The organism is Actinophytocola sp. (assembly GCF_009379765.1).
Lineage (GTDB): Bacteria > Actinomycetota > Actinomycetes > Mycobacteriales > Pseudonocardiaceae > Actinophytocola.
In genome coordinates this window covers 1-43,217 of record NZ_WHTD01000058.1, presented here as the reverse complement: position 1 = coordinate 43,217, position 43,217 = coordinate 1, and the positions used below count along the sequence as shown (strand labels likewise).

General features: G+C 70.6%; 44 protein-coding genes and 4 pseudogenes. 25 read left to right on the top strand and 23 right to left on the bottom strand.

Features of this window, described 5'->3' with window-relative positions; translation table 11 throughout:
* On the top strand, window positions 1-193 hold a 193-nt coding region (locus tag GEV28_RS19065; RefSeq protein ID WP_291413438.1), incomplete at its 5' end, for a hypothetical protein.
* Window positions 194-431: 238 nt separating this feature from the next.
* Here GEV28_RS19065 and GEV28_RS19060 read toward each other — a convergent pair.
* Entirely contained in the window at window positions 432-1,259 is an 828-nt protein-coding gene (locus GEV28_RS19060) for a class I SAM-dependent methyltransferase (protein ID WP_367115129.1), read from the bottom strand.
* A gap of 51 nt (window positions 1,260-1,310) precedes the next feature.
* On the opposite strand from GEV28_RS19060, the gene GEV28_RS19055 reads away from it, so the two are divergent.
* Complete coding sequence (locus GEV28_RS19055; protein ID WP_291413436.1) at window positions 1,311-1,910, top strand: TetR/AcrR family transcriptional regulator; 600 nt, start codon at window positions 1,311-1,313, stop codon at window positions 1,908-1,910.
* Between the two features lie 12 nt (window positions 1,911-1,922).
* On the opposite strand, the gene GEV28_RS19050 is transcribed toward GEV28_RS19055, so the two are convergent.
* Entirely contained in the window at window positions 1,923-3,143 is a 1,221-nt protein-coding gene (locus GEV28_RS19050) for a DegT/DnrJ/EryC1/StrS aminotransferase family protein (RefSeq protein WP_291413435.1), read from the bottom strand.
* A 76-nt stretch (window positions 3,144-3,219) separates the two neighbouring features.
* The gene (locus tag GEV28_RS19045; protein WP_291413434.1) at window positions 3,220-4,437 is read right to left on the bottom strand and encodes a hypothetical protein; all 1,218 of its coding nucleotides are present in this window, start codon (window positions 4,435-4,437) and stop codon (window positions 3,220-3,222) included.
* A gap of 134 nt (window positions 4,438-4,571) precedes the next feature.
* On the opposite strand from GEV28_RS19045, the gene GEV28_RS19040 reads away from it, so the two are divergent.
* The 5 genes from GEV28_RS19040 to GEV28_RS19020 all read left to right on the top strand — a co-directional run bounded on the left by GEV28_RS19040 (window position 4,572) and on the right by GEV28_RS19020 (window position 10,076).
* A complete protein-coding gene (locus GEV28_RS19040; RefSeq protein WP_291413433.1) occupies window positions 4,572-5,552 on the top strand; it encodes a dihydrodipicolinate synthase family protein in 981 nt (326 codons plus the stop codon).
* Window positions 5,549-6,400: a Gfo/Idh/MocA family oxidoreductase gene (locus GEV28_RS19035; protein WP_291413432.1), complete on the top strand. Its 852-nt coding sequence runs from the start codon at window positions 5,549-5,551 to the stop codon at window positions 6,398-6,400. Before GEV28_RS19040 ends, GEV28_RS19035 begins: the two co-directional genes overlap by 4 nt.
* Before the next feature lie 74 nt (window positions 6,401-6,474).
* Window positions 6,475-8,553, top strand: coding sequence for a PQQ-binding-like beta-propeller repeat protein (locus GEV28_RS19030; protein WP_291413431.1), 2,079 nt, complete (start codon window positions 6,475-6,477; stop codon window positions 8,551-8,553).
* Between the two features lie 6 nt (window positions 8,554-8,559).
* On the top strand, window positions 8,560-9,351 hold the full coding sequence (locus GEV28_RS19025) for an amidohydrolase family protein (RefSeq protein ID WP_291413430.1): 792 nt from the start codon (window positions 8,560-8,562) through the stop codon (window positions 9,349-9,351).
* Window positions 9,348-10,076, top strand: coding sequence for a hypothetical protein (locus GEV28_RS19020; RefSeq protein WP_291413429.1), 729 nt, complete (start codon window positions 9,348-9,350; stop codon window positions 10,074-10,076). Before GEV28_RS19025 ends, GEV28_RS19020 begins: the two co-directional genes overlap by 4 nt.
* Before the next feature lie 89 nt (window positions 10,077-10,165).
* Here the strand turns inward: GEV28_RS19020 and GEV28_RS19015 are convergent, their stop codons facing one another.
* The 8 genes and pseudogenes from GEV28_RS19015 to GEV28_RS18985 form a co-directional block, all read right to left on the bottom strand.
* On the bottom strand, window positions 10,166-11,002 hold the full coding sequence (locus GEV28_RS19015; RefSeq protein ID WP_291413428.1) for a hypothetical protein: 837 nt from the start codon (window positions 11,000-11,002) through the stop codon (window positions 10,166-10,168).
* 36 nt (window positions 11,003-11,038) lie between these two features.
* Window positions 11,039-11,380: a peptidoglycan-binding domain-containing protein gene (locus GEV28_RS19010; RefSeq protein WP_291413427.1), complete on the bottom strand. Its 342-nt coding sequence runs from the start codon at window positions 11,378-11,380 to the stop codon at window positions 11,039-11,041.
* Between the two features lie 18 nt (window positions 11,381-11,398).
* Complete coding sequence (locus GEV28_RS19005) at window positions 11,399-12,058, bottom strand: hypothetical protein (RefSeq protein ID WP_291413426.1); 660 nt, start codon at window positions 12,056-12,058, stop codon at window positions 11,399-11,401.
* Window positions 12,059-12,246: 188 nt separating this feature from the next.
* Window positions 12,247-12,504 carry a hypothetical protein gene (locus GEV28_RS19000; RefSeq protein ID WP_291413425.1) on the bottom strand — a complete coding sequence of 86 codons (258 nt, stop codon included), beginning with the start codon at window positions 12,502-12,504 and terminating at the stop codon, window positions 12,247-12,249.
* Between the two features lie 191 nt (window positions 12,505-12,695).
* Window positions 12,696-12,824 (bottom strand): annotated as a pseudogene (locus tag GEV28_RS42415) (hypothetical protein); the annotation flags it as partial.
* Window positions 12,799-13,737: a BTAD domain-containing putative transcriptional regulator gene (locus GEV28_RS18995; protein ID WP_291413424.1), complete on the bottom strand. Its 939-nt coding sequence runs from the start codon at window positions 13,735-13,737 to the stop codon at window positions 12,799-12,801. The pseudogene GEV28_RS42415 and the gene GEV28_RS18995, both read right to left, overlap by 26 nt.
* Before the next feature lie 135 nt (window positions 13,738-13,872).
* The gene (locus GEV28_RS18990) at window positions 13,873-14,034 is read right to left on the bottom strand and encodes a hypothetical protein (protein WP_291413423.1); all 162 of its coding nucleotides are present in this window, start codon (window positions 14,032-14,034) and stop codon (window positions 13,873-13,875) included.
* Window positions 14,031-14,438, bottom strand: a complete 408-nt coding sequence (locus GEV28_RS18985) for a hypothetical protein (protein ID WP_291413422.1) — start codon at window positions 14,436-14,438, stop codon at window positions 14,031-14,033. The genes GEV28_RS18990 and GEV28_RS18985 overlap by 4 nt, the downstream gene beginning before the upstream one ends.
* A gap of 158 nt (window positions 14,439-14,596) precedes the next feature.
* Between GEV28_RS18985 and GEV28_RS18980 the strand changes: the two genes are divergently transcribed.
* The 7 genes and pseudogenes from GEV28_RS18980 to GEV28_RS18950 form a co-directional block, all read left to right on the top strand.
* A complete protein-coding gene (locus tag GEV28_RS18980; protein ID WP_291413441.1) occupies window positions 14,597-15,505 on the top strand; it encodes an EamA family transporter in 909 nt (302 codons plus the stop codon).
* Window positions 15,505-16,068 (top strand): annotated as a pseudogene (locus GEV28_RS18975) (NAD-dependent deacetylase); the annotation flags it as partial. The gene GEV28_RS18980 and the pseudogene GEV28_RS18975, both read left to right, overlap by 1 nt.
* A 1,303-nt stretch (window positions 16,069-17,371) precedes the next feature.
* A complete protein-coding gene (locus GEV28_RS18970) occupies window positions 17,372-17,827 on the top strand; it encodes a hypothetical protein (RefSeq protein WP_291413442.1) in 456 nt (151 codons plus the stop codon).
* Window positions 17,824-18,744: a carbon-nitrogen hydrolase family protein gene (locus GEV28_RS18965; RefSeq protein WP_291413440.1), complete on the top strand. Its 921-nt coding sequence runs from the start codon at window positions 17,824-17,826 to the stop codon at window positions 18,742-18,744. The genes GEV28_RS18970 and GEV28_RS18965 overlap by 4 nt, the downstream gene beginning before the upstream one ends.
* Window positions 18,745-18,865: 121 nt before the next feature.
* Window positions 18,866-20,266 carry an IS1380 family transposase gene (locus GEV28_RS18960; protein ID WP_291413421.1) on the top strand — a complete coding sequence of 467 codons (1,401 nt, stop codon included), beginning with the start codon at window positions 18,866-18,868 and terminating at the stop codon, window positions 20,264-20,266.
* 535 nt (window positions 20,267-20,801) lie between these two features.
* A complete protein-coding gene (locus GEV28_RS18955) occupies window positions 20,802-21,977 on the top strand; it encodes an HNH endonuclease signature motif containing protein (protein WP_291413420.1) in 1,176 nt (391 codons plus the stop codon).
* 94 nt (window positions 21,978-22,071) lie between these two features.
* Window positions 22,072-22,203: pseudogene (locus GEV28_RS18950) on the top strand (transposase); the annotation flags it as partial.
* Between the two features lie 725 nt (window positions 22,204-22,928).
* Here the strand turns inward: GEV28_RS18950 and GEV28_RS18945 are convergent.
* Complete coding sequence (locus tag GEV28_RS18945; RefSeq protein WP_291413419.1) at window positions 22,929-23,372, bottom strand: hypothetical protein; 444 nt, start codon at window positions 23,370-23,372, stop codon at window positions 22,929-22,931.
* 86 nt (window positions 23,373-23,458) lie between these two features.
* Complete coding sequence (locus GEV28_RS18940) at window positions 23,459-24,664, bottom strand: MmgE/PrpD family protein (protein ID WP_291413418.1); 1,206 nt, start codon at window positions 24,662-24,664, stop codon at window positions 23,459-23,461.
* Between the two features lie 26 nt (window positions 24,665-24,690).
* Here GEV28_RS18940 and GEV28_RS18935 point away from each other — a divergent pair, with 26 nt between their 5' ends.
* Window positions 24,691-24,891 (top strand): hypothetical protein, encoded by a 201-nt coding sequence (locus tag GEV28_RS18935; RefSeq protein ID WP_291413417.1) that lies wholly within the window; start codon window positions 24,691-24,693, stop codon window positions 24,889-24,891.
* Here the strand turns inward: GEV28_RS18935 and GEV28_RS42410 are convergent.
* Window positions 24,882-25,055 (bottom strand): annotated as a pseudogene (locus GEV28_RS42410) (FCD domain-containing protein); the annotation flags it as partial. The gene GEV28_RS18935 and the pseudogene GEV28_RS42410 sit on opposite strands and share 10 nt — an antisense overlap.
* Window positions 25,056-25,171: 116 nt before the next feature.
* Here GEV28_RS42410 and GEV28_RS18930 point away from each other — a divergent pair.
* The 3 genes from GEV28_RS18930 (at window position 25,172) to GEV28_RS18920 (ending at window position 27,253) form a co-directional block, all read left to right on the top strand.
* On the top strand, window positions 25,172-25,879 hold the full coding sequence (locus GEV28_RS18930) for a helix-turn-helix domain-containing protein (RefSeq protein WP_291413416.1): 708 nt from the start codon (window positions 25,172-25,174) through the stop codon (window positions 25,877-25,879).
* On the top strand, window positions 25,872-26,522 hold the full coding sequence (locus GEV28_RS18925) for an arsenate reductase ArsC (RefSeq protein ID WP_291413415.1): 651 nt from the start codon (window positions 25,872-25,874) through the stop codon (window positions 26,520-26,522). Before GEV28_RS18930 ends, GEV28_RS18925 begins: the two co-directional genes overlap by 8 nt.
* 281 nt (window positions 26,523-26,803) lie before the next feature.
* Entirely contained in the window at window positions 26,804-27,253 is a 450-nt protein-coding gene (locus tag GEV28_RS18920) for a hypothetical protein (RefSeq protein WP_291413414.1), read from the top strand.
* A 226-nt stretch (window positions 27,254-27,479) separates the two neighbouring features.
* On the opposite strand, the gene GEV28_RS18915 is transcribed toward GEV28_RS18920, so the two are convergent.
* On the bottom strand, window positions 27,480-27,857 hold the full coding sequence (locus tag GEV28_RS18915) for a VOC family protein (RefSeq protein WP_291413413.1): 378 nt from the start codon (window positions 27,855-27,857) through the stop codon (window positions 27,480-27,482).
* Window positions 27,858-28,176: 319 nt separating this feature from the next.
* Here GEV28_RS18915 and GEV28_RS18910 point away from each other — a divergent pair, with 319 nt between their 5' ends.
* Entirely contained in the window at window positions 28,177-29,514 is a 1,338-nt protein-coding gene (locus tag GEV28_RS18910) for a ferredoxin reductase family protein (RefSeq protein ID WP_291413412.1), read from the top strand.
* A 68-nt stretch (window positions 29,515-29,582) separates the two neighbouring features.
* Window positions 29,583-30,761 (top strand): acyltransferase, encoded by a 1,179-nt coding sequence (locus GEV28_RS18905; protein ID WP_291413411.1) that lies wholly within the window; start codon window positions 29,583-29,585, stop codon window positions 30,759-30,761.
* Between the two features lie 45 nt (window positions 30,762-30,806).
* Here GEV28_RS18905 and GEV28_RS18900 read toward each other — a convergent pair whose 3' ends face one another.
* Together GEV28_RS18900 and GEV28_RS18895 are read right to left on the bottom strand one after the other, a co-directional pair.
* The gene (locus GEV28_RS18900; RefSeq protein ID WP_291413410.1) at window positions 30,807-31,553 is read right to left on the bottom strand and encodes an SDR family oxidoreductase; all 747 of its coding nucleotides are present in this window, start codon (window positions 31,551-31,553) and stop codon (window positions 30,807-30,809) included.
* A 67-nt stretch (window positions 31,554-31,620) separates the two neighbouring features.
* Window positions 31,621-32,100 carry a hypothetical protein gene (locus GEV28_RS18895; RefSeq protein WP_291413409.1) on the bottom strand — a complete coding sequence of 160 codons (480 nt, stop codon included), beginning with the start codon at window positions 32,098-32,100 and terminating at the stop codon, window positions 31,621-31,623.
* Between the two features lie 81 nt (window positions 32,101-32,181).
* On the opposite strand from GEV28_RS18895, the gene GEV28_RS18890 reads away from it, so the two are divergent.
* Window positions 32,182-32,640, top strand: coding sequence for a helix-turn-helix domain-containing protein (locus GEV28_RS18890; protein ID WP_291413408.1), 459 nt, complete (start codon window positions 32,182-32,184; stop codon window positions 32,638-32,640).
* A 465-nt stretch (window positions 32,641-33,105) separates the two neighbouring features.
* Here the strand turns inward: GEV28_RS18890 and groL are convergent, their stop codons facing one another.
* Entirely contained in the window at window positions 33,106-34,725 is a 1,620-nt protein-coding gene (gene groL, locus GEV28_RS18885) for a chaperonin GroEL (RefSeq protein ID WP_291413439.1), read from the bottom strand.
* 186 nt (window positions 34,726-34,911) lie between these two features.
* Between groL and GEV28_RS18880 the strand changes: the two genes are divergently transcribed.
* Entirely contained in the window at window positions 34,912-35,547 is a 636-nt protein-coding gene (locus GEV28_RS18880) for a TetR/AcrR family transcriptional regulator (RefSeq protein ID WP_291413407.1), read from the top strand.
* Here GEV28_RS18880 and GEV28_RS18875 read toward each other — a convergent pair.
* The 4 genes from GEV28_RS18875 to GEV28_RS18860 all read right to left on the bottom strand — a co-directional run bounded on the left by GEV28_RS18875 (window position 35,535) and on the right by GEV28_RS18860 (window position 40,264).
* A complete protein-coding gene (locus GEV28_RS18875) occupies window positions 35,535-36,737 on the bottom strand; it encodes a hypothetical protein (RefSeq protein ID WP_291413406.1) in 1,203 nt (400 codons plus the stop codon). The two genes, GEV28_RS18880 and GEV28_RS18875, sit on opposite strands and share 13 nt — an antisense overlap.
* 130 nt (window positions 36,738-36,867) lie before the next feature.
* Window positions 36,868-37,914 carry a hypothetical protein gene (locus GEV28_RS18870; RefSeq protein ID WP_291413405.1) on the bottom strand — a complete coding sequence of 349 codons (1,047 nt, stop codon included), beginning with the start codon at window positions 37,912-37,914 and terminating at the stop codon, window positions 36,868-36,870.
* Window positions 37,911-39,470 (bottom strand): cytochrome P450, encoded by a 1,560-nt coding sequence (locus tag GEV28_RS18865; RefSeq protein WP_291413404.1) that lies wholly within the window; start codon window positions 39,468-39,470, stop codon window positions 37,911-37,913. The genes GEV28_RS18870 and GEV28_RS18865 overlap by 4 nt, the downstream gene beginning before the upstream one ends.
* Window positions 39,471-39,514: 44 nt before the next feature.
* Window positions 39,515-40,264 carry a LysR family substrate-binding domain-containing protein gene (locus tag GEV28_RS18860; RefSeq protein ID WP_291413403.1) on the bottom strand — a complete coding sequence of 250 codons (750 nt, stop codon included), beginning with the start codon at window positions 40,262-40,264 and terminating at the stop codon, window positions 39,515-39,517.
* 58 nt (window positions 40,265-40,322) lie between these two features.
* Here GEV28_RS18860 and GEV28_RS18855 point away from each other — a divergent pair, with 58 nt between their 5' ends.
* A complete protein-coding gene (locus GEV28_RS18855; RefSeq protein ID WP_291413402.1) occupies window positions 40,323-40,715 on the top strand; it encodes a DUF5997 family protein in 393 nt (130 codons plus the stop codon).
* Between the two features lie 52 nt (window positions 40,716-40,767).
* Here GEV28_RS18855 and GEV28_RS18850 read toward each other — a convergent pair whose 3' ends face one another.
* Window positions 40,768-41,409, bottom strand: coding sequence for a class I SAM-dependent methyltransferase (locus tag GEV28_RS18850; protein ID WP_291413401.1), 642 nt, complete (start codon window positions 41,407-41,409; stop codon window positions 40,768-40,770).
* Between the two features lie 473 nt (window positions 41,410-41,882).
* On the opposite strand from GEV28_RS18850, the gene GEV28_RS18845 reads away from it, so the two are divergent.
* Together GEV28_RS18845 and GEV28_RS18840 are read left to right on the top strand one after the other, a co-directional pair.
* Entirely contained in the window at window positions 41,883-42,314 is a 432-nt protein-coding gene (locus GEV28_RS18845; protein ID WP_291413400.1) for a Fur family transcriptional regulator, read from the top strand.
* Between the two features lie 29 nt (window positions 42,315-42,343).
* Window positions 42,344-43,217 (top strand): peroxidase family protein (locus GEV28_RS18840; RefSeq protein WP_367115128.1); only part of this gene is annotated, 874 nt, incomplete at its 3' end.

The following is a 43,217-nucleotide window of genomic DNA, read 5'->3' as shown; positions in this document are numbered from 1 at the left end:
GATCACCTGTGACGTGGCGTCGGACTGTCTGGCGGGCAAGGGGTTCGAGCACGCCAAGATCCAGGTCCGGCTCACCCTGCCGGCCACGACCGCGTCGGGTGTGGACGACAAACCGGGTCACCTGGCCGGCTACGGCTGGCTGACGCAACCGATGCCGAGTCCACTGTGGCCACTGCCAGCGCGATATCGGTGACTTGACGGCGCACCGCACCCACCGGTCCGGCACGGTTCAGGTTGCTGGCACAGCCTCGGCACCGAACCGACACGTGGTAGACGATCTCGTCCGGATCGTCCACCAATCCCGGTGAGAACCCTTGCGCGCCAGGCCGTTTCCCCGGCCCTGCCGCCACTCTCACGCCGCGACGACCGCGGTGGCGGAGCCATGTTTCGCGTGCCGCCCGCCTCGTCGTGGAGGCGTCCGGAGTGCCCGGTCAGGCTGCCTCGGTTCGTGCCGCGGTGACCGCCACCGTGGCGTACGGCATGGTGAAGCTGCCCCCCATCGCGTCGATGGCGGCCCCGACGTCCTCCAGCACCTCCGCCAGCTTGTCCGACGGGAGTTGGGTGAGGCTGCCATGGGTTGGCATCTGGTCCAGCCACGCGTCCCGGGTGTAGGACTGCTCCCAGTCGAATCGCCACTGCTCCGGGTCGCTGAAGCCGCCCACCTCTCGGATCCCGTCGGCGATCTTGGTGAACAGCACCTGGTACGCGTCCAGCGCTTGCCTCGTCGGCTGGAGGTTGAACGGCGAGTCGGGCACCACCCGCTGGTAGACCGTGGCGAAGGCGTCCGCCACGTCGGACGGAAGCTGGAACACGTGGTGGAAAGGCGCGAGCCGGCCGCCGGGCCGCAGCACCTGTGCCGCCTTGGCCGCTCCGGCGACCGGGTCCACCCAGTGCCAGGCCGTACCGGCGATGACCGCGTCGAACTCCCGGCCGGCGGGGTCCCAGGCTTCGAACGTCGCCACCTCGACCTCGACCCCGCTGCGCCGCGCGAAGTCAGCCATCCGCGCGTCGGGCTCGACGCCCAGTACCTTGCAGCCGGCCGCGTGGAACTGCCGGGCCGCTGTGCCGGTGCCGCAGCCGACGTCGAGGACGTCGGGCCCGGGGCCGGCGGCCACGATCCGGTCCACCATGGCTTCGGGATAGCGGGGCCGGGCCCGGTCGTAGCGTTCGGCGTCCGAGCCGAACGACTCCGCTACCTGTCGGTGTTGATGAGGCTCGTGCTCGGAAGGGCGTGACTGCCTCGGCGGTACAGTGGGCACATGCCCACTCGGCAACCGGGTGGGGCCTGGCGTGGGAATGGAGGAGGCGCGGTGCCGACCGGGGTGGCCATCCGCGACGTGCGCGAGCAGCTGTTCGACGCCGCCGATCGCGTCCTGCTCCGGGCCGGGCCGAGCGGGCTGACCAGCCGTGCGGTCACCACGGAGGCAGGCTGCGCCAAGGGCGTCCTGCACCGCCACTTCGCCGACTTCGACGCCTTCCTCGCCGACTTCGTGCTCGACCGCGTCGACCGGATGGACGCCCAGGCCGCCGCCCTGCGCGAGTCCGCCGGAACCGGCACCGTCGCCGGCAACCTCACCGACGCGCTGACGGCCCTGTTCGGGTCGGTCGCGGTGGCGATCGTCGCCCTCGTCACCTTCCGGGACGAGCTGCGCGCCCGGCTGCGCCAGGCCTGGCCGGCCGGCGTCCCGGTCCTGACGGAAGCTACGGTCATGATCGGCTCCTACCTCACCGCAGAGCGCGAGCTGGGCCGCATCGCCGCCGACGCCGAGGTCGACGCGCTCGCTCCCACGCTGATCGGGACCGGACACCTGCTGTTCGCCGACCGAAGAGGCGCCCCGCCGGAGGCCGAAGCCGTCCACAAGGTCGTGACCTCGGTCATCGCCGGCGTCGTGCGAGAACCGCTGCCTTGACCGGACCGGAACTCAGGGCTGGTGGGCGAACGCCGTCGCCACCTTGATGATCGCGGCTCCGACGTCGGACACGTCGTCCCCGGTGAGATCCTCGTGCAGCCAGAAGACCATCAGCCGGGTCAGCGCATCGCGGGCGCGAGGGCACAGGTCGGGCGGGTAGGCGCGATCCAGGGGGTAGTCGCTCGTGCCGAACGTGCCGCCGCCCTGCAGCGCCGCCATGCACGCGTAGATGGGTTCGCCGATATATCCCGGAGTCGTGGGCACGCCCTCCGCCGCCAGTGCCTCGCCCCACCTCGCCGTGTCCCCGCTCGGAACGAAGAACGGATAGCACCAGTAGGAGGCGTCGCAGCCGGCCAGCGGGTTCCATCGGGTGACGCCCGGGGCTTTGTCGACCGCCGCGTCCAAGAGTGCGGCGGAGCTCCGTCTCCTGGCGAGCACGCTGTCGAGCGTGGCCAGCTGGGGCAGGGCCACCGCGGCCACGAGCTCGCTGGCCCGGTAGTTGAGGCCCAGTCGCGGGTAGCCGCGTGACCCGCCGCCGGCACGGTCCCAGCCCTTGTCGCGGAACAGTCGCATCTCCGACGCGAGCCGATCGTCGTCGGTGACGCAGACCCCTCCCTCGCCCGCGGTCATCTGCTTGGACTGTTGCAGCGAGTACATGCCGATGTGTCCGTACCGGCCCAGGAACGTGCCGTCGTAGCGCGTGCCGTGCGCTTGGCTGCAGTCCTCGAGCAGCGCGACGCCATGCCGATCAGCGATGGCGCGGAGAGCACGCGCATCGGTGGCACCCCCGAACGGGTGGACGGCGAGGATCGCGACGGTGCGATCGGTGACGCACGCCTCGACGGCGCGCGGGTCCATCCCCAGGTGGTCCGCCACGTCCGCGAACACCGGGACGCATCCCTGGTAGAGGATGGGCAGAACGCTGCCTGCGTCGGTGATCGGGGCCGTGACGACCTCGGCCCCGGGGCTCGGGTCGAGCGCCGCGAGCGCGGTGTGGATCGCGGCTGTGCCGGACGAGACGGTCACCGCGTGGTCCGCACCGTAGAACGCGGCGAACTCGGTCTCGAAGCGCTCCGTGAGGACTCCACCGACCCCGAAGAGGGAGCCGGAGCGGATCGCCTCCGTCGCCAGCCGGACGGCCTCCTCGGGAAAGGGCTGCCTGGGTGTCAGCGGACCACGACGGACCGGCGGCCCGCCGTCAACGGCCAGGCGTGCTCGACCTGCGGTCAACATGACACCCCTCGTGGCGAATTATGGAATGGACCGTAATTAACCTTGGCATCCGGCGAGAAGTGAAGTCAAGCGCGGCTCAGAGGTACAGGTGATAGGTGACGAGAGGCCGTCCACTGCCGCCAAGTCCCTGCCGTCCGGTCGACTGGGCGGCACCGGCGCGCTCGAGGCGGTTGAGGACCCGCCGGGCCGTGCGTTGCTGAACGCTCAGGGCGGCGGCGACCGTGCGCGTGGTGACTGTCGCGTCGTCCTGCGCGGCGAGCATCTCCTGAAGCCTGACGAGGGTGGCCTTCGACAAGCCGGCCCGCTCGCTGAGCAACGACAGCGAGGGGCGGCGCAGCGACCGCAGGGAGGTGCCCGACAACGTGAGGTCGATGTCGTTGCGCATGGAGACGACGGCCGCCTCCTTGCCGAGCCGGCCGGCGCGGCCGAGAGCACGGCGAGCCAGCGCCGCCGCCTCGGCGGCGGATCCGCCGACGCCGAACCCCACCCGGATCGTGCCGTGGGCCGCCCCGAGCTTCGCGACGAGCGGGAGCTCCGTGAAGCCGGACGTCGCGACCTCGAGCGGTCCTCGGGTGGTGAAGATGAAGAACCGGCCATCGCGCTGCGCCACAACGGTTCCGCCGAGGCCGCTGGCCTCGCGCCGAAGGTCCCCTTCGGCCGCGGCATCGACCTCGCACAGGCCGACCGCCACCTGCGCGTCGTCCGAACGTGCCTCGCCGAAGGCCACGAGTAGCTGCTGCATCGCGTACCTGACCGAGTGGATCGAGGGCGCGAGGCGGATCGCCGTCGTCTCGGTCCGCAGCACGTCGTAGGCGGAGCGAAGACACGTGATGGCGACGCCGACCCCCTCCGCCGCGCGTTCCTGGTGGAACTCGACGATGTCCGCGGCGGTCAGGCCGCGGCGGTAGGGGAGGACGTGCGCGCCGGAGGTGGCGATGCCCGCCTCCTTCAGGGTCTCGTCCACCTGACCGACGTCGAGGATGTCGATGCTGAACGAGGACGGGTCGTGGCCCTCCTTGAGGAGGTGGATCATCGCGGTGAGCAGGGGAGCCCCGGTGTAGTTGACGAAGCTCGCCGGCCGGTCGAGCAGGCCTGCCCCGGACGCCACCTCGTAGGGCACGACCCCGGTGAACAGCCAGGCGTCGACCTCACCGGGAGCGCCGCGGACGACCTCCACGGTCTGCGTCTCCGTGCGGTAGGGGAGAGCGACGGTCGTGACGCCAGGCATGGATCCCACGACCTTGCGGGTCGACGTCACCAGATCTCGCGGCCCGACGACCCCAACGGTGACCATGCGAGATCCTGCTCCGTCCATGCGCGTGACGACGATCTGGTGCCGCACATCCTAAACGGCGGCGAGCCGCCGCGACCGCCGCACGCGCCGGTCAGCGCGCATCCTCGGCTGGACGCTGATGACAGAATCGCGGCGTGTCACTCGCCACGAACACGGGTCCGCTCGAGGCCCTGCGCCATTCGGTGACGGCCGCCATGCTGACGCCGTTCGACGCGTCGGGCACTCCTGCCGTCGATGCGGCGGGGCCTTATGCGGCCTCACTGGTGCTGGACGGAGTCGGCGCCCTGGCCGTCGGCGCCCACACCGGCCGCGGTCTCCACCTCTCCGATGACGCGCGAGGGGCCGTTGTCCGTGCGGTCCGGGAGGCCGTCGACGTGCCGGTCGTCGCCGGGGTCGGCCTGGCGGGCCAGGGCGGCGACTCGCCCGCCTCGGTGGAGCGGGCGCTGGCTCGCGCGGGGGAGGAGACGGCCGCGGCCGGGGCCGACGCGCTGCTGGTCTACCCGGTGCCGCGCGGCGCGCATCCGGACGTTCCCGGACTCCACGCGCTGGTGGCTCGCGCGTCGGGGCTCCCGGTCATCGCCTTCGTCCTCTACGAAGGCGCGAGCGGTCAGTGCTACTCCGCCGATCTCGCGCGCAGGCTCGTCGCCACCGAGGGCGTGCTGGGCCTCAAGGTGGCGGTGCTCGACGACGCGGTCGCGTGCCAGGACATCCTCACCGGCTGCCGGGCCGAGCGTGCCGAGGCGATTCTCTTCACCGGCGAGGACCGGATGTTCGGCCCGTCGCTCATGTGGGGTGCCGATGCCGCCCTCGTCGGCATCGCCGCGGCGCTGCCCCGGGTCACCGTGGACGTGGTCAGGGCGTGGACCGAGGAGCGCCACTCGGACTTCGTCCGGACATCGGGGGTCCTGGACGTGTTGGCGGCGTTGGTGTTCCGGGCGCCCGTCGACTTCTACGTCCAGCGCATGGCCTGGCTGGCCGGCTGGGAAGGACGCCTTCCGCGGCGGCTCTGCCACGATCCGGGATCGGCGCCGTCCGCGGAGCGGGAGCGCCGGCTGTTCGTCGCGGCGGCGGAGGCGGTCCTCACTCGCGCCGTCGCCGTGCCGCCAGGCCCGTGACCCGGGTCGGGATGGTCGACCTGTCGACCTCGCACCCGGGGATCTTCGCGCCGCTCCTCGCCGAGCTGGGCATGCCGGTGCACGCGGTGCTGGAGCCGGACGAGGCACGGGCGCGGGCCTTCGTCCGGGAGCACCCCGCGGTCGTCGTCGGCAGCCTGGCCGAGCTGGCGGACGCCTGCGACGTCGTCATGCTCCTCGGCGCGGACTGGGACGAACGCATGGGCCGGCTGGCGGCGCTCGCCGCTCGGGACGTGCCGGTCTTCGTCGACAAGCCGATGGCCGGGACGGCCGGGGAGCTGCGGGAGATCGCCGCGCTGGCCGACGGTTCGGCCCGCGTCGACGGCGGGTCGGCGCTGCGGGTCGCCCCGGAGGCCGTCGCCGCCCGGCGGCCCGGACGCACGGTGGTCGAGGTGACGTGCGGCGGGCACCCGTTCTACTACGGCGTCCACGCGGTCGCGCTGGCCACCGCGGTGCTCGGGCCGGGCCTGGTGGGAGCGCGCGGCGTGGCGGGCGAGCGATCGGTCGAGGGCGTGATCCACCACGTCTCCGGCGCGGAGATCCGGGTGTCGGTGTCGGCAGCCGCGGTCGCGGGCGGTTTCGCGGCCACCGTGCCCGACCTCCCGAGGATCGAGCCGGTGGCGGAGGCGTTCTACCCGGCCCTGCTCCGGAACGTGATGACCCGGCTGACCACGCCGGACTCGGACCGGCGGCCGGGCCGGGAGCTCGTGGAGTGCGAGCTGGCGCTCATCGCCATCGCCTGGTCCGAGGAGAACGGCGGCGACGTGGTCGCGCTCGACGCGGTCCCCCCGGCCTTCCACCCGTGGCGCGGTCGCCATCTGCCGAGGTGACCTTGACGGTTCGGAGCCGTCGACCTATCGTTCCGGAATTACGGGCGAGGCCGTAATTCCGAACGGAGCGCACCATGGTCAGCTGGACTGGTCTTCGACGGGTTGTCGTCGCGCTCACCGCGCTGTTGGTCGGGCTGGCCCTGCTCCCTCCCGCGGCCTCGGCGGCCGCTCCGCAGTGGTGGAACCGCGGCACGATCCCGCTGTACTCGACGACAGCGGCCGGTGGGGAGACCGCGCGAATGCCCGACGGCTCCGTGCGGACGTATCTCGCGGTCAGCGGCAAACCCGCCTACCTCGCGGAGATCAACGCGTTGACCGCGAAGGTCATGCGCATGATCCCGCTCTACGTCCCGAACCCCGACTCGACCGAGAACCCGCCGGACACGGGCGCCCAGGGCGCCTGGGGGGTGTCCGTCGACAAGCGGGGCACGGTCTTCGTCAGCACGTACGGCTTCGGCCACGTGTACCGGCTTCCCTGGCGTGCCGAGGCGGTCGAGGACCTGGGCCGGCCGTCCCCGCGGACGAGCTTCACCTGGGAGGGGGACGCCGACGACAAGGGCGTCTTCTACTTCGGGACGAGCGAGTTCTTCGGGCCGGCGCCACTGCCCGGCGGCAGGCTCTTCTCGTGGGACCCGAAGACCCGCGAGTATCGCGACTACGGGGACTGGGGCGCGACCTACGGGTATGTGCGGTCCGTCGAGTACGCGAAGGGCAAGATCTACGCGGGTCTCGGCTCGACCGTCGGCCTGTGGCAGGTGGACCCGAGCAGCGGGCGGCGCGTCCAGATCCCCGCGCCGGCGGGCATGCCGACGGACAAGTACGCCTACCAGATGGAGGACGAGGGCGGGTACCTGTACGTCCTCTTCGCGGGCGGCACGACCGCCAACGTCGGCTGGGTGCTCAACCTGAAGACCCTGAGGTGGGAGCACCAGATCCCGGGCTACATGGGCCAGACGATCACCGGCGCCGACCACCGCGGCCGGGTGTACCTCCTCGACTCCGGTGAGCTCAAGCAGTACGACCCGAAGCGCGGTGTCCTGACCGGGACCGGCTTCATGGGCGGGCCCGAGCAGGCCGACAAGGGCGGCCTCGGCGCCGGCAAGGGCCTGGCCAGGGTCGTCGATCCGAGGACCAGGCACGAGACCGTCATCGGTGCCACCGGAGGCGGCGACCTGTGGCACTACGACACCGTGACGAAGAAGGGCACCTTCACCCACCTCGACGGCCTGGTCGGCACGCCGACCGGGCCCCGGTCGCTCGCGAAGGGGCCGGACGGCCGGATCTACGCGGGTGGCTACTTCCAGGGCGGCCTGGCCGCGTACGACCCGGCGACCACGACGTGGACCGCGTACCCGTTCGCCCACCAGATCGAGGGGATGAGCGCGCACAACGGGAAGATGTACTTCGGGGTCTACCCCAACGCGCAGCTGTGGGAGTACGACCCCGCGCAGCCCTACGGCGCCACGAACCCGAAGCAGCTGTTCGACCTCAAGGCCGACGGACAGGAACGGCCGTGGACCGTGATCAGCGCCGGCCAGTACCTGGCGATCGGCACGTCGCCGAAGAACAGCCAGGCCAACGGGGCCGTCACGCTGTACGACCCGGCGACCGGCGAGCACCGGACCTGGAGCTCGGGTCTGGTCACGGGAGCGAACCAGATCTCCGCGCTGACCTACCGCGACGGTGTGCTCTACGGCGGGTCGCTGGGCTGCTGCAACGTCGACGCGTCCAAGCACCCCGGGCAGGTGTTCGCCATGGACGCGACGTCCGGCGACGTGCTGTGGCGGTCCACGCCGCTGCCCGATGAGGACGGGGTCGGCGGGCTGACGTTCGACGGGCAGGGCCGGCTCTTCGGCCAGACGTACGGGACGATCTTCGAGCTCGATCCCGCGACGGGCGCCATGACACGGTCGGTGCAGGAGTTCGCCTACAACTGGGACACGGTGACGAACTTCCAGCCGCGCGCGGTGAACATGGCCTACGACCCCGGTGACAACGCGATCTACACGACCAACGGCACGACCCGCCGGATCGACCCGGACACGCTGGTCGACTCGGGCCCGAACTACAAGACGAGCTTCGCCGCGGTGTCCCCCGGCGCGAGCAAGTTCTACGTCCAGGGTGGAGTCCTGCTCGAGGTGAGGTGGTATTGATGTCCGGTGACCTCGGACCCGGCCGCCATCGACGCGCACGCTCATCTCGGGAGCGGTTTCCGGCCGTGGCGCACCGAGGACCTCGCGGCTGACCTCGTCGCGACCTCGGCCGAGGTGGGCATCGGCCGGAGCCTGGTGTCCACATTGGGCACCAGGAGCCTGCTCGACCACCCGGGCCCGGCCGAGCTGCGCGCGGCCAACGAGATCACGACCGCGGCCATCGCCCGGTTCCCGGCCGCGCTCGCTGGGGTCGTGTACCTGTCGCCCGAGCACCCGCGCGCGTCGCTGGACGAGCTGAACCGGCACGTGGCGGACGGCCGGTTCGTCGGGGTGAAGCTGTGGATAGCGGTGCGTGCCAACGACATCCGGCTCGACCCGCTCGTCGAGCGGATGTGCGAGCTCGGGGTGCCGCTGCTCCAGCACGCCTGGTACAAGACGGTCGGCGCGACGCCGGGCGAGTCCACCCCGGCCGATGTCGCCGAGCTGGCCCGGCGGCATCCCGACCTGCGGATCCAGATGGCCCATCTCGGCGGGGCGGGCAAGCGTGGGGTGGCGGAGATCGGTCCGCACCCGAACATCGTGGTCGACACGAGCGGCGGTGACCCCGTCCTGGGTGAGGTCGACCACGCGGTCGCCCAGCTGGGAGCGGAGCGGGTGATCTTCGGCTCGGACGCGCCGATCCGCGACCCGGCAACGGCTCTGGCCAAGGTGCTCGGCACCCGGCTCGGCGAGCCCGAACGCCGGCTCGTGCTCCGGGAGAACGCCCTGCGCGTCTACCGGCGGCTGGCCGCCTCGTGATCGATGTCAGCTGCTTCGTCGGCCCCGGACCGCTCGTCGCAAGGCCGCTGTCGACACCCGAGGCCGTCGAGGCCCTCCTGCGGCGCGAGGGGGTGACCGGTGCGGGTGTCTCGCCCATGGCCGGGCTGTTCGGTTCCGACCCGGCCGCCAACGACGAGCTGGTGCGCTCGCCTTTCTTCCGCCCGATCCCCATCGTCGACCCCAGGTGGGCGAACGTGACCGCCCACCTGGACCGCTACCGGCGCCAGGGATGCCCGGCGGTGCGGATCTCCCCGGGAAGCCACGGATACCGAGCCGCTGACGCGGGTGGGCTCAAGCGGACCTGCGGGTCCCTCGGCCTGGTGCTGGTCCTCCAGATGCGGGTGGCCGACCCCCGCAACCTGCCGAAGGGGCTGCGCCTGGGCGAGGTCGACGTCGACGACGCGATACGCCTGGCTCTGGTGGTCCCGGCGGTCCCGATGGTCGTGGCCGGCGCCCGGGCGGGCGAGCTTTCCGCCGTCCTCACCGCCTCGGCCGAGTCGGTGTGCGCGGACCTGTCGTTGGCCGAGGAACCGGACGTGCTGAGGCGTGCCGTGGCCGCACACGGGGCACGCCGCCTGCTGGTCGGCACGCACGCGCCCTTCCTCACGCCGGCCGCCGCGCGCCAGAAGCTGGCGGCCGCCGGACTCCCACCCGCGGACCTGGAGGCGGTGAGCCGGCGAACCGCGGAACGCCTCGGCTTCTGAGCAGACACGCCCGCCGCCGGGTCGGTCGGCCGGGAGCCGCGGCCCGGTGGCACTGTCCACAACCGACGCCGGTGACCACCGCGGCCCGCTCACTGGCGCGAGGACTGCCCGTCCAACGCTTTGATGGCGTCCCGGGCCTCCGCACGGAGTCGCCGCGCCTCCGCACGGGCGGCCAGCGCGGTGTTCAGCCGCTCCATCTCGGCCGCCAGCCTCCGCTGCAACGCCTGGAGGTACTTGTCCGCCGTCTCCCGGCGCTTGCCGGCCTCCGGTTCGTTGAGTGCCTTGATGTTCTCGGCGTGCTTCGCGCAGGTGTCGTAGTACATCACGACTCCGCCGAGCACCACGGCACAGTAGGTGTAGGCCGAGTTGTACAGCGCGGTGACCGCCGAGTCGAAACCGTACTCGGCGGTGGCCGCGAGCTCGTCGTTGACCGTGTTGTTGTCGGCGTTGAACCGTGCGTCCGCCGCGTCGACGCCGTGGCTCGCGGAGGCGACGTTCAGCGAGCTGGCGACGATGGTCCCGACGGTCAGCGTGCCGCCGACGAGGGCGACCCTGATCGCCCGGAGCTTGCGCTTCTCCTCGGGGGTCCAGTCCTTGCCCATCCAGAAGCTCGTGGACGCGGTGAACGTCTTGTGCGAGCCTCGTTCGGTACTGCCGGGATCCTTGTCCTCCCAGTACGAGGCCTCGTCGTACTGCGCCGTCTCCAACTGGGACGTCGCGGACCTGATCTGGTCCGTCGTCCTGGCGATGTCCATCTTCGCCTGGTCGATCTCGACGTTCGCCTCGGCGATGGTCTCCTTCGCCGCCCGCTCCATCTCCCGCAGGGCGCCCCTGTCCACTGCCGGCTCCTGCGCCGGGTCGAGGGGGTCTCCCTTCTCCTTCCCCTTTTCCTTCCTCTTCTCGGTCTTGTCTCCGTAGCGATCCATGTCGTGCCATCCAATCGCGGGCGTGGTCGGGCGGGGTCAGCTCTCGAGAACGGCGTCGATGTTGCGGATGAGCTCGTCCAGGTCGACGTCGATCTCGTCCCGCAGAAAGTCCTTGAACCCCTGCTCGTCCGTGCAGGTCTGGACGATCTTGTGGAAGAGCGGGTAGCTCTCCGCGGTGAACGAGATCGGCGGGGCGTCGACGACCGCGGACGCCTTGCCCGCCCCGCCCTCCTTGCCCTTCTCGACCTCGCCCGTGGCGGTCCCGCCGTCGGCGAGCCGCGTCCACGTCTTGGCGCCGACCACCCCGTCCTCGGCGAGCCCCTGCGCCTTCTGGTACGCCAGCAGGCGGCTCTTCAGGGCCTCATCGAACTCTGCCATCGGTAGTACCTCCTGTGCTCAGAAGCCCTTGCTGCGCAACATGGCGTCGAGGTAGTCGACCCACGCGCCGGACTCGCCGGCCGTGATCTCCGGATAGACGCTGACGTCGGGTGCCGGAGCTTCCTCGTCGCTCGGCCCGGTGCCGGCGATCGTTACGCCGTACTGGGCGAACACGGCCACCTTGTCGGGCTGGGCCGCGAGGTGGTCGATGAACCGGCCCGCCGGAACGGCGAGCCCGCGCTGGTCCGCCTCGTAGCGGAACCACTGGTCGAACTGCGTCCAGGTCTCTTCGCTTCCGTTCCACTGTGGACCGTGCGCGACGAGGAATGCCTGCCACTGCTGGTCGTCGTGCTGCTCCGCCGACGCCGCGGTGGGATCCTCGGCCGCGGTGAGCTCCTGGTAGTGCGCCGGCAGCTGATCGGCGAGATCCCGCATGCGCCCGATGGTGGCCACCGGATCAGGGTCGAGGTCGGTCAGGTGCCGGGTGAACCGCTCGACGATCTCGTCGCCGAACCCGTCCGCCTTGGCGCGCTCGGCCAGCTCGGCGGCGAACTGGTCCCACCCGGCGTCCGCACCGCACTGATCGCGGGTCTGGCACACTGCGGTGAACCACTGTTCGGCCGTTCCGGCGTCCGCGAACGGAACCGCGGTGATCGCGGCCGCTACCGCTGCGTCCATTGTCGTTCCACCTCTGTCGTTCCACCTCGTTGTCGTGGCACGCACGGGGAGTTACGCGTGCACGACTTCTGAAGCTACCCATGGGCGGACATCACCAGCGGCACGAAGGGGCACCTCCGAGGGCGCGCGGGCGAGCCCCGACTCCCGACCGCGCGACCTTGCCCGAGCGGCGTTCCGGGGCACGGACGTCACGAGCACGCGATGCGGCCGCGCGGCTCGTCGGCCTCCGGGGTGCCGAACTCGGTGAACAGGGCGAGCGCCTCGGACCAGTAGGGGAGTGCGGTCCCGTGCGTGCTCCGGCGGGCCTCGCCGAGCACGCGAAGGGTGCGCGCGGCGCCGAGCAGGCAGCCCGTCTCGCGGTGGACGGCCAGCGCCTCCCGGGCGAGCCGCTCGCCGCGGGCCAGCGCGGTCGCGGCCAGGACGGTGCGGGCGTGGCCTTCGAGCATGCCGTGCCCGGTGTCTCGGGCGAGCGCGAGTGCCTGCCGGGCCCGGCGCTCGGCTTCCGGGTACGCGCCGAGGTGGGCGTGCGCGCCCGCCCGATGAGCGCCTCGAGCCGTGCGTGGACGTGCCCGACCTCGGTGGCGACGGCGAGCGCCTCGCTGTGCCGGGCGAGCGCCGCGTGCGGGTCGGCCAGGCCGCGGTGCACGAGCCCGAGCGTGTTGAGGGCCGCCGCCTCGATCCGGCGGCTGTCGGTCTGCCGGGCCAGCCGCAGCGCCTCCGCCGCAAGCTCCGCCGCCTGCTCATGGCGCCCGGCGTCGGCATGCACGCCTGCCAGGCTGTCCAGCACGCCGGCCTGCCCGGACAGGTGGTCGATCTCGCGGAAGACGGTCAGCGCGTCGGTCAGGTGGCGCGCCGCGTCGGTCAGCCTGCCGAGGACGACGAGGACCCGGCGACCGGCCAGCAGCGACCGGTACGTGAGGACCGCCTCGTCCTGGTCCATCGGGATCCGCGCGGGCGGCACGCCGAGAGCGCCGAGGAACCGGGCGAGCGCGTCCGCCGGCCACACCGGCGCCCCGAGGTCGTAACCACAGGTTCACGTACAGCTGGCCGTCGGGGTACCGGCCGGCGACCTGATGTCCACAGTGGACGACAAGGGCGCTCTTGCCCACGCCTGCGGGCCCGCAGACGACGGCGACCGGCATCGCCGCCGCGTCGCGGTCGGCGAGCAGCCCGATGAGCCGCCGCACGTCTGCGACGCGCCCGGTGAACCCGGCCGCCGCGGCCGGGAGGTGGGCGGGCACGCCGGCGGGTGCCGCCGGCCGCGCCCGGGTGGGCGGCGTGAGCGCGTCGCCCTCCTCGAGGCTGCCGCACGGCTCCCGGCGCACGTCCCCGGTCGCCACCCCGTCGAGCGCGGGCCCGCGCCACAACCGCAACGCCTGGTCGTACAGGCTTGCCGCCAGCTCGTCGGTGTGCGCCGCGCGGGCTTGGCCGAGCAGCTCGGTGAACCGGTGCGCGTCGACCAGGCCAGGGTCGGTCCGCAGTGCGTACCCCGATCCCTCGCTGACCAGTGCCACCCCGCGGCGAGCACCGTCCGCCGCGGCGAGCGTGGCCCGCAGCCGCGAGATCCGCCCGTGGATGGCCGTGCGCGCCGAGCGCGGCGGCGAGTCCGGCCAGGTGAGATCCACCAGCCGCTCGGTGGACACCGTCCGGTTCGCCTCGAGCAGCAACGCGGCCGCCACCAGCCGCTGCTTGCGCGGCCCGGGGTCCAGTGGCGCGTCGCCCAGCCTGCCCCCACCGGGCCCAGCAGGCTGAACTCGATCTTGTCCGCCGAGCCCACCACGCCAACCTTCGCGGCCACCCCGACAGGTGAGCCGCTACGTGACGATGCTCCGCAGGAAGGCGACGATCGCCTGGATGCCTCCGGTGATCCAGCCGATCACGGCCTGCACGCCGTCGCCCAGTTGGGTCGGGTGGGCGATCAGGGTGTAGACGAGGACGGCGGCCGCGATGAGGACGAGGGCCTTCTTGACGTTCATGCGCGCCTCAGCTCGCCCAGCGGATGACGGTGCCGGCGGGGCTCCGGGCGGGGGTGTGCGCCATGCGGGTTCCTTCCGTTCAGCTGTGTCGAACGTAGGGCATGGCGCCAGGGCATGATCAATAGCCTCATCAGGTGAACCCAGCCGCGGACCGTGTTCACGGTGCGGAGAAGTACCTCTCCAGGATGCGCACCGAAGCGCTTCCTGATCGCGTCGAGCGCCACCGCACAAACCTCTAGTTCAACTTTGCCGGAGATCTGGTGATGCAGCGAGTGGATCTCCGTGAATCCGGCCTGCGTGCCGCCGTGCTCCGGGTGGCCCACCAACGTGGAGAACGTCGGATCGGCCGCGGTCAGGGCGGCTTCCGTCAGCTGATCTTCGATTTCCCCGGCACGGTACGTCACAGACTGGGACGTCGCCGCCGGGAAGCTCGTTCCTCCGCAGGTCAGAGCGTGGCGGGTTCGCCTGGCCGGCGCCGCGGCCAGCAGTTGCCGGCATCCCAGGATCTGGAAACCGCGCGACGGTTGTCGGGGGTGTCGCGGAGTATGCGGGCATGGCCACCATGCACGTCGACCGGGTCGGGCCCGGCTCACTTCCGCGGGTCAGCCTGACCGCGCTGGCCGGGCGGGCGCTCGGCGCGGTGCCGCCGCCCGCGCAGGTGCTGGCCGGCATCGTCAGCGTCCAGGTCGGCGCGGCGCTCGCCAAGCAGCTGTTCGGCGCGGTCGGCAGTGCGGGGGCCGTCGCGCTGCGGTTGTTCTTCGCCGCGCTGGTGCTGCTCGTGGTGTGGCGGCCGTCGTTTCGAATGGGGCGGCGCGCGTGGGCGGTGGTCGTCGGCTACGGCCTGGTCCTCGGCGCCATGAACCTGTGCTTCTACCTGGCGTTGGCGAAAGCTCCGCTCGGCATCGTGGTGACGATCGAGTTCCTCGGGCCGCTCGCGGTGGCGATCGGCGGCTCGCGCCGCCTGTTGGACGGCGTGTGGGCGCTGCTCGCCGCAGGCGGGGTGGCGCTGTTGACCGAGGGCCGCGGCGAGCTGCCCCTGGCCGGCATCCTGTTCGCGCTCGCGGCGGCGGCCTGCTGGGCCTGCTACATCCTGCTCAGCGCGGCGCTCGGCCGGCACACCACCGACGGCGGCGGCCTCGCGCTCGGCATGGCCTTGGCGGCGATGGTCGCCGCGCCGGTCGGGATCCTCGACAGCGGCACGGCGCTGCTCGAGCCGTGGGTGCTCGTCGTCGGGCTCGGGGTGGCGCTACTCTCGTCGGTCATCCCGTACTCACTGGAGCTCGAGGCGCTGCGCCGGATGCCGCCGAAGGTGTTCGGGGTGCTGATGAGCCTGGAGCCCGCGGTCGCCGCGCTCGTCGGCCTGGTCGTGCTCGGCGAGATCCTCGGTCCGGTCCAGTGGCTGGCGGTGCTGCTCGTCGTCACCGCCGCCGCGGGCGCGACGAGAACGGCGCGCACCGGGAGGGAGCGCTGATGTCTCCACATGTTCCCGTACCGATGTCGTCCGGGACTCCGGAGTGGGCTCACGGGGTGCGGAGGTTGGTGGTGCTCAGCGGTGCGGGAGTCTCGACCGACTCGGGCATCCAGGACTTCCGTGGTCCTTCGGGAGTATGGACACTGAGCCCGGGGGCGCAGAAGAAGTACACCTACCAGGCGTTCCTCGCTGATCCCGAGCTCCGCGGCCGCTACTGGAAGTCGCGGCATGAGCACCCGGTCTGGCGGGCCGAACCCAACGCCGGCCATCTCGCGGTGGCGAGCTTGGCGAGCTCGGACATCGACACGACGGTCGTGACCCAGAACACCGACGGGCTGCACCAGCGTGCGGGCACGCCGGCGGATCAGGTGATCGAGCTGCACGGGACGATGCACGACGTCATCTGTGTCGAGCGTGGACACCGGTCGTCGACGGCGGAGGCGTTGGCGCGAGTCGACGCCGGCGAGGCCGTGCCGCATTGCCTGCGGTGCGGTGGGATCCTGAAGACCGCGAGCACCATGTTCGGGCAGACCATGTCCCCTGCGGTGTTCGCCCGCGCCGAGCAGGCCGTGACGACCTGCGATCTCGTGCTCGCCGTCGGGACGACGCTCATGGTCGAACCGGCGGGCTCCCTGTGCGCGAGCGCGGTTCACGCCGGGGCGACGTTGGTCATCGTCAACTGGGATCCCACCCCCTACGACGGCATCGCGACCGAGATCATCCGGGATCCGCTCAGCGAGGCTCTTCCACGCATCGTCGGGCAGTTGCCGCCCCGCGCGGCCCGCTCCGGTGCCGGGCCGGCGCCGGACGTTCGGACAGGAGCCGGCACCTCCGCACGCGTCCCGAGACCCAGTCAGCTGCTGCGGGCGCGAGCACGGACCGCGCGGTTCCGCTCGCGGGCCGCGGAGCTGGAGCGGCTCACCGCGTGGTGCGCGGGCACCGGGGCGCGAACCCACCTCGTGTCGGGGCCGGCCGGGGTGGGCAAGTCCCGCCTCGTGCTCGAGCTGGCAGATCGGCTCGCCGCGACAGGGGAGTGGGACGTCGAGCTCCTGGCGGCCGACGCCCGCCGACCGGCGAGTGGGCGCCGGCCGCTGCTGGTGGTCGTGGACGACGCCGAAACCCGTCAGGAGCAAGTGGCTCGGGTCGTGCACGCGGCGAGCGCCGGCCCGTCTCGCGTACTGTTGCTCGCCCGCACGCGAGACGGATGGTGGGACGGGCTGCGGTCCGAAGTGGACACCAGTGAGGAGCTCGCACCGCTGGACAGCGCGGCCTGGGACGTCGCGCACGACTACGCGGCCGCGCTGACCGCCATGGGATTTCGCTGCTCGCCACCGGACCAGGATGTCCTGTTAGGACTCACGGACGCGCCACGACCCCCGGGCGCGCTCCAGAGGTCGGTACTGGCCGGTCTGCTTGGCGGGACCGGGCAGGCAGCAGACCTGCTCGTCCGTCACGAGCTGGCCTACTCGCGGCGTTCTTCGGACGAGCACGGGCTGGAGCTGCCCGCGGACGCGGTGGAAGGCGCGGTGGCCACCGCCATCCTGTGCGGCGCCGCCGACGAGGATGCGGCCGTCGCCGCGCTCGGGCACATTCCGGCACTGCGGGATGCCGATGTCCGGCTCCGGGCCGCCCGGTGGCTGCGTGACCTGTACCCACCTGTCGGGTCCGGGCAGTCACGGTACTGGGACGAGTCGCTTCCGGATCCGTTGGCGGAGGAGCTGATCGCCGCAGTCGTCAACCCCCGGTTCCTGATGGGCATGCTGATGGAGACGGCGGAGGAGCAGGACCGGCGGGCACTCACCGTCCTGGCGCGCGCCGCGGCCACGCGCCCGGGCCTGCGAGCCTGCCTGACCGAGCTGCTGTCCGGTGCTACCCGGCGTCTCGCCGGCGGCGGTCGACGCGGCGTTGGTCGGCGGATATCCCGCCCCGCTGGCCGAGGCGCTGACCACGCTGGCCGAGAACGCCGCCCTACCCGCGGAGCTGCTGGAAGCCATACCGCCAGGCACGACGGCACTCGGCGAGTTCCCGGTGCTCCTCGCGGAAAGCCTCGTCGAGGCCTACGAGGGACGCATCGAGACATATCCGGACACCGCGCTGCCCGGCCTCACGACGATGCTCGTCGAGCTGGCCGAGCGGCTGGCCGATCTGGGCCGGGCCGAGCAGGCCCTCGCGGTCGCGCAGCGGTCCGTGGCGGTCGCCGACCGGCTGGTCGATCAGCGCGACCATCCGGCACGCGCCGCGGAGTCGTTGCGCAGAGCCGCCGAGCTCGCTCGCCGAGAGCGCGGGCAGTCTCCGTCGACCGTCGAGGTGGTGACGCCGTGAGTACCCGTCGCGTCGCGGTGGTTCAGTCCGCGCCGAGCCTGTTCGACCTCCCGGAGACGCTGCGTCGCTTCGAGACACTGCTTGCCGAGTCCGCGGCCGGCGGCGCGGAGTTGGTGGTGTTCCCGGAGGCCTTCATCGGTGGGTACCCGAAGGGCGCGACGTTCGGGGCCACGGTCGGCGAACGCACCGACGACGGACGCGCGTTGTTCGCCCGGTACCGCAGGTCGGCTGTCGACATCCCCGGTGCCACGTTCGACGAGATCCGCGCGACCGTCGCCAGGCATCGGGCCCATGTCGTGGTCGGTGTCATCGAGCGGGCCGGGCACACGCTGTACTGCACGGCACTGGTGATCGCTCCGGACGGCACGTTGCTCGGCCATCACCGCAAGCTCGTGCCCACCGGTACCGAGCGCCTGATCTGGGGGCGGGGCGACGCCGCCGACGTCGCGGTGGTCGACACCGATCTCGGCCGGGTCGGCATGGCGATCTGCTGGGAGAACTACATGCCGCTCTACCGGACCGAGCTCTACCGGCAAGGGGTGCAGATCTACTGCGCGCCGACGGTCGACTGCCGGGACACCTGGGCGGCCACCATGCGCCACGTCGGCGTCGAGGGCCGTTGTTTCGTACTGTCCGCCGCCCAGTTCGCCGTCCGGGCCGACTACCCGCCCGACTTCCCGCTCGGCGCCGACCCGGTGGTCATCCGCGGCGGGAGCTGCGTCGTCGACCCGTTCGGCCGTTTCCTCGCCGGACCCGTGTTCGAGCGGCGGGAGGTGCTCGTCGCCGACCTCGACCTGGACCTGCTCGACGGCGCGTATCTCGACCTCGACGTGGTGGGGCACTACGCGCGTCCGGACCTCTTCCGGCTCACGACCACGGCGAAACCCGCGCGAGCCGGCACGCCCGACCATGGCTAGCCCGCGTCTTTCATGTGATGGTGGCCGACACGTGGTGTAAATACGCGAAAGTGCCTGTCCGGTAAGGGAAACTGGGACTTGTCGAGAGTCCAGGTCGCCGAACGAGAGAGGCACTTCGCGGGTGAAGCGTAGCAGGCGGTCGCGGCGGGTGAAGGTCAGTGCGGATGGTGTCGGGGTGGTGTCGCATGCTGGGGTGGGGATGTTGCGGGAGCTGGCCCAGGACACCGGGTTGGTGGACGGGGTGACCGAGGCGTTGGCGGACACGTATGCCGGTCTGTGGGTGCATGCGCCGGGGCGGGTGTTCGCGGATATGGCTGTGGCGATCGCTGATGGTGCGGACTGTGTCTCCCACGTCGAGGTGTTCGGCGACCGGCATGAGGTGTGCGGGCCGGTGGCCGGCATGCCGACCACCTGGCGGATGTTGGACCGGATCGACGAAGCGCATCTGTCGGGGGTGGGTGCGGCGCGGGCGGCTGCACGGGAACGTGCGTGGGCCGCGGGTGCGGGCCCGGACCTGGCGGGGTTGCTGCAGATCGATTTCGACGCCACGATCACGATTTCGCACTCCGAGGACAAGGAGAACGCGGCCAAGACGTGGAAACGCACGTTCGGGTTCCACCCGTTGCTGGCGTTCCTGGACCGTCCGGAGGTCTCCTGCGGGGAATCGTTGGCAGGGCTGCTGCGTGCGGGAAACGCCGGGTCGAACACGGCGGCCGACCATGTCGCGGTGCTGAAGCAAGCGTTGTCCGCGCTGCCCGAGCATGCGCGGCCACGAACAACGACACGGCCGGGAGATCCGGACGCGGTGCGGGTGGTGGCCCGCTCGGACTCCGCCGGCGCCACGCACGCCTTCGCTCAAGCGTGCCGGGATCGTGGGGTGTGGTTCTCCTTCGGGTTCCCCGTGGACACCCGCATCCAGGCCATTGTCGATCAGGTTCCCGAACAATGCTGGGAACCCGCGATCGAGTCCGATGGCGGGATCCGGGACGGTGCCTGGGTTGTCGAGGTCACCGGCATGCTTGAGCTGTCGGCGTGGCCTGAGGGTGCCAAGGTGATCCTGCGTGCTGAACGTCCCCATCCCGGTGCCCAGCTGACGTTCACCGATGCCGATGGACACCGGATCACCGCGGTCATCACCGACATTCCCGACCGCGTCATCGCGGGGCAGAGCGCCGGGCTGGAACTCAACCACCGTCAGCACGCCCGCGTGGAAGACCGCATCCGCGAAGCCAAGAACACGGGCCTGCGTAATCTTCCCTGCCGCGGCTGGGAGGAAAACGTCGCGTGGCTGGAAACCCTCCTGACCGCCACCGATCTGGTGTGCTGGGCCAAACTCCTCGGTTTCACCGACACACCAGCGCTGGCCCACGCCGAGATCGCCACCTTCCGCAACCTCGTACTGCACGTCGCCGCCCGCATCACCCGCGGCGCCCGACAGATCCGGCTCCGTATCGACCACACCTGCAAACACGCCGACGCCATCACCGAAGGCTGGCTGAAGATCCGCGCCGCCTTCACCTGACCCGAACACCCCTGCCCCTACGACCCGAAAGAACCCGAAGCGGCCGACACCACAGCAGGTCGGCGGCACAATCACGCCCATATCCGCCCAACACCCACAGCAAGATCAACAAACTCAGACCAAGATCAACCCACGGACACATGAAAGGCCGAGGCTAGTGCCCCCCGTCGGAAGTTCGTCACCTGATTCGCCGGCCCAGCTTCCTGCTGGCGGCGTTGCCGGTCCGCCCGAGTACAGCCCGGTACGAGGACGAACCGGCGCCGCCCCGGCGGAATGCCCGCAGGTTGGAGTTGGTGTGTGGGAAGTACATCAGCGTGCCGTCGACCGCGCTTGGGTTTGGCCGGTCTCGGCCGGCGCGGCATCGGCCCTACCGGTGTTGCGCTCTCATCGCCGGTGTCGGTACGTCTTCACAGATCTTTTCTGAGTGGACTTGAGTGAGCCTGCGAGCGGTCACGGTGGGTGGGTGCCGACTCGATGGGGTGAAACCCTTGCCACGCAACGGAAACTGCGCTCGACCTCCGGTAGAATCAACCACATGTACGAACCGATTGTCGATCTTCCCGAGGACGCTTCCCCGGAGGCGGTGCCGTTGGCGACGGCGTTCGGGCTGGCGCGGGTGTCCTGGCGGGTGGAGGGACAGCTGCTGGAGCAACTCGCCCTGTTCGCGGCGGCCAGTGGCAGTGAGTTCGATGCGCTGGAGGTCGCCGCGTTGTTTCGGATCTCTGTCCGCGCCGCGCAGCAGCGTCTTGATCTTGCGGTGACGTTGGCGACTCGGTTGCCGCGGACGTTGGCGGCGGTGAAAGCGGGCCGGTTCGATCCGTACCGAGCCGCGAAGATCGCCGATGCGACCCTGCCGTTGTCGCTTGAGGACACCGCGACCGTGGAAGAGGAGATCCTCGACCAGGTCGAGGACATGCCGGCCGTCAAGCTCTGCCGTGCGTTGCGGCGGATCGTGGCTCGGGTGAACGCCGACGCCCTGCAGGCTTTGCACGAAGAACGGGTGGCGCGGCGGCGGCTCGACAACTATCCGACCGAGGACGGGTGCGCCGCGCTCACCGTCAACGGGTCGGCGGCACGGGTCCAGGTCGCGTCGAAACGGGTCGATGCGATCGCCCACCAACTCCGGGACACCGGCGGCGCGGACGGGCGGACGATGGACCAACTCCGCTCCGATGTGGCCCTGGACTTGTTGGCGGGTAAGGACTTCGAACACGCGAAGATCACCGTGCAGGTCACGCTGCCGGCCCGCGCCGCGTTGGCGGTAGACAACACCCCCGGGCACCTGGTCGGCTACGGCGACATCTCCGCCCAACAAGCCGTCGACCTCGCCTACCGGGCGGATGCGACGTGGCGGCGGATCCTGACCGAACCCGCCACCGGCCGTGTCCTGGATGTGGGGCGCCGGCGCTACACCCCACCTGCAGCGTTGCGCGACCACATCCACGCCGCCATGCCGACCTGCACGGGGCCGGGCTGTGTCCGCCCCGCCGCGCAGTGCGACCTGGAGCACCGCGAGCCGTTCCCGGTGGGGCCGACCGACGAACACAACGTGCACCCCGCCTGCCGCAGCCACCACCGCGGCAAGACCTTCGGCGGCTGGAAGATCATCAAACGCGCCGGGATCCTGGAATGGGTCTCACCCTGCGGGTTCCACTACCCCCACACACCAGAACCCATCACCCACCCCGAACCAACATCCCCACCATTCTGACCCAACCGCGAGTCTGTGAGGGGCTCACTCATCTAGGTGACTGGTGTTTGGGTGGCTAACTATGTTGGCGTGTCGGTGACCTGTTCACGGATGTGGTCGTCGGTCGGTGCCGGCGATGGTCGTGGCGGTGACGATCGTGCTGCAACGCATCGAGGGGTTGTCGGACCGGGAGGCGGTGGACCGGTTCGCGTTCGACGCGCGGTGGAAGTACGCCACCGGCGGGTTGGACTTCGACTATCCGGGTTTCGTGCACGATGTTGGTGGACATGCGGGCGAGGTTGGCCCGTTCGGTGCGGTGCGGAGTGGACGGTCGGGATCGATGCCACGGTGGTGCGCGCCCATCACCACGCCGCGGGTGCGCGACACGAACCGCCGAAGGACATCCCACGGGAGCGGCTGATCCCGACGCTGGAGGATCAGGTGTCGGCGCCGGGGGGACACAGGGGGTCGTGTCGAATGACAAAAGAATCCGCCTGTCCGCGATCCGCCTGTCCGAAGCTGTCCGACGCCGAACTGCTCTGCCTCGGGGTGGCCCAGGTGCTGTTGGGGTTCCCGTCCCAGTATCATCGGCTGCGGTTCGCCCTACGGCCGGCTCGGGTATCTGTTCCTGTATCTGCCGCACCAGCCTGGCTATCACCCGCGGTTGATCGCGGTCACGCCGTTGATCCTGCGGGCCGTCCAACTGCTGGCCACCCAGGTTCCTTCTCATGCTGACCCACTGCGGTTGATCGATGCCCCTGCCGTGCGGCAGTTCCCGGGAGACGGTGAAACGCTCCGACCTGGCGGGCTGGGCGAGCTATGGGTACTGCGCCCGCCACTCCGGTTACTGCTGGAGCCTCACGCGCTACCTGGCCACCACCCTGGAGGAAACGGGGTATCACGTTCGTGCGGCCTGACCGGCGCGACGAGACCCATTGGCACGGCAACCTGGCACTGGGGTGGTCCAGTCACCTAGGCGGCGTTGACTTCGGCGGGCCGGCGCCGCAACCGGCGGTTCTGGTGGTGGCAGGTGTACTCGTCTCGGTGGCGCAGCATGGCGTAGAGCATCGTGCCGAGCATCGCCACGTGGCCGATGGTCATGAGCGCGCCGATGGACAGCACGCCGAGCCACAGCGGGACCAGCAGGACCACGAACGGCAGGTACATCGCCACGGCCATCTCGATGATCGGCGCCGCGGTGTGCCCGCGGAACCACATCCACAGCGACATCGCGACGACCATGTTCGTGGCCATCGACATAGACATCACGTCCGGGCGGTCGAGCGTCGCCGCGGCGTCGAACGCGTCGAAGGCCAGCGTCCAGACCGGCCCGAGGACGAGCATGCCTATCAGCATCGCCACGACCATCTCGACGTAGTGGAGGGTGAACCGGCGGGTTGCGGGGGAGGTCGTCATGGCTCGTATTGATACCCCATGCGGGTATATGGTGTCTACGGCGGAGCGCCATCTCGGGGCGGTGTATCGCTTGGGGCAGCCGATCCTCACGCGACTCCGTGGCGGAGGGCCGCCGCGAGGGTGGCCGTGCTCGGCAGTGACGCCAGCTCGTCCAGCCTGCGCAGCACCGTGGCCGCGGCCTCCGGCTCGCGGCCGGCTTGGAGCTGCCGGCGCAGGTTCGCGTCGACCTCGGACGCGGTGAGCGGGCTCGCGTCGGCGAGCCGGCCGGTGCGCACGCGCCCGTCGACCAGCGTGACGTCGATGCGGGCACCGCTGGTACGGGGGTAGGCGCGGGTGTAGTCCGGGTCCTCGGCGACCGTGACCCGGCGGGCGAGGTCGGCCGCCGACCCGTGGTCCAGGTAGTCCGCGACGGACAACTGGCCGACGCCGTCGAACGAGCCGGGGTTGGTCTTGCCGTGGTGGTGCGTGTGGACGGTCACCGACGCGATCCGGTCTGCCGTCAGATCAGGGCGCCGCATGGACAACGCCAGCTCGGCCACGGTCTGGACCGCGCTGCAGGTGGGGTGCCGCTTGAACCGGACCTGCCGCACCACCGACTCCCCGTCGAACGGCGCGGCGTCGGCGCCGCCGGAGTAGGCCACCGCCATCCCGGCCGCTCCGGTCAGGGCGGACGCCGGCCCGGTGACGCCCGCGGCGGCGAGCAGGCCGTTCCGCGCGGCCAGTCCATTGTGGACGTAGACGTCGGTGCTGCCGGCGTGGGCCCACTCGCGCAGGCCGCTCGCCATGTTCGCCGCGATCCCCAGCGCGGACATGGTCTGCGACCGGTCGAGGCGCAACAGATAGGCGGCCGCCGCCGCGGCCCCCAGGGGCCCGAACACCCCGGTCGGCCGGAAGCCGCGCGCGGCGAACTCCGCCGTCTTCATCGCGGTGCCGAGCGTGGCCGCCACCTCGTAGCCGACCACGACGGCTGACAGGAAGTCCTTGCCGGACAAGGCGGACTGCTCGGCGAGCGCCATCGCGGCGGGGATCACCACCGAGCCGGGATGGACGAGGCTGGGCAGGTGCAGGTCCTCCGCGAAGGTGCTCTGGCCGAGGACCGCGTTGACGAGCGCCGCGTCCTCGGTCCGGACCAGTCGCCCAGCGCCGAGCAGCGTCGCGCCCAGTGGGTCGTCGACCGCGAGCGCCCGCACCGCCGCGCACCAGGGCAGGTCCCCGGCCGCCAGCGCGCACGCGAGGTGATGCGCCACGCAGGTCCGCGCCGCCCGCAGTCGCAGCGCCCGGGCGGGAGTCACGGCTGCTCCGTCGTCGCGCGCTCGGCGTGGTCGCGCCGGAACTCGAGCGCCCGGCGCACGTGCTGCTCGGCGAGCGCACGCGCCTGTTCCTGGTCGCCGGCACGCAGCGCGCGGATGAGCTCGCCGTGCTCGGCGTGCGCGTCGTCACGGCGGGCGGGCTGGGCGACGCGGTGGCGCGGAAGCGCTCGAACACGTCGTGGATGTTGTCGAGCATGGCCTGCAGGTAGGTGTTGCCGCTCGCCTCGGCGACGGCGGCGTGGAACCGGCTGTTCAGCTTGGTGAGCTCGGGCTCGTCGTCGCGTTCGAGCGCCCGCTCCATCGCGTCGTAGAGGTCCTCGAGCTGGGCGAGCTGGGTGCGGGTGGCGAGCGCCGACGCGTGCTCGGCCGCCAGCCCTTCGAGCGCGGCGCGGACCGATGCATGCGTCGTATACGAAAGTCAATACCGTTCGGGTCATCGGCCTGTTCCAGGCTTGACTTCCACGCAATCAGTCAGCGAACATTGAGTCAATGAACGTTGAGTGGTCTTCGTCGGTCGTGGCGCGTGCGCGGTTGCACGCGGCGCTCGGCGAGCCCGCGCGGTTGGCGATCGTCGACCAGCTGCTGCTGGGTGATGCGTCGCCGGGCGAGATCGGGCGGACTCTTGGCCTGGCCAGCAACCTGGTGGCGCATCACCTGAAGCTGCTCGAACAAGCCGGCGTGCTCGAGCGCTCCCGCTCGGAGGGTGATCACCGGCGCACCTACCTGCGGCTGCGCCCCGCCGTGTTGACCGGACTCGAGCCGGTGGGTGCGTTGCGCGCGCCGCGCGTGGTGTTCGTCTGCACGCACAACTCGGCGCGCTCGCAGCTGGCGGCCGCATTGTGGAAGCGGTGCAGCACCGTGCCGGCGGCGTCGGCGGGCACCCGGCCCGCGCAGCGGGTCCACCCGCTGGCTGCCGCGGCGGCCCGCGGACACGGACTGTCGCTGTCCCGGGCCCGCACCACGCACGTCAGCGAGGTACTGCGGCCCGACGACCTGGTGGTCGCGGTGTGCGACAACGCCCACGAGCAACTCGGCGACCAGGCCGCCGACCGGCTGCACTGGTCCGTGCCCGACCCCGCCCGGCCCGGCACCGCGGACGCGTTCGACCTCGCGCTGCGTGACCTCGCCGACCGGGTCGACCGGCTGGTCCCAGCTGTCCACCGCGGTGGCACAAGCGATGGCGGAAGCGATGACTGACACCCACCCCCCGGACCTGAGCATCGACCAGCGGCTGGCGTTGCGCACGGCCGCGACCCGCCTGCAGGCCGAGTTCGACGGGTTGTTCGGACAGGAGACCGTCGTACAGTTCCTGCACACCAGCTACGACCAGTTCGCCGCGCGCAGCACCATCCCGCGGTTCCTGCCACTGCTGGCCGAGCGCTTCGCCCGCCAGCGGCTGCACGCCCTGGCTCGGGTCGAGGGCCACCACCACGACGGCAAGCCGACCGTGCTGTTCCTGTGCGTGCACAACGCCGGCCGCAGCCAGATGGCCCTCGGGTTCTTCCGGCACATCGCCGGTGACCGCGCGGTGGCCTGGTCCGGTGGCTCCGAGCCCGGCTACGAGGTCAACCCGTCGGCGATCGCGGCGATGGCCGAGCGGGACATCGACATCTCCGGCGAGTTCCCCAAGCCGTGGACCGACGAGATCGTCCGCGCCGCCGATGTCGTGATCACCATGGGCTGTGGCGACGCGTGCCCGGTGTTCCCCGGCAAGCGCTACCTCGACTGGACGCTGGACGACCCGGCCGGCAAGAGCGTCGAGGACGTCCGCCCTGTCCGCGACGAGATCGAGCGGCGGGTCCGCGGCCTGCTCGACGAGCTCGGCGTCCTGGCCGGCTGACCGCGCCGCCAGCACGGCGCGCCACATCTCGGCGACGACCCGGCCCCGGCCCTGCCGCCGGCGCCGAATGTGCGGCTCGCCCTCGCGCCCTGGTTGCGATCTGATATCGGCCGCCGCGACCCGGCCGACCTGGTTCGTCCACTCGGGAACGATCCCTGGGCGTTACTCGACGTGGCACGGAGGGGGAACTGTGATCGATACGCAGGAGGCCGGGCACCGGTCGGTCGGGACGCGCTCACCGGTGCTGCTGGTGGTGTGCGCGGCGTTCGTGGTCCGTGCTGATGGTCCTCGGTGCGTTGTGCACGGTGCCGAACCTGGTGCTGATGCTGGCGCCGGAGAGCTTCGCGCCATGGATGCGCGACCCGTACCTGATGGTCGACTCGGCATCGAGGCCGCTGCTGCTGGTCGGCGTGCTGGGCGTGGCGACCGCGGTGTGGCGGGTCGGGAACCGCGGCGCCGGAGCCGTCCTGCTCGGTGCGACGCTTGTCGTGCCCGCGCTCACGAGCTTCGTCGTGGCTACGCTCGTGTTCGGCGTCGGCGCCTTCGTACCGGTGATCGGGCTGGTGCTGGCGACGGCCACCGTCGCCGTGACGATCGCGGCCGCCGCGACCGGCCCGCGCCCGGTGGACCTCGGCGATGGCGTCGAGCACCCGAGGGCGAAAAGCATCCGGTCGAGCCGCGGCACGGCGTGCGCGTCAGGAACTCTCGCACGTCACCGACGGAATGCGTGACGCATTCGACATACCGCTCAGCGTGCGACGACGACACTCGCGCCCTTGCGCGGACCGGGGTCAGAACCCCCGCCGGCGCCACCGATCCGTCTGTCCACTTCGAGCCTCCCGAAGTGCCCCCAGGCACCTCTTTCCTACCCCGCCGGAGGAGCCGATCCAGGGGCGACAGTCGTGCCATCTCAACGACAAGGTGTATCGCGCCGAGCAGCGACCGCCGCGGTTCGGGTCAGCCGACGGTGAACGGAATGTTCGCCGTGAGGCAGAACGGGTGGCCCGCAGGGTCCAGGTAGACGCGCCACTGGTCGGGCTGTGGCTGGTCGTCTGCCTTGCTGGCGCCCAGCTTCAGCGCCGCGGCCTCGGTCTCGTCGAGGTCGAGCACGGCGAGGTCGAGGTGTATGTGCTTGGGTGTGGCACCGCCCGGCCACGTCGGCGGCCGGTAGTCCGGCACCCGGATCGTCGCGATCATGATCGCGTCGGTCTGCACGGCGGATACCTGGTCGTCGCTCACGATTACCGTGCCGTCGAGCAGCGCGGCCCAGAACTTCGCGAGCGGCACTGGTTCCGCGCAGTCGAGCGACACCATCGCCAAGCGAGCCACAGCCATGGGCGACATGCTAGTGACCCCCGGCGGAAGTTCGTCACATGATTCGCCGGCCCAGCTTCCTGCTTGCGGCGTCGCCGGTCCGCCCGTGTCGGTGGCCACGCGGGGGCAAGAGCATCCGGCAGCCACGACCCGGCGGATTGGCGAGATCTGGCCCGGCTACGGGCCGGGAGACATCGTCCGGCTTCTTTGCCGCGATCTGATGTTCGGGTGATCCGCCCGCACGACCGGTCCGTACATACTGGGTGACCAAACTTGACCTGGTCGTCGAGACGTTGCCGGCGCCGGCCACGACGATGGCCGAGCGGAACCGGAGGTGGCGATGGTGGCGACGAGCCAGCGGGAGCGGCGAGGCTCCGTGCCGCCGAACGTCGCCGCGCGATGGGCGTTGTGGGCGTTCGTCATCGTCAACGTGGTGGTCGTCGAGATCCTTTTCTTCACCGCGGGCGCCGGGAAGAACGGGATCCTCACCGTCGCCAAGTTCTTCGGCCTGCACGCCGCCCTCATCATCATGGTCCAGCTGCTGCTGGTGGCCCGGCTGTCGTGGGTGGACCGCCGCATCGGCATGGACCGCCTGACGGTGTGGCACCGGTGGGTCGGCTTCACCCTGTTCTGGACGATCCTCACCCACGCCACGCTGGTCGTGCTCGGCTACGCGGCGCTGGACAACGCGTCGGTGGCGAAGACGTTCCTCGCGCCGGCCGGGGTGCCGGCCTCCCTGCTGGGCATGCTCGCCGCCACCACCATCGTGGTGGTCGCATCGGTCTCCACCCGCTACGTCCGGCGGCGGCTGCGGTACGAGACCTGGCACGGCCTGCACCTGCTGCTGTACCTGGCGCTGGCGCTGGTGTTCGTCCACCAGCTCCTCGAGACGACGACGTTCAGGTCCTCCCCGTTCGCGACCGCCTACTGGTGGGCCCTGTGGCTCCTCGCCGTCGGCGCCCTGGTCGTCGGGCGGATCGCCGTGCCGCTCTGGCGAAACGCCTACCACCGGTTCCGGGTCGCGGCCGTGGTGCCGGAGTCGGACGACGTGGTGTCGGTGCACGTCACCGGCCGCAACCTCGACCGGCTGCCGGCCAGGGCCGGTCAGTTCTTCATCTGGCGGTTCCCCGGCCACAACCACTGGTGGCTGGCGAACCCGTTCTCGCTGTCCGCGGCGCCCAACGGCCGTTCGTTGCGCCTGACCGCCAGGGCGGTCGGTGCCACCAGCGCCGGCCTGCGGCGCGTCCCGGTGGGATCCCGCGTGTTCATGGAAGGCCCGTACGGGGCGTTCACCTCGTTGCATCGAACCCGGCCCGGCGCGCTGCTGATCGCCGGAGGGGTGGGGATCACGCCCGTGCGTGCCCTGCTGGAGGAGCAGCCGAGAGGTGACGTCGTCGTGCTCTACCGGGTGCGCAGCGAGAACGACGCCGTGCTGCTCAACGAGGTGCGGCACCTCGTTGCTGCCCACGGCGGGCGGCTGCACCTGCTCGCCGGCCGGACCGGGGACGGCGTGCGGCCGTTCGAGCCGGACGGACTTCGTTACCTGGTCCCCGACATCGCCAACCGTGACGTGTACGTCTGTGGTCCGCCCGCCATGACCGCGGCCGTGCTGAGTGCCCTTCGCTTGCTGCGCGTGCCCAACTCGCAGGTGCACGCCGAGAAGTTCAGTCTCGCCTGACGGTCCGTCCGCGCGCCGGGGGAGAACCATCCACGGCCGTCCCACGTGTAGGGGATGGAGGTGGGTGGATGACCGCACGGGAGGCGGCCGCGGTCCCGGGGAGCCGTCAAGAGCCGGAACGCGCCGGCGTGAGCGGGGAGGTCGCGACGGGTCGGCCTCGGCTCGAGGTACTCGACGGCCTGCGGTTCGTGGCGGCGTTGGCGGTCGTCGCGTACCACTTCACCACCCTGGACCGCGTCTGGCACCGGCGGGCCGACACGATCTTCCCGGATCAGACCGCCGCCTACGGCTGGCTGGGTGTCCACCTGTTCTTCCTGATCAGCGGCTTCGTCATCTGCATGAGTAGCTGGGGACGCGGGGTCGGGGCATTTCTGCTGTCCCGCGCGGTCCGCCTGTATCCCGCGTACTGGGTGTCCGTCGTCGCCGTCTCGGTGGTGCTGACCGTTTGGCCATACGTCGAGCAGCCCGTCGGGTTGGGCGACACGCTGGTCAACCTCACCATGTTCCACGAGCCGCTCGGGGCGTCGACCGTCGCCGAGGTGTACTGGACCTTGTGGGCGGAGCTGCGGTTCTACCTGCTGTTCTCGCTTGTCGTGTGGTGGGGGTTGACCTACCGGCGAGTGGTCACCTTCTGCGTGCTGTGGCTCGGTGCGGTGACGGTGGCCAAAGCTGTGGTGGCCGACGGTCACCTCGTCCACACCGTGCTGATGACCGACTACGCACCGCTGTTCACCGGGGGTATCGGGTTCTACCTCATGTATCGGTTCCGGCCGACGCTCCTGTCATGGGGGATCGTCGCCGTCTCCTTCCTGCTGGCCGTGCCGCAGGCGCTGTACCGCACCAGCCTCGAGGCCTACCCGGGTGAGGCGGTGCCACTGAGCTGGCCGGCGGTCGTGCTGCTGGCAGTGTGCTTCCTGCTGATAGCCGCCGTCGCGCTCGGCTGGCTGAGCTGGGTGCGGGGACGCTGGCTGGTCGTCACCGGTGCCATGACGTACCCGCTCTACCTGCTGCACCTGGACCTCGGCGGCACCATGCTCTACCTGTGGCAGGGGAGCGTGCCGGCGCCACTGCTGGTGGCCACGGTCACTGGCGCGATGGTTCTCCTCGCCTGGTTGGTGCACCGGTACGTGGAACGGCCGGTCGCGCCGCTGATGAAGCGCGCGTTGCGGTGGATCTCGGCAATGGTCCGCCACCGCGTGCGGACGCTCACGCCTCGCACCGCCGAAGAACAACGGACCTGCAAGTAGCCCGCGGCCAAGCCCGCCGCGTACGGGGTGCCCGCGGCGGGCCGGTCAGGGTAGCTTCTGCAGCCCGGCGCCGGTCAGCACGTAAGCGGGGGCGATGTCGGCGGAATCTTCCTGTACCAGCTCGACCAGAGAGGTGCCGGCGGTCTCCGGGGTGACCAGCGGGCCCTGCTGCGCGAGGAAATCCTCCACGGACAGGCCGGCGCGAGCCGCGTACGCCTGGACCGCCGGGCGACCGACGCCGGTCAGCGGCGCGAACCGGGGCAGCACCGCGGTGAAGGTGATGTCCAGACCGGCGCGCTCGGCCTCGTCCTGGGCGTAGCCGGTGATGAAGCGCTGAGTGGCCTTGGCGCCGGCATACCCGCCGCTGAGCGGTGACCCGGCAAGCGCGGCACCGCTGCTGATCACGACCACCTTGCCGCCGGGCCGCAGCGGCGTGAGCAGAGCCTCGCGCAGCCAGTGGAACGCGATCCGGACATCGGTCTGCCAGTTGACCGAGAACGTCTCCCACGTCTGGTGCTGCAGCGGACGCATGTGCGGGCTTGCGCCGGCCACCAGAATGATGGCCGCCGGCTCATAGCGGTCCAGGAGGCTGCCTGCCACCGTGGCGTCACCGGCATCGACGACCTCCGGCTGGATGGTGCCGGAGCCGTTGGCCGGCTCGGGAAACGCCGCCACGGTGCGGGACACGGCGACCACCGGGGCGCCGGCCTCGGCGAAGGCCGTGGCGATCCCGTGGCCCAGGCCGCGGCTCGCGCCGACGACGATCGTGGTCCTGCCGGACAGGTCGCTCATGGAGTCCTCCAAGTCATGGGTGTCTTTCCGGGTCAAGATCATTTGAAGGTGTTCACCAAAGGGGTCTTCAGTGGTTGATGCTGCCGGCGCTGAGGTTGGCGACGGTTGCGGTCATGGCACCGGCGCGGTCGGAGGCGATGAAAGGCCGCGGCGTCGGCGGCGTCGGCGAGGGTCGGGAGCCGCTTGAGCAGCGTGCTCTGCTCGAGGACTGCCCGGAACTGGGCGGGGTGACACCGGCGGCCGGGGCGATCATGGCGAAGCTCTCCTCGATGAGCGGGGTTTCCGGGATCGCGTGGGAACGCGGGCAGACCACCCGGATGCCGGCAGGTCCCAGCTCGGCGGCCAGGGACGGGGGAACGCCTCGATGGCGGCCCAGGCCGGTGCCATCCCGCCGACCAGCGCGGCCGCCATCCGGGCGGGTGTGGCGGTCAGGGTCACGATCACGCCCGAGCACTGGCCGGTCATGTGCCGGGCCGGCGTTCTTGTTCTCCAGCAACAATGTCGCCTCCGGGGTCGCAACGAGCCGTGGCCCGCGCTTGACCATCACGAACCGCTAGCATGATGCAAGCAATCTAGGGTCCCTGCTTGCATGATGCAAGTGGTTTCTCTGGTCGGATGGAGGTGCTCGATGCTCGGCCGGACCTATGACCGGGAGAACTGCTCGGCGGCGCGGACGCTGGAGATCGTCGGTGAACGGTGGAGCCTGCTGATCATCCGCAACGCGATGTTCGCCGGGTCGACCCGGTTCACGGAGTTCCAGCGCAAGCTCGGCATCGCACCCAACATCCTGTCCGGTCGCTTGGACAGGTTCGTGGCGGCCGGGCTCATGCAGACCCGGCCGCTCACAGGAGACGCCGAGACACGCGAGTACGTGCTCACCCGTAGAGGACTCGACCTCCAAGGCGTGATCATCGCGCTCACCGAGTGGGGCGACCGTTGGGCCGCGCCACAAGGCGCGCCGATCATCTACGAGCATGAGAGCTGCGGCGGACAGGTCCACCAGCACCTGAGCTGCGCGGACTGCGACGCCGCACCCGCGCCGGCTCAGGTCACGGCGCGGCCAGGCCCAGGCATGCATACCGTCTGACCAGCCGGTCGACGCCCGACCACGGCCGCTGTCGACCTGGGGCTGGTCGCGGCGGTCATGGCGGCCGAGTTGGGTGGCCGCGGGACCGACAGTCCGGTGTGGACGGCTGGACGGTGAACCCGCTGGCCGATGATCGACGTACCGGCCGACGACGCGTGCGACGCGGCAAGCTCGCTGCCAGCCGGCCACACTTCGGATGCCGCACCGCTGTGACGACGCAGCGAGATATCGTGCGCGACCGCGGCGGCGGCGTCGTCCATGAGTCTGCGCAAGGGGATCACCGGTACGGTCAGACGGCTCGAGAACTCGAATCGGTCCAAATTGGACTCTGCCGGCTCCGCGCTTCGCCCAGCTCCTGACTACGTGAACTCTCGTTGGTGGTCTCCGCGCCAGCGTTCGAACGTCGGTGCCCGACAAGCACCGCACGGGCGGTCGCGTCCGCACGGCGCTTGTCGTTGCCGGCACTCAGAAATCCATACCGCCGGACGGGTCGGCGGCCGGAGCGGCGGTGCGGTCCGGCTTGTCGGCGACGACGGCCTCGGTGGTGAGGAACAGGGCCGCGATGGAGGCGGCGTTCTGCAGCGCCGACCGGGTGACCTTGGCCGGATCGATGATCCCGGCCGCGATCAGGTCGACGTATTCACCGGTCGCCGCGTTGAGGCCGTGGCCTGCCGGCAGGCGCCGCACCTTCTCCGCCACGACACCACCTTCGAGTCCGGTGTTGACCGCGATCTGCTTGAGCGGCGCCTCCAGCGCGATCTTGACGATGTTCGCGCCGGTGGCCTCGTCGCCGTCGAGACCGAGACCCTCGAACAGGCCGGCGCCCGCTTGGCCGAGCGCGACGCCGCCGCCGGCGACGATGCCCTCCTCGACGGCGGCCTTGGCGTTGCGCACCGCGTCCTCGATGCGGTGCTTGCGCTCCTTGAGCTCCACCTCGGTGGCGGCACCGGCCTTGATCACCGCGACACCGCCGGCCAGCTTCGCCAGCCGCTCCCGCAGCTTCTCCCGGTCGTAGTCGGAGTCGCTCTTGTCGATCTCGGCGCGGATCTGGTTGACCCGACCCGCGATCCGGTCCGGGTCGCCGCCACCGTCGACGATGGTCGTCTCGTCCTTGGTCACGACGACCTTGCGGGCCCGACCCAGCAGCGCCAGCTCCGCGTTCTCCAGCTTGAGGCCCACCTTCTCCGAGACGACCTCGCCACCGGTGAGGATCGCCATGTCGGCCAGCATCGCCTCGCGGCGGTCACCGAAGCCGGGCGCCTTGACGGCGACGGACTTGACGGTGCCCTTGAGCTTGTTGACGATCAGGGTGGCGAGCGCCTCACCCTCGACGTCCTCCGCGATGACCACGAGCGGCCGGCCGCCCCGCATGACCTTCTCCAGCACCGGGAGCAGGTCCTTGACCGCCGATATCTTCGACGCCACGAACAGCAGGTGCGGATCGTCGAGGACGGTCTCCATCCGGTCGGTGTCCGTGACGAAGTGCGGTGCGAGATGGCCCTTGTCGAAGCGCATGCCTTCGGTCAGTTCGAGCTCAAGCCCCATGGCCTGGCTCTCCTCGACCGTGATCACGCCTTCCTTGCCGACCTTGTCCATCGCCTCGGCGATCAGTTCGCCGATCGCCGTGTCGGCGGCCGAGATGGACGCGGTGGCCGCGATCTGCTCCCTGGTCTCCACCTCCTTGGCCGTCTTCAGCAACCGCTGCGTGACGGCCTCGACAGCCTTCTCGATGCCGCGTTTGAGGGCCATCGGGTCGGCACCCGCGGCCACGTTGCGCAGGCCCTCGCGGACCAGCGCCTGCGCGAGCACGGTGGCGGTGGTGGTGCCGTCGCCCGCGACGTCGTCGGTCTTCTTGGCGACCTCCTTGACCAGCTCGGCCCCGATCTTCTCCCACGGATCTTCCAGGTCGATCTCCTTGGCGATCGACACACCGTCGTTGGTGATGGTGGGCGCACCCCAGCTCTTCTGCAGGACGACATTGCGTCCCCTGGGGCCCAGGGTCACCTTCACCGTGTCGGCGAGGACGTTCATGCCACGTTCGAGCCCGCGGCGCGCCTCCTCGTCGAAAGCGATCATCTTCGCTATCGCGTGTGGTCCTCTCCTTGCGTTCCGGGGCGATCGGCGCCGCGGCCCGCGACGGCCGGATCTTGGGATCCACACCGCGCCGATCACCGGGTTGGCACTCTCGGGTTGCGAGTGCCAACCAGAGTCTACACAAATGTGCGTGAGCGCAAATATGCGTGTCCGCAATTCAACGGGTAGACTGGTGGCATGAACGACAGCGGTGGGCTGCGCGAGCGCAAGAAGATCGCCACCCGCGAGGCCCTCAGCGCGGCCGCGTTCCGCCTCGCGCTGGAGCACGGTCCGGACAACGTGCGCGTCGACGACATCGCCGAGGCCGCCGGTGTGTCGCCGCGGACCTACAACAACTACTTCGCCAGCCGCGAGCAGGCGATCGTGGCCGCGGTCGTGGCGGAGCGCGCGTTGCGGATCGGCGCGGCGCTGCGGGCCCGGCCGGCCGGCGAGCCGCTCGCCGACGCCGTTGTCGAGGCGGTGGTCGAGCAGTACTGCGAACCGGCGGGCGACGCGCTGCTGCTGATCACGTCCGCGCCTGGGTTGCGGGCCGCGTTCGTCGACGCGGTCGTCTCGATCGAGCAGCCGCTCGCGGCAGCGATCGCGGCCCGCACCGGCGGCGCCGGCGACGCCGCGACGACGGTGCTCGCCGCGGCGGTGTCAGCGGCCGCGCGCGTCGCGGTCGAGCGTTGGGTCCGGCCGGCGGGGGAGCGGGCCGGACCCAACAACCTGCTCGTCGTCACCGGAGGCTCGCTGGCCGACATCCTGCGCGAGGCGCTCGCTCACGTAGCGCCCGCGTTGGCGGCCTACGAGTCTCGACGTCAGCCGTCGTAGGTTGCCTGTTTGACGGCGAACACGTTGCGGTTGCCGGCCCCTTCTTGCAGGGTCCACAGGAGGTCGGGATTGGTTGAGTCCTCCCAGTAGGAGATGCTCTCGGCGGCGCTCACCCAGGAGTAGGTCGTCGGGCCGGCCGCCGGGGTCCAGTAGTAGAGCTGCTTTTGACCGGAGGAGGCGAACCACCATCGCCCGTTGTGCGACGCCACGCCGTTGAGCTTGTACCAGGGCAGCTTGAGGGCCTGGCTGGCCGTCGTCGATGCGGCGAACGTCGTTGCCCCGGAGGCGAACGGGAAGCGGATCGCCCGCGGTGCGCGGTTGGGGTAGGACGTGCAGCCGGACTGGCAGGTGTACTCCGTCATGACGATCGACTTGCTGACCCGGTCGAGGGAGATCGTCGACCACACGAGGTTGGTGCCCGAGGTCGTGTTCGAGGTGATCGTGCCGATCTGCGGCAGGACGTACGCGTAGTTGTGGGCGTAGTAGACGGTGCTCGACTGGCGGCCGATCTGGTCGGCGGTGCCGCCGGTGTTCGTCTTGAGGATCTTGCGCATGTCGAACACCCGCATCCCGCGACCGGTGTCGGCGACGTAGAGGTAGTCGCCGTACCACGAGACGCCGCCGGCGTGGATCGGAATGTCCTTGAAGTCAGGGGCGGAGGTGGTTCCGGTCGGCTGGACGAGGAGGACCTTGCGGTACTTGTTGGGGTACGTGGCGTCCCAGTCGACGAGCGTGATCCGGCTGCGCTCCTGGCTGCCGCCGCAGGCGTCCCTGGTGTACCAGCTGACGAGAACGAGCTGGTGGCCGTCGTAGTTGCCGCTGTTCGCCGTCCCCACCGCGTCGCGGCTGGTCGTGATGCCCTGCGGGTAGTTCCTGCAGTCGGAGTTGTCCGCGCTGTCGAACCGGAAACCGCCGGACAGGCCGCCGATGGAGAAGGATGACGGGAGCGCCGTTCGGTCGTGGTTCGCGTTGTCCATCACCGTGTGCACGGCCGCGGTCCCCAACGTCGAGACGAGCGCCGAGTTGACCGCGTCGAACTGGTGGTAGTTCGCGCTGAGCGTGTACTGGTTGGTGGGCAGGGTTGTCGGCCCGGCCGCGGCGAGGGCGGGGGTGACGAGCAGACCGGCGACGAGCGCACCGGCGGCGAGACCGGCGCTGGCGGCAACGGTGACGCGACGACGTACTGACATCAAGCCCCCTAGGTCGGAAATTAACCGATTCTAGTACACGATAGTGAGATTCTGGCCGATCAATCAACCCACCTCGGACCACAGGCCCGCCGGCGCCCGGCACCGGACGAGCCGACAGGGTCATCGGGGGTCATCGCTCGTCCCTCATCATGGCCGGTTCCACGTACTCGGCGGGTCGTGGCGGGGCCGCGGCCGCCGGAGAGTGGTCGCGCTTCGTGCGGCGGGACCAGTCGAGGTTGCCGCGGATCCAGGTCCGCATGCCGGCGAGGTAGGGGGTCAGCACCTGGGCGTGGTGGGGGTGGGCCGCCAGCAGCCGCTCCTCCGCCGCGAGGAACCGCGTGGTCTCGGCCGAGGTGGCGCGGGATGCCTCGGCCAGTGCATGCCGGCGGTCGAGGCCGCGGTGATGCTGCATCAGGTACGCGAAGTTGTGGACCTCGCCCAGGGACCGTTCCTTGTCCAGGGAGTAGATGTCGTTGGTCCAGCAGACCACGTTGCAGGCGGCGTCGAGCGTGGCGGAGAACTCCGCCGATGCGTACAGCTCGTCGGGCACGTCGAGCCGTTCGACGATCTCGATGAGGTCCATGCAGACGTAGATGGCCCCGGTGTGGCGCCGCTTCTCGATATAGGTCACCTCGTCCGGCACGACGCCGCGAACGCGGTTGCCGGCCTCCCAGACCGCCGCCGTGGTCAGGCAGTCCTCGAGATGCCGGACGAACCTCCCGCGCCACCGCGAGGTGGCGTGCGCGGCGGTGCGCCGCCACAGGTCGGCCAGTGCGGAGACAGCGGACGGCGACTCGCCGCCGTCGGCGGCGGACCCGCCCAGGTCCGGGCTGTTCAGCACGGCTCGCATCTGCCCGACCGCCTGCTCGACGGTGCCGAGGCTGCGGCCGACGCTGCCGTCGTCGAGCTGGTCGTCGACCAGGAACAGCCAGCCGAACCAGTCGGCCACGATCTCCAGCCCGCGGCGGTCCGCGGTGGGGTACACCAAGGAGGCGAACCAGCCGAAATCCGCCCGCTGGAACCGCTGCCTGGCTGACTCGCGGCGCACCAGCCCGGTCCGGCCGACCCAGTCGGCCAGGTGTTCGCGGGCCTGCTCCGCGTGCGGACTCTCCCGGTAGGGAAAGGGGCAGTAGATTTCGTCCGTCCGAGCGGCATCCCCGTCGCCCGTGGTGGTCATCGGCGCCGCTCCGGCCGCAGGTGGATCCCACCCTTGGGGTGGAGCGTGATCAGTCCCTCCGGATGCACCTCGGGCGCGCCCTCGGGCATCACGAGCCGGTGGCCGCGGGCCACGGTGGCGAGTACCAGGGTGAGCTCGGTCAGCGCGAAGTGCTTGCCGATGCAGATCCGGTGACCGCTGCCGAAGGGGATGTAGGCGTGCTTGGGCCGCTCGGCGACGCGTTCCGGGGTGAAGCGTTCGGGAACAAAACGTTCCGGGTCCTCCCAGAAGTCCGGATGCCGGTGCAGGAAGTAGCTGTTGATCAGGACGTTGGTGCCGGCCGGCAGCCGGTGCCCGTCGATCTCGTCCTCCTCGCGGGCGCGCCGCATGAACTGGTAGGCCGGGGAGTAGATGCGCAGCGCCTCGTCGATGACCATCCGGGTGTAGGCGAGCCCGGGCAGGTCCGCGAAGTCCGGCACGACCCGGTCGCCGAGCACCGTGTCCACCTCGTGGTGCAGTGCCGCTTCGGCATCTGGGTGCCGGGCCATCAGGTAGAACACCCAGGACAGGGTGTTGGTGGTGGTCTCGTAGGCCCCGATGCAGATGTTGAGCACCTCGTGGTGGAGCTGCTCGAGGTTCATGCCCCGGCCGTCCTCCTCATCCACCGTGTGCAGCAGCAGGGTGAGCAGGTCGCTGTCCTTGTCGGTGCCGGCCTCCTCGTCCAGCCGCTTCCTGATGAAGCCGGAGACGAACGCGTCCATCTCGTCGATGGCCCGCCGCAGCCGCCGGTGGCTCGGGGTGGGGACGCTCAGCGGTGGGAAGGGAAAGCGGAAGAACGCGCCGAGAATGGCGTTGGCCGACTGGAACGCCCGCTCGAAGCCCTGCGCCGCCGTGCCGACCTCGGCACTGAACAGCGAGCGGTTGACGATTCTGAGGGCGAGCTGCCCGATCTCGTGGGTGACGTCCAGCGGTGCCTCGGGATCCGGCCGGCGTGCCCAGCGCTCCAGCATCTGAACGGTCTCGTCGGTCATGTTGCCCGCGAAGCGACTCACCACGCGCGGTGTGAAGTGCGGCGCCATCATGCGGCGCTGCCGACGCCACAGCTCCATGTCCGGATTGGCGATCAAACCGTTGCGCAGCACGGGCCGCACCACGCGGAAGATCACGGCGTCCTTGTCGTAGTTCGCACCCTTGTCCACCAGGATCTGGCGGATGTAGTCGGGATGGTTCACCAGCACCATCGGGATGCCGAGTGGGCGGAACCGGAAGATGTCGCCGTACCGGTCGATGCCGCTTCGCAGAAAGGAGAGCGGGTCGCGCTTGAATGCAAGCGTGCCGCCGATTCCGTCCCTGGTCCTGATCGTGGGAATGTCCTCCAGTGTCGCGTGATCCTGTGCCTTTGCGTCCGCTGTGGATCCACGTGGTTCCTGGCAAGGCGGAGGAAAGCCGCTCGTACTGGGTGTACTTGGGTTTTTCTCCAACGCGGCCAGGGGCCGCGTTGGCCGCAGCGGCGTCAAGGTTTCAGGGTCACGCGACACCAGGTGGTGGTCGCGTCGTTCGCGGGGTGTGTTGGGCATGGTTGAAGAATCCCGGCTGCGGTCCTTCACGTCGACCCGGGCCGTCAGGACCGGCGGCGAGATTTCCCGCGCTTGCCACCTTGAGGTGCGCCCGAACCTCGCCGCCGGCGTCCGCTGGTCGACTTGTCGCCCGCGGCCTTCCGCACATCGACATCGGGGCGCTTGCTCCTCGCCGGTGCCGGTGGTCGCCCCCGCGTGCTGTTGCCGGTCCGCCCGCGGACGATCCCGATGAACTGCTCTATGACATCGGTGGTCTCGTCCTCCAGCCACGACAGCGCGACGCGTGACTCCGGAACGTCCGAGACCGGTCGGTAGGTGAGGTCCCCACGGTGGTGCAGTCGCGCGAGAGACTGCGGGACGACGAGCAGCCCCACTCCCGCCGCCACCAGTTCGATGGCCTCCCCTGTCGTGGCGGGGCGCCGGATCGCCTGCCGTCCGGGCGGCCGATCCCAGTCGAGGGTGTCGTCAAGGGGGTGCAGCACAACGCCGTCGACCACGTCCGCGACGGATACCTCTTCGGCCGCGGCCACGAGGTGGTCCTTCGGGACCACTATCACGGTCGTCTCGGTGTAGAGAGGTATCGCGTGCAGGCCTGTCCGATCGATCGGCAACCGCAGGAGGACCGCGTCGGCGTGGCGGTCCCGCACCATGTCGGCAGCTTCGGCGGCGGGCACCTGGATGAGGGTCAGCGGGACGTCGGGCGACGGCTCGTTCCAGGTCCGCACCCACTTGGTGGGCGTCACCCCCGGGACGTACGCGAGCCTGAACGACGGCGGCACGTCCGAGCCTGTCACGAGGCCAGATTACCGGGCGTGAGCGGAGTTGGCGCACCTGCCCGATACCCTTGACGTCATGACGTCGCACAAGACGCCCCAGACGATGAAGCCCGCGACCGCGGCGAAGAAGCTGGGCGTTTACCTCGAAGCCACCCCCGCGGAGTTCCAGGAGGGTGTCGTCTCGCGCGACGAGTTGAACGCCTTGCAGGCCGATCCGCCCGAGTGGCTGCGCGAACTGCGCCGCAACGGCCCGCATCCCCGGCCGGTCATCGCGGCGAAGCTGCGCATCTCCATCAGCGGTCTCACGCGTGGGGGAGTCACCGACCCCCTCACGACAGCGCAGATCGACGCGTTGAAGGCGGACAGTCCCGACTGGCTGCGGCGGGAACGCGCCACCCAGACCGAGGTCAGGAACGAAGCGGTGCGCATCGAGGCGGCGAAGGCGGAGCCCCGCCGTCCGCGCTCCTGACAGAGGCATCACCCGGCCGCCGGTCTCCTCGCCGGCCTGGTCGCCGATCCGCTCAGGCCGGTTTGCGGGCGATGCCGAGAACGTGCGCGTGGGCGGGAACGAACCGCAAGGGCGCGTAGGAGAACCGGTCGAGCTCCTCGACCTCGAACCCGGCCGACTCGATGGCCGTGGCCGTGTCGCGGTTGAGATGGCAGCCGCCACCCCCGAGGGACCACGCGGGCGTCACGACGTCCTGCAGCAGGCCACGCCATCGACTCGCGGAGCGGACGTGCTCGAAGAAGCGCAGCTCGCCACCCGGCCGGAGGACCCGGCGGAGCTCCCCGAGCGCGGCCGGGACATCCGGGACGGAGCACAGCACCAGCGAGGTGACCGCGGCGTCGGCGCAGCCGTCCTCGGCAGGCAGGGCGCCGGCGTGTCCGGCCACCAGCCGGATCGGTACAGGGGAGCGTGCCGCGCGCTCCTCCGCCATGGCGCGCAGGATGTCGTCCGGCTCGACGGCCACGACCTCGGTCACGGTGTCGGGGTAGTGGCTGAAGTTCATCCCGTTGCCCGCGCCGAGCTCGAGCACCCGGCCGGAGAGCCCGGCCAGTGCCCGGTCCCGGTGTTCGGCGGTGCCCCGGGCCTCGGACTCCAGGCTGATCCTGGCGTAGGCCTTGGCGAAGCGCGGATGCTGGTACCGCGACAGGTCGGCCACCGGTTTCCCCCGTCTCTAGCTACCGCACAGGCACGGACATGGAGGCACCGTAACCGACCCGGTGGCCGGTGATGAAGATCGTCGCCACGTACCGGGCTGGACCGGGGGAGTACCGTCCTTCGGTAGATCGTGGCCGACGAACCCAGCCACGCGAAACCCGTACGGAGCACACGATGTCCAAGCGCACCAGCAAGAGGGCCTCCCGTCGCAAGAAGTCCGCGAACCACGGCAAGCGCCCGAACGGCTCATGAGCCTCGCCGCTCGACTTGAAGATCGTTTCTGCCGCTGATCGCTTCCGGTGACGTCCCGCCAATTGCTCTCGTCCAGCACGAGCTCGGCTGCCTCGACCAATGGATCGCACGGGTTCGAGCACAGTCCGTGGTCTTTCGCCACGCAGCGCTGACGCTCTCGCTGGTTCCCCACCGGGCTCAGTCAACTTGATTGATTCCAGAAACTGGGCCACACTTCGGCGTGTGCCGACGACTTCGGACTTCGAGCGCATGTTGCGCGGGGTTGCTCTGCGGGTGACGCGTCCTCGGGTAGCGGTGCTGGCCGCGGTGAACGACCATCCGCACGCCGACACGGACTCGATCATCGGTATCGTGCGCAAGGGTATCGGCGGGGTGTCCCACCAGGCCGTCTACGACGTGCTCCGCGCGCTGACCGCCGCGGGTCTGCTGCGGCGCATCGAGCCGCCGGGCTCCGTGGCGCGCTACGAGGCGCGGGTCGGGGACAACCACCACCACGTCGTGTGCCGGTCGTGCGGTGCCGTCGCCGATGTCGACTGCGCCGTCGGCGCCACGCCCTGCTTGACCGCGTCCGACGCCCACGGCTTCGTGATCGACGAGGCCGAGGTCATCTACTGGGGCCTGTGCCCCGGCTGCTCCACCGCAACCAGTTCCTGAGCACACCCTCTTATCCTGGAAGGATTCCCGTGTCTGACAGTCCTGACGCCGTCGTTGGAGAGATGAACGAGGAGAGCGCCGGCGGGTGCCCGGTCTCGGCCGGGCGCTTCCAGCACCCGACCGAGGGCGGGAGCAACCGTGACTGGTGGCCGAACCAGCTCAACCTGACGATTCTCCGCAAGCACCCCGCCGCGGCCAACCCCATGGGCGGGGACTTCGACTACGCCGCCGAGTTCAACACCGTGGACCTCGACGCCCTGGCGAGGGATGTCGACGAGGTGCTGACGACGTCGCAGGAGTGGTGGCCTGCCGATTTCGGCCATTACGGGCCGTTCATGATCCGGATGGCGTGGCACAGCGCGGGCACGTACCGCATCGACGACGGCCGCGGCGGTGCCGGTGCCGGCATGCAGCGCTTCGCGCCGCTGAACAGCTGGCCCGACAACGGGAACCTCGACAAGGCGCGCCGGCTGCTCTGGCCGGTCAAGAAGAAGTACGGCCGCACGATCTCGTGGGCCGACCTGATGATCTTCGCGGGCAACCGCGCCCTGGAGACGATGGGCTTCACGACCTTCGGCTTCGCCGGTGGTCGGGCGGACGTCTGGGAGCCCGACCAGGACGTCTACTGGGGTCCTGAGCGCACCTGGCTCGGCGACGAGCGCTACTCCGGTGACCGGGCGCTCGAGACCCCCCTGGCCGCCGTCCAGATGGGCCTCATCTACGTCAACCCCGAAGGCCCGAACGGCAGCCCGGACCCGCTCGCCGCGGCCCGGGACATCCGCGAGACGTTCCGGCGCATGGCGATGAACGACGAGGAGACCGTCGCGCTGATCGCGGGCGGGCACACGTTCGGCAAGACCCACGGCGCGGCCGACCCGGATCAGTACGTCGGCCCCGAGCCCG

What these genes read in the sequence shown, in the direction of transcription:
- GEV28_RS19050 (WP_291413435.1), bottom strand. Translation starts at nt 3,143, where the DNA reads ATGTTGACCGCAGGTCGAGCACGCCTGGCCGTTGACGGCGGGCCGCCG.
- GEV28_RS19045 (WP_291413434.1), bottom strand. Translation starts at nt 4,437, where the DNA reads ATGGTCACCGTTGGGGTCGTCGGGCCGCGAGATCTGGTGACGTCGACC.
- GEV28_RS19030 (WP_291413431.1), top strand. Translation starts at nt 6,475, where the DNA reads ATGGTCAGCTGGACTGGTCTTCGACGGGTTGTCGTCGCGCTCACCGCG.
- GEV28_RS19015 (WP_291413428.1), bottom strand. Translation starts at nt 11,002, where the DNA reads ATGGATCGCTACGGAGACAAGACCGAGAAGAGGAAGGAAAAGGGGAAG.
- GEV28_RS19010 (WP_291413427.1), bottom strand. Translation starts at nt 11,380, where the DNA reads ATGGCAGAGTTCGATGAGGCCCTGAAGAGCCGCCTGCTGGCGTACCAG.
- GEV28_RS19005 (WP_291413426.1), bottom strand. Translation starts at nt 12,058, where the DNA reads ATGGACGCAGCGGTAGCGGCCGCGATCACCGCGGTTCCGTTCGCGGAC.
- GEV28_RS19000 (WP_291413425.1), bottom strand. Translation starts at nt 12,504, where the DNA reads ATGCTCGAAGGCCACGCCCGCACCGTCCTGGCCGCGACCGCGCTGGCC.
- GEV28_RS18990 (WP_291413423.1), bottom strand. Translation starts at nt 14,034, where the DNA reads ATGAACGTCAAGAAGGCCCTCGTCCTCATCGCGGCCGCCGTCCTCGTC.
- GEV28_RS18980 (WP_291413441.1), top strand. Translation starts at nt 14,597, where the DNA reads ATGCACGTCGACCGGGTCGGGCCCGGCTCACTTCCGCGGGTCAGCCTG.
- GEV28_RS18955 (WP_291413420.1), top strand. Translation starts at nt 20,802, where the DNA reads ATGTACGAACCGATTGTCGATCTTCCCGAGGACGCTTCCCCGGAGGCG.
- GEV28_RS18945 (WP_291413419.1), bottom strand. Translation starts at nt 23,372, where the DNA reads ATGACGACCTCCCCCGCAACCCGCCGGTTCACCCTCCACTACGTCGAG.
- GEV28_RS18930 (WP_291413416.1), top strand. Translation starts at nt 25,172, where the DNA reads ATGAACGTTGAGTGGTCTTCGTCGGTCGTGGCGCGTGCGCGGTTGCAC.
- GEV28_RS18925 (WP_291413415.1), top strand. Translation starts at nt 25,872, where the DNA reads ATGACTGACACCCACCCCCCGGACCTGAGCATCGACCAGCGGCTGGCG.
- GEV28_RS18920 (WP_291413414.1), top strand. Translation starts at nt 26,804, where the DNA reads ATGGTCCTCGGTGCGTTGTGCACGGTGCCGAACCTGGTGCTGATGCTG.
- GEV28_RS18915 (WP_291413413.1), bottom strand. Translation starts at nt 27,857, where the DNA reads ATGGCTGTGGCTCGCTTGGCGATGGTGTCGCTCGACTGCGCGGAACCA.
- GEV28_RS18910 (WP_291413412.1), top strand. Translation starts at nt 28,177, where the DNA reads ATGGTGGCGACGAGCCAGCGGGAGCGGCGAGGCTCCGTGCCGCCGAAC.
- GEV28_RS18905 (WP_291413411.1), top strand. Translation starts at nt 29,583, where the DNA reads ATGACCGCACGGGAGGCGGCCGCGGTCCCGGGGAGCCGTCAAGAGCCG.
- GEV28_RS18900 (WP_291413410.1), bottom strand. Translation starts at nt 31,553, where the DNA reads ATGAGCGACCTGTCCGGCAGGACCACGATCGTCGTCGGCGCGAGCCGC.
- GEV28_RS18890 (WP_291413408.1), top strand. Translation starts at nt 32,182, where the DNA reads ATGCTCGGCCGGACCTATGACCGGGAGAACTGCTCGGCGGCGCGGACG.
- GEV28_RS18880 (WP_291413407.1), top strand. Translation starts at nt 34,912, where the DNA reads ATGAACGACAGCGGTGGGCTGCGCGAGCGCAAGAAGATCGCCACCCGC.
- GEV28_RS18875 (WP_291413406.1), bottom strand. Translation starts at nt 36,737, where the DNA reads ATGTCAGTACGTCGTCGCGTCACCGTTGCCGCCAGCGCCGGTCTCGCC.
- GEV28_RS18870 (WP_291413405.1), bottom strand. Translation starts at nt 37,914, where the DNA reads ATGACCACCACGGGCGACGGGGATGCCGCTCGGACGGACGAAATCTAC.
- GEV28_RS18865 (WP_291413404.1), bottom strand. Translation starts at nt 39,470, where the DNA reads ATGCCCAACACACCCCGCGAACGACGCGACCACCACCTGGTGTCGCGT.
- GEV28_RS18855 (WP_291413402.1), top strand. Translation starts at nt 40,323, where the DNA reads ATGACGTCGCACAAGACGCCCCAGACGATGAAGCCCGCGACCGCGGCG.